The organism is Streptomyces sp. NPDC127098 (assembly GCF_042722465.1).
GTDB classification, from domain to species: Bacteria; Actinomycetota; Actinomycetes; order Streptomycetales; family Streptomycetaceae; genus Streptomyces; species Streptomyces millisiae.
Map to the genome: position 1 here is coordinate 13,015 of NZ_JBHXFJ010000047.1, position 48,209 is coordinate 61,223.

46 protein-coding genes and 5 pseudogenes are annotated in these 48,209 nt (G+C 70.9%); 20 read left to right on the forward strand and 31 right to left on the reverse strand.

Annotated features, from left to right (window positions below; translation table 11 throughout):
• Positions 1-1,598: 1,598 nt before the first annotated feature.
• From ACFWI8_RS25410 to ACFWI8_RS25425, 4 genes are all read right to left on the reverse strand, one after another.
• Positions 1,599-1,757: a DUF6760 family protein gene (locus ACFWI8_RS25410; protein ID WP_387095700.1), complete on the reverse strand. Its 159-nt coding sequence runs from the start codon at positions 1,755-1,757 to the stop codon at positions 1,599-1,601.
• Complete coding sequence (locus ACFWI8_RS25415; protein WP_387095703.1) at positions 1,754-2,242, reverse strand: hypothetical protein; 489 nt, start codon at positions 2,240-2,242, stop codon at positions 1,754-1,756. The genes ACFWI8_RS25410 and ACFWI8_RS25415 overlap by 4 nt, the downstream gene beginning before the upstream one ends.
• Positions 2,242-2,685, reverse strand: coding sequence for a phage tail protein (locus ACFWI8_RS25420; protein WP_311602956.1), 444 nt, complete (start codon positions 2,683-2,685; stop codon positions 2,242-2,244). The genes ACFWI8_RS25415 and ACFWI8_RS25420 overlap by 1 nt, the downstream gene beginning before the upstream one ends.
• Positions 2,686-2,751: 66 nt before the next feature.
• A complete protein-coding gene (locus ACFWI8_RS25425; RefSeq protein ID WP_387095707.1) occupies positions 2,752-4,332 on the reverse strand; it encodes a phage tail sheath subtilisin-like domain-containing protein in 1,581 nt (526 codons plus the stop codon).
• Between the two features lie 510 nt (positions 4,333-4,842).
• On the opposite strand from ACFWI8_RS25425, the gene ACFWI8_RS25430 reads away from it, so the two are divergent.
• The 3 genes from ACFWI8_RS25430 to ACFWI8_RS25440 all read left to right on the forward strand — a co-directional run bounded on the left by ACFWI8_RS25430 (position 4,843) and on the right by ACFWI8_RS25440 (position 9,583).
• Complete coding sequence (locus tag ACFWI8_RS25430) at positions 4,843-5,589, forward strand: hypothetical protein (RefSeq protein ID WP_387095710.1); 747 nt, start codon at positions 4,843-4,845, stop codon at positions 5,587-5,589.
• Between the two features lie 178 nt (positions 5,590-5,767).
• Positions 5,768-7,981 (forward strand): DUF4157 domain-containing protein, encoded by a 2,214-nt coding sequence (locus ACFWI8_RS25435; RefSeq protein WP_387095712.1) that lies wholly within the window; start codon positions 5,768-5,770, stop codon positions 7,979-7,981.
• A 165-nt stretch (positions 7,982-8,146) separates the two neighbouring features.
• Positions 8,147-9,583: an RICIN domain-containing protein gene (locus tag ACFWI8_RS25440; protein WP_387095715.1), complete on the forward strand. Its 1,437-nt coding sequence runs from the start codon at positions 8,147-8,149 to the stop codon at positions 9,581-9,583.
• Positions 9,584-9,610: 27 nt separating this feature from the next.
• Here the strand turns inward: ACFWI8_RS25440 and ACFWI8_RS25445 are convergent, their stop codons facing one another.
• The 5 genes from ACFWI8_RS25445 to ACFWI8_RS25465 all read right to left on the reverse strand — a co-directional run bounded on the left by ACFWI8_RS25445 (position 9,611) and on the right by ACFWI8_RS25465 (position 15,045).
• On the reverse strand, positions 9,611-11,656 hold the full coding sequence (locus ACFWI8_RS25445) for an ATP-binding protein (RefSeq protein ID WP_387095718.1): 2,046 nt from the start codon (positions 11,654-11,656) through the stop codon (positions 9,611-9,613).
• Entirely contained in the window at positions 11,653-12,309 is a 657-nt protein-coding gene (locus ACFWI8_RS25450; RefSeq protein WP_387095721.1) for a DUF4255 domain-containing protein, read from the reverse strand. The genes ACFWI8_RS25445 and ACFWI8_RS25450 overlap by 4 nt, the downstream gene beginning before the upstream one ends.
• 31 nt (positions 12,310-12,340) lie before the next feature.
• The gene (locus tag ACFWI8_RS25455) at positions 12,341-12,949 is read right to left on the reverse strand and encodes a LuxR C-terminal-related transcriptional regulator (RefSeq protein WP_387095724.1); all 609 of its coding nucleotides are present in this window, start codon (positions 12,947-12,949) and stop codon (positions 12,341-12,343) included.
• A 279-nt stretch (positions 12,950-13,228) separates the two neighbouring features.
• Complete coding sequence (locus ACFWI8_RS25460) at positions 13,229-13,918, reverse strand: response regulator (protein WP_387095727.1); 690 nt, start codon at positions 13,916-13,918, stop codon at positions 13,229-13,231.
• Complete coding sequence (locus ACFWI8_RS25465) at positions 13,915-15,045, reverse strand: sensor histidine kinase (protein WP_387095730.1); 1,131 nt, start codon at positions 15,043-15,045, stop codon at positions 13,915-13,917. Before ACFWI8_RS25465 ends, ACFWI8_RS25460 begins: the two co-directional genes overlap by 4 nt.
• A 176-nt stretch (positions 15,046-15,221) precedes the next feature.
• Between ACFWI8_RS25465 and ACFWI8_RS25470 the strand changes: the two are divergent.
• Positions 15,222-15,374 (forward strand): annotated as a pseudogene (locus ACFWI8_RS25470) (VapC toxin family PIN domain ribonuclease); the annotation flags it as partial.
• Between the two features lie 188 nt (positions 15,375-15,562).
• On the opposite strand, the gene ACFWI8_RS25475 reads toward ACFWI8_RS25470, so the two are convergent.
• The 3 genes from ACFWI8_RS25475 to ACFWI8_RS25485 form a co-directional block, all read right to left on the reverse strand.
• On the reverse strand, positions 15,563-16,303 hold the full coding sequence (locus ACFWI8_RS25475; RefSeq protein WP_387095733.1) for an ABC transporter ATP-binding protein: 741 nt from the start codon (positions 16,301-16,303) through the stop codon (positions 15,563-15,565).
• A gap of 2 nt (positions 16,304-16,305) precedes the next feature.
• Complete coding sequence (locus tag ACFWI8_RS25480) at positions 16,306-17,685, reverse strand: ABC transporter permease (RefSeq protein ID WP_387095736.1); 1,380 nt, start codon at positions 17,683-17,685, stop codon at positions 16,306-16,308.
• A 75-nt stretch (positions 17,686-17,760) separates the two neighbouring features.
• Positions 17,761-18,996 (reverse strand): ABC transporter permease, encoded by a 1,236-nt coding sequence (locus ACFWI8_RS25485; protein ID WP_387095739.1) that lies wholly within the window; start codon positions 18,994-18,996, stop codon positions 17,761-17,763.
• 126 nt (positions 18,997-19,122) lie between these two features.
• On the opposite strand from ACFWI8_RS25485, the gene ACFWI8_RS25490 reads away from it, so the two are divergent.
• The gene (locus ACFWI8_RS25490; RefSeq protein ID WP_387095741.1) at positions 19,123-19,785 is read left to right on the forward strand and encodes a response regulator transcription factor; all 663 of its coding nucleotides are present in this window, start codon (positions 19,123-19,125) and stop codon (positions 19,783-19,785) included.
• Positions 19,776-21,002 carry a sensor histidine kinase gene (locus ACFWI8_RS25495; protein ID WP_387095744.1) on the forward strand — a complete coding sequence of 409 codons (1,227 nt, stop codon included), beginning with the start codon at positions 19,776-19,778 and terminating at the stop codon, positions 21,000-21,002. Before ACFWI8_RS25490 ends, ACFWI8_RS25495 begins: the two co-directional genes overlap by 10 nt.
• 219 nt (positions 21,003-21,221) lie before the next feature.
• On the opposite strand, the pseudogene ACFWI8_RS25500 reads toward ACFWI8_RS25495, so the two are convergent.
• Positions 21,222-21,555: pseudogene (locus ACFWI8_RS25500) on the reverse strand (hypothetical protein); the annotation flags it as partial.
• Positions 21,556-21,766: 211 nt separating this feature from the next.
• Here ACFWI8_RS25500 and ACFWI8_RS25505 point away from each other — a divergent pair.
• The gene (locus ACFWI8_RS25505; protein WP_387095747.1) at positions 21,767-22,630 is read left to right on the forward strand and encodes a helix-turn-helix domain-containing protein; all 864 of its coding nucleotides are present in this window, start codon (positions 21,767-21,769) and stop codon (positions 22,628-22,630) included.
• Between the two features lie 184 nt (positions 22,631-22,814).
• On the opposite strand, the gene ACFWI8_RS25510 is transcribed toward ACFWI8_RS25505, so the two are convergent.
• The 5 genes from ACFWI8_RS25510 to ACFWI8_RS25530 all read right to left on the reverse strand — a co-directional run bounded on the left by ACFWI8_RS25510 (position 22,815) and on the right by ACFWI8_RS25530 (position 27,433).
• Entirely contained in the window at positions 22,815-23,039 is a 225-nt protein-coding gene (locus ACFWI8_RS25510; protein ID WP_387095750.1) for a hypothetical protein, read from the reverse strand.
• Positions 23,036-23,713: an SDR family NAD(P)-dependent oxidoreductase gene (locus ACFWI8_RS25515; protein ID WP_387095753.1), complete on the reverse strand. Its 678-nt coding sequence runs from the start codon at positions 23,711-23,713 to the stop codon at positions 23,036-23,038. The genes ACFWI8_RS25510 and ACFWI8_RS25515 overlap by 4 nt, the downstream gene beginning before the upstream one ends.
• A 46-nt stretch (positions 23,714-23,759) precedes the next feature.
• Entirely contained in the window at positions 23,760-24,788 is a 1,029-nt protein-coding gene (locus ACFWI8_RS25520; RefSeq protein WP_387095755.1) for an SDR family oxidoreductase, read from the reverse strand.
• Between the two features lie 460 nt (positions 24,789-25,248).
• A complete protein-coding gene (locus ACFWI8_RS25525; protein WP_387095758.1) occupies positions 25,249-26,001 on the reverse strand; it encodes an SDR family NAD(P)-dependent oxidoreductase in 753 nt (250 codons plus the stop codon).
• A gap of 319 nt (positions 26,002-26,320) precedes the next feature.
• Positions 26,321-27,433, reverse strand: a complete 1,113-nt coding sequence (locus ACFWI8_RS25530; RefSeq protein WP_387095825.1) for an AraC family transcriptional regulator — start codon at positions 27,431-27,433, stop codon at positions 26,321-26,323.
• A gap of 13 nt (positions 27,434-27,446) precedes the next feature.
• On the opposite strand from ACFWI8_RS25530, the gene ACFWI8_RS25535 reads away from it, so the two are divergent.
• Positions 27,447-27,839 (forward strand): ester cyclase, encoded by a 393-nt coding sequence (locus tag ACFWI8_RS25535; RefSeq protein WP_387095761.1) that lies wholly within the window; start codon positions 27,447-27,449, stop codon positions 27,837-27,839.
• 443 nt (positions 27,840-28,282) lie between these two features.
• Here ACFWI8_RS25535 and ACFWI8_RS25540 read toward each other — a convergent pair whose 3' ends face one another.
• Positions 28,283-29,467 carry an oxygenase MpaB family protein gene (locus ACFWI8_RS25540; RefSeq protein WP_387095764.1) on the reverse strand — a complete coding sequence of 395 codons (1,185 nt, stop codon included), beginning with the start codon at positions 29,465-29,467 and terminating at the stop codon, positions 28,283-28,285.
• 197 nt (positions 29,468-29,664) lie between these two features.
• On the opposite strand from ACFWI8_RS25540, the pseudogene ACFWI8_RS25545 reads away from it, so the two are divergent.
• A pseudogene (locus ACFWI8_RS25545) lies at positions 29,665-29,902 on the forward strand (IS630 family transposase); the annotation flags it as partial.
• A gap of 128 nt (positions 29,903-30,030) precedes the next feature.
• Here the strand turns inward: ACFWI8_RS25545 and ACFWI8_RS25550 are convergent.
• The 4 genes from ACFWI8_RS25550 to ACFWI8_RS25565 all read right to left on the reverse strand — a co-directional run bounded on the left by ACFWI8_RS25550 (position 30,031) and on the right by ACFWI8_RS25565 (position 34,082).
• Positions 30,031-31,533, reverse strand: a complete 1,503-nt coding sequence (locus ACFWI8_RS25550) for a carboxylesterase/lipase family protein (protein WP_387095767.1) — start codon at positions 31,531-31,533, stop codon at positions 30,031-30,033.
• A 25-nt stretch (positions 31,534-31,558) separates the two neighbouring features.
• Positions 31,559-32,851, reverse strand: a complete 1,293-nt coding sequence (locus tag ACFWI8_RS25555) for an amidohydrolase family protein (RefSeq protein ID WP_387095770.1) — start codon at positions 32,849-32,851, stop codon at positions 31,559-31,561.
• A 59-nt stretch (positions 32,852-32,910) separates the two neighbouring features.
• Entirely contained in the window at positions 32,911-33,090 is a 180-nt protein-coding gene (locus ACFWI8_RS25560) for a hypothetical protein (RefSeq protein WP_387095773.1), read from the reverse strand.
• Positions 33,091-33,635: 545 nt separating this feature from the next.
• Positions 33,636-34,082: an ester cyclase gene (locus tag ACFWI8_RS25565; protein ID WP_387095776.1), complete on the reverse strand. Its 447-nt coding sequence runs from the start codon at positions 34,080-34,082 to the stop codon at positions 33,636-33,638.
• An 87-nt stretch (positions 34,083-34,169) separates the two neighbouring features.
• On the opposite strand from ACFWI8_RS25565, the gene ACFWI8_RS25570 reads away from it, so the two are divergent.
• From ACFWI8_RS25570 to ACFWI8_RS25580, 3 genes are all read left to right on the forward strand, one after another.
• Positions 34,170-35,075, forward strand: a complete 906-nt coding sequence (locus ACFWI8_RS25570; RefSeq protein WP_387095779.1) for a LysR family transcriptional regulator — start codon at positions 34,170-34,172, stop codon at positions 35,073-35,075.
• Between the two features lie 169 nt (positions 35,076-35,244).
• Positions 35,245-35,376 (forward strand): DUF4157 domain-containing protein, encoded by a 132-nt coding sequence (locus ACFWI8_RS25575; RefSeq protein WP_387095782.1) that lies wholly within the window; start codon positions 35,245-35,247, stop codon positions 35,374-35,376.
• Between the two features lie 75 nt (positions 35,377-35,451).
• Complete coding sequence (locus tag ACFWI8_RS25580; RefSeq protein WP_387095785.1) at positions 35,452-36,327, forward strand: helix-turn-helix transcriptional regulator; 876 nt, start codon at positions 35,452-35,454, stop codon at positions 36,325-36,327.
• Between the two features lie 8 nt (positions 36,328-36,335).
• Here ACFWI8_RS25580 and ACFWI8_RS25585 read toward each other — a convergent pair whose 3' ends face one another.
• Together ACFWI8_RS25585 and ACFWI8_RS25590 are read right to left on the reverse strand one after the other, a co-directional pair.
• Positions 36,336-36,755: a nuclear transport factor 2 family protein gene (locus ACFWI8_RS25585; protein WP_387095788.1), complete on the reverse strand. Its 420-nt coding sequence runs from the start codon at positions 36,753-36,755 to the stop codon at positions 36,336-36,338.
• A gap of 218 nt (positions 36,756-36,973) precedes the next feature.
• Positions 36,974-37,418: pseudogene (locus tag ACFWI8_RS25590) on the reverse strand (transposase); the annotation flags it as partial.
• A 532-nt stretch (positions 37,419-37,950) separates the two neighbouring features.
• Here ACFWI8_RS25590 and ACFWI8_RS25595 point away from each other — a divergent pair.
• Positions 37,951-38,829, forward strand: a complete 879-nt coding sequence (locus tag ACFWI8_RS25595) for a cyclase family protein (protein WP_387095791.1) — start codon at positions 37,951-37,953, stop codon at positions 38,827-38,829.
• A gap of 604 nt (positions 38,830-39,433) precedes the next feature.
• A pseudogene (locus tag ACFWI8_RS25600) lies at positions 39,434-39,972 on the forward strand (ABC transporter ATP-binding protein).
• Here ACFWI8_RS25600 and ACFWI8_RS25605 read toward each other — a convergent pair.
• Positions 39,939-40,301, reverse strand: a complete 363-nt coding sequence (locus ACFWI8_RS25605) for a YybH family protein (protein ID WP_387095794.1) — start codon at positions 40,299-40,301, stop codon at positions 39,939-39,941. The pseudogene ACFWI8_RS25600 and the gene ACFWI8_RS25605 overlap by 34 nt on opposite strands.
• 68 nt (positions 40,302-40,369) lie before the next feature.
• Between ACFWI8_RS25605 and ACFWI8_RS25610 the strand changes: the two genes are divergently transcribed.
• Both ACFWI8_RS25610 and ACFWI8_RS25615 read left to right on the forward strand, forming a co-directional pair.
• Positions 40,370-40,828 carry a winged helix-turn-helix transcriptional regulator gene (locus ACFWI8_RS25610; protein WP_387095797.1) on the forward strand — a complete coding sequence of 153 codons (459 nt, stop codon included), beginning with the start codon at positions 40,370-40,372 and terminating at the stop codon, positions 40,826-40,828.
• A complete protein-coding gene (locus tag ACFWI8_RS25615; protein WP_387095800.1) occupies positions 40,740-41,351 on the forward strand; it encodes a Maf family protein in 612 nt (203 codons plus the stop codon). Before ACFWI8_RS25610 ends, ACFWI8_RS25615 begins: the two co-directional genes overlap by 89 nt.
• Here the strand turns inward: ACFWI8_RS25615 and ACFWI8_RS25620 are convergent.
• On the reverse strand, positions 41,307-41,765 hold the full coding sequence (locus ACFWI8_RS25620) for a hypothetical protein (RefSeq protein ID WP_387095803.1): 459 nt from the start codon (positions 41,763-41,765) through the stop codon (positions 41,307-41,309). The genes ACFWI8_RS25615 and ACFWI8_RS25620 overlap by 45 nt on opposite strands.
• Positions 41,766-42,074: 309 nt before the next feature.
• Here ACFWI8_RS25620 and ACFWI8_RS25625 point away from each other — a divergent pair, with 309 nt between their 5' ends.
• Positions 42,075-43,856 carry an acetyl/propionyl/methylcrotonyl-CoA carboxylase subunit alpha gene (locus tag ACFWI8_RS25625; RefSeq protein WP_387095806.1) on the forward strand — a complete coding sequence of 594 codons (1,782 nt, stop codon included), beginning with the start codon at positions 42,075-42,077 and terminating at the stop codon, positions 43,854-43,856.
• A 43-nt stretch (positions 43,857-43,899) separates the two neighbouring features.
• On the opposite strand, the gene ACFWI8_RS25630 is transcribed toward ACFWI8_RS25625, so the two are convergent.
• Positions 43,900-44,151: a type II toxin-antitoxin system RelE/ParE family toxin gene (locus ACFWI8_RS25630; protein WP_387095809.1), complete on the reverse strand. Its 252-nt coding sequence runs from the start codon at positions 44,149-44,151 to the stop codon at positions 43,900-43,902.
• On the reverse strand, positions 44,148-44,411 hold the full coding sequence (locus ACFWI8_RS25635; RefSeq protein ID WP_387095811.1) for a type II toxin-antitoxin system prevent-host-death family antitoxin: 264 nt from the start codon (positions 44,409-44,411) through the stop codon (positions 44,148-44,150). The genes ACFWI8_RS25630 and ACFWI8_RS25635 overlap by 4 nt, the downstream gene beginning before the upstream one ends.
• Positions 44,412-44,581: 170 nt before the next feature.
• Between ACFWI8_RS25635 and ACFWI8_RS25640 the strand changes: the two genes are divergently transcribed.
• Positions 44,582-44,779: a DUF397 domain-containing protein gene (locus ACFWI8_RS25640; protein ID WP_387095814.1), complete on the forward strand. Its 198-nt coding sequence runs from the start codon at positions 44,582-44,584 to the stop codon at positions 44,777-44,779.
• A gap of 15 nt (positions 44,780-44,794) precedes the next feature.
• Here the strand turns inward: ACFWI8_RS25640 and ACFWI8_RS25645 are convergent, their stop codons facing one another.
• On the reverse strand, positions 44,795-45,658 hold the full coding sequence (locus ACFWI8_RS25645; RefSeq protein WP_387095817.1) for a DeoR/GlpR family DNA-binding transcription regulator: 864 nt from the start codon (positions 45,656-45,658) through the stop codon (positions 44,795-44,797).
• A 157-nt stretch (positions 45,659-45,815) separates the two neighbouring features.
• Positions 45,816-47,258: an NAD(P)H-quinone dehydrogenase gene (locus ACFWI8_RS25650; protein ID WP_387095819.1), complete on the reverse strand. Its 1,443-nt coding sequence runs from the start codon at positions 47,256-47,258 to the stop codon at positions 45,816-45,818.
• A 107-nt stretch (positions 47,259-47,365) separates the two neighbouring features.
• On the opposite strand from ACFWI8_RS25650, the gene ACFWI8_RS25655 reads away from it, so the two are divergent.
• Complete coding sequence (locus tag ACFWI8_RS25655; protein ID WP_387095822.1) at positions 47,366-47,803, forward strand: gamma-glutamylcyclotransferase; 438 nt, start codon at positions 47,366-47,368, stop codon at positions 47,801-47,803.
• Positions 47,804-48,080: 277 nt separating this feature from the next.
• The coding region (locus ACFWI8_RS25660) for a PT domain-containing protein (RefSeq protein WP_387095828.1) at positions 48,081-48,209 on the forward strand (129 nt) is incomplete at its 3' end.

Genomic DNA, 48,209 nt, shown 5'->3' on the forward strand with positions numbered 1-48,209 from the left:
CCCGTGGCCGGACGGCTCACCGGCCCGGAAGACCGACCCGCCGATGGCCGTGTCGAGGCCCGGGGCTCCGACGGCTCGTTCGTGGCAGGAGCGGTCGGCGAGGGCGCCGCACCGCGTGGTGCGGGAGGTGTCGATGACGTGGGCGTGGACGACGGAGTCACGACCGACGCTGCGGCGCTCGGCGATGCCGGACGGGCCGGAGTGGGGCCCGCCGCCGGCGGGCCACCGGCAGCCGGCGGCGTCGGAGTCGGGTGGGCGTCGCGTGGCGTCGCGGGGGTTGAGGGAGTGGTTGGGGAGGACAAGGCTGCGCTTCGTCGTACGGGGTGGGTGGTGTCCGGTGTTCGCTGGACTGGTGCGGTGGGGGCCGGCATGGGTCCACTCAGCGGAGCACCCAGTCCGAGCCTGCCGGGTGAGGTCGGGGTCGCGGCGCTTGGCCGCGCCGGGGCGGTGCCGGCGGCACCGGCGTCCGGCGCGGGGCCAGGGGCAGGGCGGTGGTCAGCCGGCGGCGTACGCGTCGCGCCGGCGTCGGCCGCCGCGCGCCGCACGGGGGTGCCGTGAGCTGGCGTGCGGCCATCACTCGTCGCGGGGGAGCCGAGGGAAGGCGCGGGCGTTGGGCGAACCGACGGCGGGATTGGCCCGCCGTCCGTCGTGCCGCCGGTCGCCCGCCGGGGCGACGTGGCCGCCGCGCGCTGGATCGCGGCGCGACCGCCGGGCGGAGCCCCGCCCACGTCGGTGGTCGCCGGCTGGTTCGTTCGGGTCGGGGTCTGGGTCCTTTCCGTTCGTCGTTGTGTGGCGGCGGTGGCCGGGGCGGGTGCTTGGTGGCGGGTGGTGGATGGCGCGTCGCCCGTGGTCGCCGCCGGCTTGGCCGGGCCGGCCACGTCCGGAGCCGCCGTCGTCCGCCGCACCGGCGGGGCACCGTCGTTCACCGGACCCGGCACGATGCCGTTGCGCGCGTCGCCGCCGTCGCCGCTCGGACGAACTGGCCCGCCGGCCACTCCTCCTCCCGGCGCGCCGGACCCCCCGTCCCCTGGCTTCGGGCTCGGCCGGAACGCCGCGAGCACGCGGCGCTGCACCAGTGGCGCGGCGTCCGCCGCCGCCCTCGTGAGGGAGGGAGGCTGCGGCACGCGCGGGGCCACGGGCGTCGCCCGCGGCCGCGACACACGGGACGGCCCGGTCAGCGGCATGGCGACCTGGGCAGGGGCCGGCTCGGGTTCCTTCGGCGCCGGCACCACCACCGGCAGCGTGAACAAGGGCTGCTCAAGCCCCGGGACAGGTCTGCCGTACGCCGGGGGCCGGACCTGGCTCGCCAGGCTCACCGTCCGGCCGTCGAGGACGGCGTGGGACGTCGTTCCCGCGAACGACGGGTTCTGGAATGTCGCCATCCGCCCGGTGAAGCTCGCGTCCGCGATGACTCGTCCCACGCCCAGCGCCCGCTGGATCGGCGGCAGCCCCGCCCACGCGACCGGTGCCGCCGCGGCTTCCGCACCAGCATCGGCTTCCGCACCGGCACGGCCAGGGGCTTCCGCGCCGGCACCGGCTTCCGCGCCGCCGCCCCGCCGTCGGCCGCCGCCCCTGAACCTGTCCAGGAACCCCACGTGTCACCCCTCTGTCCCGGCGCGCGTCACCAGGGACGCGATCTGCTCCACGTAGCGGCGGCGGTCGTGATGTTCCAGGTCCAGGATCTGGTCCAGGCCCCAGTGGAAGTGGTAGGCGACGTACGCGATCTCCTCGTGCAGTCGGTCAGTCGCGTACGTCACGATTCCCCCAGGCGGCCCCCGCCGAGATCCACCTCGAACGGCTCCGAGCAGTGGGGGCAGGCCACCGACGCGCGGGTGTGCCCCTCGGCGTTGATCTGGCGGTAGAAGTCCTGGAGGAACGCCAGGTCGGAGGCGAACATGCCCTCGACGATGCCGTCGTGCACGACCGGCACCGTGCCGAGGCGGGTGATGACCCGGCCCAGCAGCACCACCGACAGGAGCGCCGGGTTCTCCTGCACGCGCAGGTCCCGCAGCGGCACCAACTCGTCGCGCGCCGTCGCCAGCCGCATCACGCCGTCCTGGTGGACCGTGCCCTGCGCGTCCACGTAGCCGCGCGGCAGCTGGAAGGGGAACTCCGTCTGTAGCCGCGCCGGCGTGCCGCCGGCCGCGGCGTCGGGGGAGGGAGCGGCCGGCGGCTCCGGTGCGAGGTCGGGGCCGGTCGCGGTCGCACCCCCACCGGACGCCTTGGCGATCGTGCGCCTCATCACTCGATGACCAGCTCTTCGAAGACGATGGTCACGGTCTCGGACACGATGGCCGCTTCACCCGCCTTCAGCGTGCTGCTCGCGATCTTGCTGCACCACGCCCTGCGCAGGTGGTAGTACTTCACGGGGTTCCGCTCGTAGTCCAGCATCACGATCGACGCGTTCTTGCGCGCGACGGACATCTGGCCGGCGAGCGACTGGTTGATCCACTGCGTGAAGGCTTCCGACTCGGTCATGCCGCGCACGACGGTGCACGTCCCGCTCTTCTGCGTGCCCGGCAGGATGCTGATCGTCGGCTGGCCGCTGGCCGAGTTCTGCGGGCTCTGGATGGTGTCCTGCTCCATGTCCAGGGCGCTCACCTCCTGCAGGTACTCGACCTGGACGCCGTCGATCTGCAGGGCGAACGCGTGTGATGTAAGGCTGTCGGCTTCCTGGAGACTCATCTCTTCCCTGATTCCTGGCTAGTTGGGCTCACGACTCGTGCGGTGCACCTCGGGTGAGGGGCGGAGCTACTCCTCCAGCTCCGCACTGCCGCTGGAGAACTGGGCGAGCCGGAAGATCACGAACTCCGCGGGCTTCACGGGTGAGACGCCGATCTCGCAGATGACGCGGCCGAGGTCGACGGACTCCGGCGGGTTGGACTCCTCGTCGCACTTGACGTAGTACGCCTGCTCCGGCTGGGATCCGAACAGGGCCCCGCTGCGCCACTCGTTGACCAGGAACGCCGAGATGTTGCGACGGATCCGGGCCCACAGGTTGTGGTCGTTGGGCTCGAAGACGACCCACTGCGTGCCCAGCAGGATCGACTCTTCCAGGTAGTTGAAGTACCGGCGGACGTTGAGGTAGCGCCAGGCCGGGTCGGAGGAGAGGGTGCGGGCGCCCCAGACGCGTATGCCACGACCCGGGAAGGCGCGGATGCAGTTGACGCCGATCGGGTTGAGCAGGTCCTGTTCACCGCGGGTGATCTGGAGCTCCAGGTCGACCGCGCCGCGCACCACCTCGTTGGCGGGCGCCTTGTGCACGCCGCGCTCGGCGTCGTTGCGGGCCCAGACGCCGGCCATGTGGCCGCTCGGCGGCACCGTGCGGGCCTGTCCGGTGGCCGGGTCGAAGGTCTTGATCCACGGGTAGTACAGGGCGGCGTACTTGGAGTCGTAGCCCGCGGTCTCCTGGCGCCAGACCCGGATCTGACGGGCGTTCATGCCGGGCGGCGGGTCGATGATGGCGACCCGGTCGCCCATGAGCTCACAGTGCGCGATCAGACCGAGCTGGACCGCCTTGACGGCCTCCAGGTCGATCGCGCCGCTCTGGTAGGCGGCCATCAGGTCGGGCACGGCCACCATGGAGACCTCGTCCACGGCCTCCAGGCCGCCGAAGCCGGTCCGGTCGGCGGAGTCGCCGAGGTACTGGGCGGGTCCCGGCTGCTGCGCCTCGACGTCCCCGGTGGGCGCCGCGGGCGCCGAAGCCGGGAGCGCGACGGTCTGGTTGCTCGGGCGGGCGAGCTGCCCGGCCGGCGCGGCCTCGGCCACCTCGATGAGCTGGGAGCGTTCCTTGACCTGGGTGACGACGTAGTTGCGGTTGCCCTTCTTCGCCGTCACGTCGAAACTCTCGACGGTCTTGCCGCCGTCCTTGACGATCAGCTTGAACCGCTCGGCGGGTCCGTCGCCCTCGGGGTCGGCCACCTCGACGCTCAGGTCGCCGGGCCCCGTGGCCGTGACCGTGAAGGTGCCGAGCTGCTTCGGCTCGCTCGGCGGCAGCGCGGCCGGGCTGGTCGCGCCGGAGCCGGTGACGGCGGCGGGCGCCGCGCCGTTCGCGGCGGCACCCTCGGGCGAGCCGCCGACCCGCACGACGTAGGCCGCCGTGCCGCCGTTGTTGAAGAAGCCGTAGACGGAGTGCGCGAGGTAGTACCCATCGGTGAAGTCACCGAAGGCCGCGACGTACTGCGTCCAGTTGGTCACCAGCGTCGGCTCGTTCAGCGGGCCGATCGGTGCGAGGCCGACGAAGGCCGCCACCGACGTGCCCACTCCCTCGATCGGGCGTGCGCCGCTGGCCACCTCCTCGACGTAGACGCCGGGCGACAGGTACGAGGGCATGCTTCTCCTCGTTCTTCCTTGGAGAGGGACGGAACCGTTCCACCTTCGCTCCCGCCTTCGGCGGTTGAAACGTCCGCCGGTCTCTGACGGGGGGCACTGCCCGTGCCCCCCGGGGAAGTCGGCTTGCCCCGCGGGGCTGGACGCGACAGCGGACGACCGTGACGGGGCACGCGTGGGGGGGCGCGGTCCGCGTGCGCGTGGGCACGCACTGTGCGGCGCCGAACAGCCCGCGCGCGCCCGCTGTCTGCCCCTGAGGCCCTGGCATCGGTCGACCGCGCGGAGTACACGGGACGTAGTTCCGTGGCAGGCGATCTCGGATCTCTCCGCACCCCCGCACATCCATCAACGAGGCTGTACCACGGCCCAGGCACACGAAGGGCGTCTATGCACGCGCGAGAGGATCAGCACGGTGGACCAGCGGCCACGTCGACCAAGCCGGTGCGCCCGTCGACAAAGGCGCCGCCGGCGCTTGGCGGTTCCAGCCTCGCATCCCCGGTTGCCACACTGCCCGTGCGACTGGCGACCTTGCAACGGCTTGCCGGCAACCAGGCCGTCGCCCGTGCGGTCGCGGATGACCGTCGCCTGTCGAGGCCCGGTACTTCCGGTGCGCACGCCGCAGCCTCGGTGCAGCGCATGCCACTTGGTTTCGGCAGGTCCTCCCGGTCACGGTATGTCAGTCAAGGGATTCCGGGGCTTCATGGACGTTCGTTCCTTTCCAGGGAAGAGCACGCCGAAGGTGCCGGCATGTGGAACTATCGCAGCGTTGACATGATAGGAATTATGGATGCCGACACAGGTGCCGTGACATACGAAAGGGCTCCCTGGGCCGGCAACCCCGTCTATGTCACGAATAACCATGGAAACGCAGAGGCGTTGCAGTTCCATCGGGACGACGCGGAGGAATCGCCGGAAGTCCATCAGGACGCACAGGTTCTGGCCAGCGAACTGGGACGTCGCAACAGCTTCAACGAGATTCGGTCCCAACCTGGAGGATGCGTTGTTCTGGGTGCCTGCTTGGCCGGAAGCGTCGACGGTGGCATAGCCCAGAAGGCGGCCGATGAGCTCGGTATGAGCGTCTGGGCCGCCAACACCGAAGTGTCTTTCTATCCCAATGAAAACGCTCCGCTTGTGCTGTGGAAGCATGATCCGGATCACGATGTCAGGTGGATCAAGTTCAGGCCACAGTCCAGGAGGCGACGCAGGTTCGGCGGGAGGTCACGTGGTTCCCGTCCGAATTATTACCGCGGCGAGGTGTGACCGTCCCGACCATCGCCACCCTTCGCGGGGCCTTCGGCCGGGGGCGTGCATGGAGTGTGGGCGCACCGTGGGCGCCGTCATGGCCCGCACGCGCCGGTGTCTGCCCCCGAGACCCTGGCTTTGGTCGACCGCGCGGACTAGACACGGGGTCGGTAAGCAGTCCAGGTGAAGGGACGTCATGACGCTCCGCCAACAACATCAGGGTGAGCAGAAGGCAGGCCGTTCCGGCCGGCCCCCGCAACGGCAGCCCGCCGCTGCGCCAGCGGCCAAGGGGGCGACGGGCGCCACCGACCTGATGGCGCTTCAGGGCGCTGCGGGCAACGCGGCGGTGGCGGCGATGATCCAGCGGTCACGGTCCGCACAGGGCGGCGACGACCGGGAGGAGCACCACCACGGGCCCGGCGGTGGGCAGGAGGGGACAGCGGCCCGACCCGTGCAGCGCCTGACGGTGCACGATGTCCTGCGCCGGCCTGGCCGATCAATCGAACCGGGTCTGCGACAGGAGATGGAACAGCGCTTCGGTGGGGAGAGCTTCAGCCCGGTGCAGCTGCACACCGGAGCGGAGGCGGACCGCTCGGCGGCCGAGCTGGGCGCCGTGGCCTATACCTCGGGCCCGCACATCGTCCTCAGCAGAAAGGCGGTAGGCGACAAGCAGGTGCTCGCCCACGAGCTGGAGCACTACCGACAGCAGCGTCGGGGTCCGGTCACGGGCACCGACCACGGCGATGGTGTGTCCGTCTCCGAGGTGGACGACAGCTTCGAGCGGTCCGCCGACGCGGTCGCCGACCGCGTCATGCGCGCCCCGCTCCCACCAACCGACCAGGGGCTGTCCGCGCCCGTCGGCATCCCCGGCGTCCAGAGGGACGTCCAACGCACCGCCGATCACCAGGCGGTGACTTCCCACGGCCACCACGTCCACCACGTCCAGCGGTACGACGACACCGATCCCACCCCGGCGAGGACCCGCTTCGACAGAAGGTCAGGGGACCAGCTGCCGGCCTTCGCCGAGAACAGCATGGAGGTCTCCGTCTGGCTCGACCAGGACGGACAGTTCCAGGCCGATCTCGAACGGACCGCCGCGGTGCGGGGGCCGGTCACCCTGAGCTGGTCCGACGACGAGACGATAGCCATGAACGCGGCCGGCATGGCGAAGGAGTTCTACGCCGTTCCGAACGTCGTGACCGCGGCAAACCAGTCACTGGCGAAGGCGGGCAGCTACATCCGACTGGGCCAGGGCGGCCACTCGCTGACCAACTCCCATGGGGAACGGCTCACGGTGGTTCGGCCCCGGATCGCGACTGATCTCGACGACGTCGTCCTCCAGAGGTTCATGCACCTGGCCCAGCACGAGTGCGTGGAGGTCGCTCAGCGGCTGGTCGGTGGCACCTTGGGCCATGCGGTCTTCCGGGGTGAGGGCGGCTCGAGCGTCACGGCGGAAATCGGCCCCAGAGGTGCCACCGGGCTGCCGCGCCTCGCCGCCGCGCTGGCTTCGGACCGGCCGCCGGCCACTCCGCGGGAGGCGGCATGGGAGGTTCAGGGCCCCGATCCGGCGACGGCTCCCGGCGAACAGTACGGCACACTCCAGGGCCAGCGGCGGCTCCGGCAATACGAGCGCGGCATCGGCATCAACGAGAACGCCATAGCCCGGGTCGGCGAGGCACTGACCACGCACACCATCGCCGCCGAGCCGCGCCCGGGTGTCCCCGCGAACTTCGACTTCGCCCGCGACAGGGAGCCCACCGGCCGGATCTGGGTCTACCACTACGCCACGGTGGTGGCCGAGAGCAGCGATCGCCGCGATCAGATCACCCTGGAGAACTACAACCGCAACTCGCTGATGGAGGAGGTGCTGCGCGCGGCGGCCCAGGAGACCGGCCGTGCCTACGCGGAGGCCTACCCGGGACGAAGGATGCCCCGGGCGCACGCGGATCGGGTGGCCCGAGAGCTGCTGGAGCGGGAGACCAGGTCCGCGCTGGGCGGCATGTGGTACTTCTCGATGTACGCACAGCAAGGCAGGCGTGGCTTCCACAACAAGAACCGTGGCACCGCGCTCAACGCCATGACCGTCGTCACCACCAGCGTCCCTCGCCTGTACTTCGAGGAGCGCTCGAATGTCCTGCAGGGCCACAGCGTCGCCGCCCTTGAGCGGGCCGCGGCGGGATGGCGGCACTCCAACGCGCCGATAGTGGTCGAAGGGCACTCCCGCGGTTCGAGATTCCCGGTGAGGGGCCTGGCGGGCCGGCGGGCCGAGACCGTGAGGAACGAGATGATCGCCCTCGGCATCGCACCCGAACGCATCCAGGTCAGGGAGCGCGAGCAGAGCGACGGCGCGTTCGCGTCGGTCTACCCGGCGCGTCTCCCGGAGGAGTACCTGCCAGGCAACCGCCGCTGACCCGCGGCCGGCCCACCGGCCCTGACATCGCCCATCGCCAAGCGCGATACGAGCGGGTCTCAGGGCCGCCGCCGCCCCGGGGGGCAACGATTCCGGCCCTGCGGCGGCCGGGCGGTGCACGGAAGGCTCCTGATCCGGTGCCGCCGCCCGGTCTAGCGTCGGCGCGTGAGCCTGTGGACTTCCCTCGAACCCGCCTCCGCCACCGTGGAGGCCGGGGACAGCACGCGCGTGCGGCTGCGTGTACGCAACACCGGTGACGTCGTCGACGAGTACCGCTTCGAACCCGTCGGGCAGATCGCGCCCTGGACCCGGGTGGAGCCGCAGACGCTGCGGCTCTACCCGGGGACGACGGGGACCGTGGAGCTGACGTTCGCGCCGCCCCGGTCGCCGGACGCGACGGCGGGGCCGAACCCGTACGCGGTGCGGATCACGCCCACCGAGCACCCGGACGCCGTCACCGTCCCCGAGGGCAACCTGACCATCCTGCCGTTCACGGAGGTACGGGCCGAGCTGGTGCCGGTCACCGTGCGGGGCCGCTTCCGGGGCAAGCCACGGCTCGCCGTCGACAACCTGGGGAACACCCCACTCACCGCCTCCATCAGCGGCAGCGACAACGGCGACCAGCTCAGCTACGAGATCCACCCGGCCAACGTGCAGATCCAGCCGGGGCGGGCCGCCTTCGTCAAGGCACGGTTGTCGCCGGAGCAGGTCACCTGGGTCGGGCCCAGCGAGGAGCGGCCGTACACCCTGGCGGTGCAGCGCTCGGGCACCGAACCGCTGCCCGTGGACGGCACCTACCACCAGCTCGGCGTGGTGCCCCGCTGGCTCGCCACCGTCTTCGGCATCCTGCTGACCCTCGCCATCATGTTCCTGGTGCTGTGGTTCGCCTACCGGCCGAGGGTCACCAGCGCCGCCACGGCGAGTCCGGCGGCGGCCGGCGACGTCCTGCCGCCCGCCCCCACGCCGGAGGTGACCGAGGCGCCGCCCGAGCCCACCGAGGAGCCGGAGGAGGAGAAGCCGGCGGAGGAAGAGGAGCCGGAGCCAGAGCCGGAGCCGGAGGGCGAGGGTGGTGGCGGAGGCGCGCCACCACTCGAGGAGCCGGACTCCGTCGTGCCCGCCAGGGACGTCATGCTGCGCAACGTGTACAGCGAGCGGTGCGCCGACGTGCCGGGACGGGGCCGGGGTGAGATCGGTGCCGTCGTGCAGCAGGCCACGTGCACCGTCGAGGGCGACAACCAGCTGTGGCACCTGGAGGTCATGTACCCCGAGGGCGGGCCGGAGAGCCGGCCGCTCTTCCAGATCGTCAACGCGACGGACGGTCTGTGCATGGACCTGCCGGGCTCCGGTGGGACGCCCAGCCGGACGCGGATCACGGAGCACGACTGCGACGGCACGACGGACGACAACCAGCTGTGGTGGCTCGAGGAGCGGGGCGAGGACCGCTTCTGGATACGCAACTTCGCCAGCAACGGCCTGTGCCTGGACGTGAACGGCCTGACCCGCGAGCCGGAGGCCCCACTCGCCATCTACACCTGTCTCGAGGACGACGACCAGGAGTGGGAGATCCTCAGGCCGCTCGACGACGAGGGAGAAAACGAGTGAGGCCCGGGGCGGGCGGCCCGTGCCTGGTTACCAGGCGTCGGTGAACTCGCCCGGCACCAGGCGGCCCGCCTTGCGGTACTCGCGGCGGGCCCCTTCCAGCAGGTCGCGCTCGGTGACCGTCCCGCCCCGCCCGGCGGCGAGGTAGGCGGCGGTGACCACGGCGCTGCGGATGGCGCCGCCCGCCAGCTCGAACCCGGAGGCGAGTTCCTTCAGGTCGGCGTCCTCGGCGCCCGGCACGCGGGCCAGGCAGTGCTGCCACAGCGCCAGCCGCTGCTCCGCGTCGGGGAAGGGGAAGTCGACCACCAGGTCCAGCCGGCGGGTGAACGCCTCGTCGATGTTGGCCCGCAGGTTGGTCGTCATCAGGGCGATGCCGTCGAAGGACTCGAGACGCTGGAGCAGGTAGGCGCTCTCCATGTTGGCGTAGCGGTCGTGGGAGTCCTTCACCTCGGAGCGTTTGCCGAAGACCGCGTCGGCCTCGTCGAACAGCAGCACTGCGTCGGTGCGGTCGGCCTCGGTGAAGACGCGTTCGAGGTTCTTCTGGGTCTCGCCGACGTACTTGTCCACCACCGACGACAACTGCAGGACGTACAGGTCGAGGCCGAGTTCGGCCGCCACCACCTCCGCGGCGAGGGTCTTGCCGGTGCCGGACTCGCCCGCGAACAGCCCGAGTACGCCCCGGCCCCGGCCGCCGCCCGCGCTCAGCCGCCACTCGCCCAGCACCCGGTCGCGGTGCCGGGCGCGCAGCGCCAGCTCGCGCAGCTGGGACAGCGGCCCGGCAGGCAGAACCAGGTCGCTCCAGTCGACGGCGGGCCGAATCTGGCGGGCGTGTTGTTCGAGCCCGGAGGCGGACTGCTGCCGGGCCGCGCGCCGCAGGTGGGCGGCGGTGAGTGGGGTGCCGTCGAGATCGGCCAGCGCACGGGCGGCCCGCGCGGCACGGACGACACCCTCGCCGCCCAGGTGGTAGGGAGCGACGGTCGCCGCCAGGTCGAACCCCGGCTCGTCCCCGGCCGCGAGGCCGAGCGCGGCCGCCCAGGCCGCCGCGTCCCCCGCGCCGCGCCGGGGCGCCTCCAGCACCAGCGGGTCCCGCCCGCACCAGCGGGGATCGTACGGGCGCGGGTCGGTGAGCAGCACGGAGACGTCCTGCTGTGCGGTCAGCTCTCGTAGCAGTGTGGCCGGTTCGTCCGGCAGTCCTGACACGGTGATGGGGCGTCCCGACAGCCGGGCCTCGCGCAGCAGGGCGGGCACCTCCTCGGGCGGGCCGTCGTAGACCAGGGTTCCGCCGCCCAGCGCGGCGGTGGCGCAGGCCAGCCCGTCGCCCTCGCGGTGCTCGCGCAGGTAGACGACGGCCGGGCCGCGAGCCAGGCGGGCGGACAGCCTGGTGGCGAGACCGTCGTCGGGGTACGCGGCGGCCGGCTCCGGGGTGGGGCGCAGGTGGGCGGCGAGCACCGCGTCCGGGGTGTCGTCGCCGAGCAGGTGCGCCACGACGCGGTCGGGCACGCGCAGCGAGCGGCCGAGGAAGGGGCGTTCGGGCTCCTCGACGGCGAGCAGGCCCAGCGCGGCGAGCGGCGCCGCTGGGTGGAACCGGGCGCGGGCCGCCGCCAGGTGCGCGGGCAGCCCGCACACGTCGAGCGCGAGCCCGATCGTGGCCCGGCGGCGGCTGACGTCGTCGTTGAGGTAGCCGTAGAGCGGCTCGAAGGCGCGGTCGAGGTCCGGGGCGACGGCGATGAGCAGTACGGCGATGTCGACCTCGGTGAGACCGAACCGTTGGGTGAGCATGCCAAGACGGTCGCCGCCCGCGTCGGGAGGGGCGGACCAGTCGGGCCCCGGCGCGGCGCCCTGGGCGGCGGTGGGGGCGGTGTGCAGCAGATGCCGTACGGCGTCCTCGGACAGGTAGAGACCGCGCATCGGGTCGCCGGCCGTCGGGTCGTCGGCGGAACGGTCCTCGACCAGCCACGCGACCCGGTCCCACAGCCGGGCCAGTCGGGCGAGGAGCGCGGCGGCCGGGTCGACGTCCCCCCGGCCGTCCGGGGCGGGGCCGCCGTCCTCCGGTGGCGTCACGGCGTCCGTGGTCACCTGTTCGCTCCCCGGGACCGCCGTGCCATCGCCACCTGGTGGGGCCGGTGGGCGCGCTCGTCGGGGGCCGCCTCGGGCTCGTCCATGCGGTAGGCGCGGACCACCGCGCCCTCGGTGACCGGCGGGCCGGCGTCGTACTCGGGGTAGCCGGGGAAGGGGACGACGATCACCAGGTCGATGGACGGCTTGAGTTCGCCGCCGAGGGCGGACCAGATCTCGGCGAGGGATCGGGACTCCGTGTGGACGCCGGCGACCGTCATCTGCACCGACAGGCCCATCGCGCCGAGCGCGCCGGGGAGTTCGGACGGGGGCAGCAGTTCGCGGGGCAACAGCGTGGCCAGCACGGCGGACAGCAGCCGGTGTTCGTCCTCTGTCCGCCTCGTCCACGCCGTGACCAGGTACGACAGCCGGAACCAGCGCGGCGGTGGGCGGTGCTTCACGACCAGGTTGCGGTCGTCGCGCACCGCCGCGTGCCCCCGTTGGCGGCGCTTCACGTCCTCCCTCAGGTCGTACAGGTACGCGTTGATCGCGGGCGCGTTGCGCCGGGCCGCCCAGTCGCGGGTGGGCGCGTCGAACGAGACCTCGATGCCGGAGCCGGTAAGCGCCCCGCCGCCGAGCAGCCCCTTGAGGACCTCGTCCACCTCGTGAATCACCGTCAGGCTTCCGTTTCTGTCGTCCGGTCGGTCAGATGTAGCCCTCGCGGAGGGCGTACGCCACCGCGTGCGCCCGGTTCCTCAGGTGCAGCCGCGTGGACAGTTCGTGCAGAATGTTCTTGATCGTGCGGTCCGAGTAGGACAGCTTGGCGGCGATCTCGCTGGTGCCGAGGCCGTCGGCGACCAGCCGCAGCACGTCCACCTCGCGCGGCGAGAGACCCGAGGTGGGCGCACCCGCCCGGGCGGCCGCCACGCCGTGCAGCACGTTCACCTGGTCGATCAGCCGGCCGAGCAGGTCGGCGGGCAGCTCACCATCGCCGCGCGCCGCCGCCATCACCGCCCGCGCCAGGCGGTCCTCGGTGGCCTCGTGGCGCCAGACGATGGCGCCGATGCCGCAGCCGAGCACGTCGAGGAGCTTGGCATCGCGCAGCGAGCCCACCACGAGCACGGCGCGGGTCCGCCCACCGTTGATGAGCCGGCGCAGCCGGGTGACGGCGGCGTCGTCGAGGACATCGCTGATGAGGAGGGCCACCGTGCCGGGTTCGGTCTCGGATTCCTCACGGAGCTCGATCTCGGGGCGCCGGCGCAGCTGGCCGCGCGCGCCCTCCCGGGAGATCGGGTCCGGTGCGTGAACGGTCACCCGAATCCGTCCTTCGGGCCGCCCGCGCTGCCCCTGCCCTCCGGGGACAGGGCGGCCCGTCACGGCCGTGTGCACGTCGGTCCCCGGAAATGAGCTACGCATCCATTCCCCCAAGTCCGCATCTTCGGGCACCGTCAAGGAGTCGTTCGACCGGTGCTTCCCAGGACGTTAGACGGGTGACGGATGGCCTGGCGTCCCCCCACGAAGGGCATCTCGCCTGCCCCTGTGGGGTGAACTGACAGGCCCCCCTGGGAGGGAGGTCACCCGCCCTGCCGACTGCTACGGCGCCGAAGCTGAACCCGTGCCCGCTTCTCCGGGCGTGACGAGGCCCGTCTCGTACGCGACGACGACCGCCTGGGCGCGGCTGGCCAGGCCGAGCTTGCCCATGAGGCGCTTGACGTGTGTCTTGACGGTCGACTCGCTCAGCACGAGCTGCCGGGCGATCTCGCCGTTGCTGAGACCCTTGCCGACCAGGCGCAGCACCTCGGTCTCGCGGTTGGTGAGGGTGTCGGGACGGTCCGCGCGGGCGATGGACCGGTGGTGCCGCGCGTAGGTCTCGACCAGGTCGCGGGTGATGTCGGGGGCGATGAGCATGTCGCCCGCGGCGACGGTGTGCACGGCGGCGACGATCCGGTCGGGCGGCGTGTCCTTGAGGAGGAAGCCGGCGGCGCCCTCCCCGAGCGCGGTGTAGACGTACTCGGGCAGGTCGAAGGTGGTGAGCATCAGCACGCGAGGCGCGTCGTCCCCGGCGGCGGAGAGAATCCGGCGGGTGGCGGTGACGCCGTCGAGGACGGGCATCCTGATGTCCATCGTGATCACGTCGGGGCGCAGTTCCGCGGCCAGCTCCACCGCCTGGACGCCATCGGCCGCCTCGCCCACGACCTCCAGGCCCGGGGCGGCGTTCAGCAGGGTCACCAGCGCGGCCCGCAGCAGTGCCTGGTCGTCGGCGACGAGGACGCGGGTGGTCACGCAGCCTCGCCGATGGGCAGGGAGAGCGTGACCTCGAACCCGCCATCGGCGCCGGGGCCCGCGAGCAGCAGGCCGCCGTGGCGCGCCGCGCGTTCCCGCATGCCGCGCAACCCGTAGGAGACGACCGGGAACTCGGCGGCGCCAGGACCGGTGCCCGTGTCACTGATCATCATGGACAGCATTTCTTCTCCGTAGTCCAGGTGTATCCTCGCCGCCGCCAGGCCGGCGTGCTTGACCACATTGGTCAGGGCCTCCTGCGCGACGCGGTACGCGCACAGGTCGAGGCCGGGCGGCAGAGCGCGCGGGCGTCCGGTCACCGCGACGTCCACGGGAACGCCCGCGCCACGCACCCGGTCCGCAAGATCGTCCAGCGACGCGAGCCCCGGCCCGGGCGCGCCGTCCCCGGCGGCGCGGGCGGCGGCCTCCGCTCCCGCCTCCGCCGAGCGCAGTAGCTGAAGCATGCGCCGCATCTCGACCAACGCCTCGCGGCTGGAGTTCCCCGCGGTCGCGATGGCGGTGCGCGCGGTCGCCGGATCACGGTCCAGCACCTGCTCGGCGACGCCCGCGTACGCCGAGACGACCGCCATGTGATGGCCCACGACGTCGTGCAGCTCGCGGGCGATGCCCTGCTCGACCTCCCGCGCCGCCTCGTCCGCGAGCCGTTCCGCACGCTCGGCCCAGTGCTTCGCGAACTCCCCCAGCAACCACCCTCCGGCCAGCACCATCAAGGGCGCCTGCACGGCCCGGGACCACGGCACCTCGTCCGTGGCGGCCGTGAAGAACGTGACCGCGCTGACGGCAGCCGACGCCAACCACAGGGCCAGGGCCACCGGGCGGGGCCGCATCATGGCCACGGTGAACATCGCGATGACGATCCCGACGCCGCCGTTGGGGTGTTTGCCGTAGCCCAGCAGGCTGTAGAGGAGCAGGCCGAGCAGGATCACCACGGCGGTCAGGACCGGGGCCCGCCGCCGCAGGGCGAGCGGCGCGACCGTCAACGCCCCGACCACCATGGCCCACGTCTGCTCACCGTTGTCGACCGTCTGGGCCACCGTGACGAGAGCCAGAACGGTCATCACAACCGCGAACAACAGGTCCATGACGTTCTGCCTGAGGCTGGAAAGCACGAGCCAACGGTAGGTCAGGCGGGGCAGCCGACCTGCCCCTCAAGGGGGACCTGTCAATCCCCCCACAGGGGCAGGCGAGATGCCCTCCGCGGGGGACGCCAGGCCATACACGGACGGCCCGAAGGACGGATTCCGGCCCCTGTCGTGGGGCAGCGCGGCGGGCCGCTCCCCTGCGGCGCGCCCGGCGCACGGACATCCTCCAGCGCGCCGAGAACGAGTTCGGCCCGATCCCCTTCGACGCGGACGCCGCCCGCATCTACGGCAGAGTCTGCGCGGCGGTCATCGGCGCCGGCCACACAGGCTGGACCGGGCCCCGGCTCCGGTTCGCCCGACCACTGACCCTCGACCTGCGGCACCGAGCGGGACGCCGGCCCCCGCGGCGGCCCGTCGGTCGTCCGTCCGAGAGCAGTCCGAACCAGGCGGCTGGGCTCAGTCGAAGCCGACGGGCGAGGGCGGAGGGCCCTGGCTGGCAGGTCGAGGCGCCGCGGGCGGAGACCGCCACCGCCGGCGGGTGGCGTCAGGCGGCACCGGCGCGCCCCCTCGTCACCGTGACCCGACCACGTCGCAGGGTCAGCACCCGGTCGGACTCCGCGGCCAGCGCCTGGTTGTGCGTGACGACCACGACGCACCGGTTCTGCTCGTGGGCGAGCTCCTTGAAGATGGTGACGATGCCGGCCGCGGTCTCCTCGTCGAGACTGCCGGTCGGCTCGTCGGCGAAGAGGATGTCCACGTCACAGGCGAGGGCCCGCGCGATGGCGACGCGCTGCTGCTGGCCGCCGGAGAGCCGGAGCACCCCCCGGCGGGCCGTGTCGCGGTCGATGCCGACCCTCTCCAGCAGTTCGAGGGCGTGCCGCGACCGGCGGCCGCCTCCGGCGGGCCTGGCGCCGGTGATCTCCATGGCGGTGGTGACGTTCTGCACCGCCGTCATGTAGGTGAGCAGGTTGTACTGCTGGAAGATCGTCGCGGCGTGCCGGTTGCGGTAGCGGCCGAGGCCCAGTTCGCCGAGGTCACGCCCCTCGAAGCGGATGGTGCCCTCGGTCGGGCGGTCCAGGCCGCTGGCCAGGCTGAGCAGGGTGGTCTTTCCGCTGCCCGAGGGGCCGAGGATGGTGTGGAAGACGCCGCGTTCGAAGTCGAGGTCGACGTGTCGGAGGACGGGCGTTCCACGGCGCCGGCCCTGGTAGGTGTGGCTGACGCCGGAGAGCGTGAGCACGGGCGGGGTCGAGGGGGCGGTGCCCCGCTCTTCGGCCGAGGCGGTCATGGTCAGTTGCCCTTCGTGAGGATGGCGCGGGGGCTGAGCCGCAGCACGGCGGCCGCGGGGATCGCGGTGGCGAGCAGGCCGACGCCGAGCCCGACGCCGACCACGATGGAGAGGGCCGCGGGATCGAGCCGCACGGTGATCTCGTCGATCGGGTCCGCGTTCTCGACCGGCGCGTCGTCGGGGTCGATGCCCTCGCCGAGCCCGGTGGAGCCGGGAGACGGCGGCTGCCACGCGTCGATCTCCCGCTGGGCCGAGGCCGCCTCGTCCCGGAGCAGCGCGGTACCCGCCCGCTGCGTCAGGCTCTCGGCGACGGCCGAGACCACGACGACGGCCAGGGCCGCGACCACGAGGACCTCGACGGCCTGCTGGGCGACCAGCTTCCACTTCCGCTCGCCCATCGCGAGCAGCACGCCGAACTCGCGGCGGCGCTGGCGGACGGCGAGAACGGCGAGCAGGCCGAGGACGGCGGCGCCGGCGACGCCGACCAGCCACATCGCCGCTGTCGCGGCCCGGGCGATGGACTCCAGCGGGCCCGTCATCTGCTCCACGGCCCGGTCGTTGAGACCGAGCGCGAAGCCGTCGAGTTGGGCGCCCGCGGTCTCCCGGGCGAACGCCTCGAACTCCTCGAACACCTCCGGGCCCTGGAGCTGGAAGGTGGCGGCCCGGACGGTCGCCGGCCCGTCGCCCGGGTTGAGGCGGGCCAGCGCCGTGGCCGGGATGATCAGCCGATCAGCCGGCAGCTGCTGGAACTCGGTGTCCGGCTCGTCCGACGGGTCCTGGTAGATCCCCGCGACGGTGAACTCCGCCTGGTGGTCGCCCGCGGGGTCGTTCTCGGTCAGCGTGAGGGCGTCGCCGACCGCGAGCCCGTTCAGCTCCGCCAGCCGCTCCTCGACCAGCACCACGTCACGGTCCCCGTCGGCCGCGGTGATCGGCCGGCCGGAGAGCATCCGCCAGGTGCCGTCGCTGAAACCGGGCAGCAGCGCGGAGTCGAGGACGCCGTGGACCAGCGTGTAGGTGTCGGGCGCGTCGGGGTAGAGCGGAACCTCGCTGACGAGGGCGGCGCCGCCGAGCAGCCGAGTGCCGTTGAAGGAGGTGTAGTTGTACCGCTCCACCAGCGGGGACGCGCCGATCCGGTCCAGGGTCTCCACGCCGATGGCGGGCGCCTGGAGCGAGCCGCCGGAGGCCAGGGCCTCCGGGTCGAGCCCCAACTCGACCTCGGCGCCGACCCCGCGACGTGCCGCCTCGCCCGCGTCGGCGGTGGCGGAGGTGATCAGGACACCGCTGAGGACCATGGCGGAGATCGCCGCGAAGGTCCCGAAGGTGAGCAGGGTCCTGGCGGCGCGGGACCGCAGACTCAGCGCCGCGCGCTTGACGAAGTTCATGGCTGGTCGCCCCTGATCGTGATCGTTCTGGTCATGTCGGCGCTGCTCGTGTCGCTCTGGCTCATGGCGCTCCGGTCATTCGCTGTCGGTGAGGATGGAACGGGGGTGGAGGCGCAGGATCCCGAGGCCGGGGAAGACGGTGGACACCAGCGAGATGCCGAGCCCGATGCCGGCGACCCGGCCGAGGTCGGCCGCCGCCATCCGCACCTCGGCGGACCCCACGCCGTCGTCGTCGGACGGCAGGAGTCGTTCGCCGACCGTGGGCGCCAGGAGCAGGCCGAGCGGGGCCACCACGGCGAGCGCGACCAGCGCGACGGCCATGACCTCCACCGCGTGCTGGCCGACGAGCTTCCACCTCCGCTCGCCGAGCGACAGCAGCATCCCCATCTCGTGGCGCCGCTCCCTGATGGTCAGCGCCACGATCAGGCCGAGCGTCACGGCGCCGGCCACGGAGATCAGCCAGACCAGGGCACCGGCGAAGGCCCCGACCCGCTGGATCGGCCGCACCAGGTCCAGGTACGCCTTGTCGTTGACGTCGAACCGGAAACCGTCGGGGCCGAGCACCCGCGCCACCTCATCCCGCAGCGGCCGCGCCGCCTCGGGTGACTCGACCCGGAACACCGCCTCGCTGAGCCGGTCGCCGAAGCCGAGTTCGACGACCGCCGCGACCGGCGCGTACAGCTGGTTCGCGGGCAGGTCGCGGGGCGCCGTCCACTGCCCGGGAATCCCCCGCGGGCTCCGGTGGACACCGACGATCTCGAACGGGACGGTGTACTCGCCCTCGGCGGTGGCCAGTTCGACGGTGTCGCCGACCGCGAGCCCGTTCAGCTCCGCCAGCCGCTCCTCCACCATGACCACCCGGTGCCCCGCGTCCCGCTCGGTGAGGGCGCGCCCCGAGACCACCTGGGAACGGCCACTGGCGAAAGCGAGCAGCAGCCCGGAGTCCCGGACGCCGGCCAGCGCCAGCCCGTTGCGCTCCGGATCCGCCGCCGCCTCCGGTGGCTCGGGCAACTCCGAGGTGACGGGGGTGAGGCCGGGCGACGCGGTCACGCCCCGCAGGACCGGGTTGTACGCCACCACCGGCGGCGCCGCGCCCACCAGGTCGGCCGCGTCCGTCGTCAGCTCGTCGCCGCGCACCGTGACGGCCACGCCGATCCGGCGCTGGGCCTCCGCCTCCTGCCGCGCGGTCGCGCCCCGCAACAGGAGGCCGCCGAGGAGCAGGGCACAGATCACCAGGAGGATCCCCAGCAGCAGGACCGTCTTGCCCTTCCTGGCCAGCAGGCTCAGAGCAGCGCGTTTCACGAAGTTCACGGGCCGGAGCGAAGCAGGTCGCCGTTTACGGCGGCGTAAGGTCCGTCGCATCGGCATGAGCGGGCCGGCCCCCTCCTGGCGGGATGCTTATCCCGTCGTAACCGGCTGTCTGCTGCCATCGGACCCATGAGAGTCCTGGTCGCCGAGGATCACCCGGTACTGGCACGGAACATCGCGACCGGTCTGCGCCGGCAGTCCATGGCTGTCGACGTCGCCACCTCGGGGGACGAGGCCGAGCGGATGTGCCAACTCACCGAGTACGAGGTGGTGATCCTCGACCGGGACCTGCCCGTGCTGACGGGCGACGAGATCTGCCGACGGCTCGGCCGGCAGCCGGAGCGGCCACAGGTACTGCTGTTGACGGCGGCCGGCGAACTCCGGGACCGGGTCTACGGCCTGGAGCGGCTCGGCGCCGACGACTACTTGCCCAAGCCCTTCGACTTCGCCGAACTCGTCGCCCGCGTACGGACGTTGAGTCGCCGCGCGGCGCGGCCCGCGCCGGCCGTGCTGCGGCACGACGGCATCGTCCTCGACTCCGCGCGGCACCAGGTCACCGTCGACGGCAGGCCGACGGAGCTCACCCCCAAGGAGTTCGCCGTGCTGAGGACGCTGCTGGCGGCCGGCGGCGCGGCGGTGCCGCACCGGGACCTGGTCCGCGCCGTCTGGGACGAGCACCTCGACCCCCGCACCACCACGGTCCGCACCACCGTCAGCCGGCTGCGCGCCAAGCTCGGCGGCGGGGACGTCATCTCCACCGATACCGGCGAGGGTTACCGCCTGTGCGGCTGAGCCGACCGCGCCGACTCCGCCGGCCCACCTTCCGCGTCCGGCTCACCGCCGCGTTCACCGGCCTGTTCCTGCTGGCCGGCGTCACCCTGCTCGCCTTCGTGGTGCTGTTGGCCAGGCAGGGGACCGCCCGGCAGGTCCAGGGAATCGAGGTGGTCTCGCCCGATGACGAACCGGCCGCCCAGGACGCGGAGTTCGGCAGGGCGTTCCCCACCTCGGCCGAGCCAGTCCCCCCTTCGTCCCTCGCGCCACCCGCCGGGCCGGGCGACAGCATCGCCCTCCGGCTGGTGGAGGAGACCGTGCGCGTGGTGCAGGACACCGTCCTCCACCAGATGCTGCTCTGGTCCGGCATCGGGCTCGCGGTGCTCGCCCTGCTCGCCGGCACCATGGGCTGGTGGCTCGCCGGCCGGGCCCTGCGGCCCATCGCCGCCATGACCGACACCGCGCGCCGGATCAGCGAGCAACACCTGGACGAACGCCTCGCGCTCACCGGTCCCGACGACGAACTACACCGGCTCGCCGACACGTTCGACGGCATGCTCGACCGTCTCGAGCGGTCCTTCGACAGCCAGCGCCGCTTCGTCGCCAACGCCGCGCACGAGCTGCGCACCCCCCTCGCCGCCCAGCGCACCAGCCTCGAAGTGGGGCTCGCCGACCCACTCCCGGCCGAACTGACAGAGATACGCGAGGAGTTACTCACCACCAACCGGGACGCGGAGCGACTGATCGCCGCGCTGCTGCTGCTCGCCCGCAGCGACCTCGGACTCGATGTCGTCGACGAGTGCGACCTCGGGGCCCTCGCCCGCCAGACCGTCGGGGAACTGCGGCCGCTGGCCGAGGAGTCGCGGGTGTCGCTCGCGCTGACCGCCGACCGCCCGCCCTCGGTCCTCGGCGAGCCGGTGCTGCTGCGCCACCTGGTGACCAATCTGGTGGACAACGCCATCCGCTACAACCGGCCGGGCGGCACCGTGTCGATCCGACTCACCGGCCGCACCCTCACCGTCGTCAACACCGGAACCCCGATCGACCCGGACCAGGTGGACGGCCTCTTCGAACCGTTCCGCCGGCTCGGCCAGGACCGCACCGGCGCCACCGGGCATGGCCTCGGCCTGTCCATCGTCGCCTCGATCGCCCAGGCACACGCCGCCCTCGTCACCGCCCGCCCGGGACCGGACGGCGGGCTCACCGTCTCGGTCACCTTCCCGGCGCCCCGGCGGTAGGTTCCGAGCCGTGTCGACGACGGCTTCGTCATGGCGAACGCTCGTCGTCGACCGCCGCTGGAGCCATGACGACGCCGAGCGCCTCCTCGCCCGCCAGGCCCTCAGCATGCTCCAGGCCCCCGCCACGGCGTGGACACCCGAGGCACGACCCCGCGGATGAGGCCCGAACCGCCAAGCCAGTGCGACACGTTCAGCGCCACGGCCAGAGCTCGGCGATCCTCACCACCGCACGCTGCTCGTCCCCAGCCCCCTGCCAGCGACCTCCCCGAGCGGGCCAGAGCCGTTCGTTTTACAGTCCCTCATGGGCGGCCGGTGCTGTTCTTCGATGCCGAGGACGGCGCCGAGTGTGGTGGTTGCCTGGTGCTGGAGGCGGAGTCGGACGTGTGCGTAGACGCTGGCGGTGACGCCTCTGTGGGCATGCCCGAGGAGCTCCTTGACTGGCCTGCCGTTGTTCGCCCGCTGCGGACCGTTCTTCGCTCTGACGTTCGCTGTGGCTCTTCAGCGTCTGAACGCACACGGTGCGGAGGGCGATGCCGCGTTCGGAGGCGCGGGTCACGAAACTCAGGGCCCCGCCCCGGGCGCATGCCCGCCGGTGACGAGGACCCGTTCCTGGGCCACGGGTCGTTCCTCTCGCGGTGAACGACTGCGATGTGCCAGCCGGGAACAACGTTTCGCACGCCGACGCCTGCGAACCAGGTTCCCCGCGACACTGGTAGTGGCAGGGAGTACGCAGGTTCGGCCGCCCTCTGCCTACCGTGGGTGGCATGAACCCCGAACCGAACATTCTCGGTGAGTACCTCCGGGCTCGCCGCGAGCTGGTCACTCCCGAGCAGGTCGGGATTCCCGTGACCGGAACCCGCCGCGTCCCGGGACTGCGCCGCGAGGAAGTCGCGATGCTGGCCGGGATCAGCGCGGAGTACTACCTGCGCCTGGAACAAGGCCGCGACCGCAACCCATCGGCCCAGGTGCTGGAGTCGATCGCGCGTGTCCTCGGGATGGAGGACGACTCGTACCTGCTCAGCCTCGCGGTGGCCCGACCGCGCCGGAAGCGACGGAGATCTCGGCGGGAGACCATTCCGGCGAGCACCGCACGGCTCGTCGCGGAACTGCCGTTCCCCGCGTTCGTCGAGGGCCGCTGCCTGGACGTGCTCGTGGCCAACCCGCTCGCCGCGGCGATCTCGCCACGGCTCAAGGCCGGCGGGAACCGACTCCGCGACGTCTTCCTCGACCCCGCGGAACAAGCTCTCTTCGCGGATTGGAAAGGCGCCGCGGCCGGACTGCTCGCCGGGTTCCGCCACTCGGTCGGGGGTGAGACCGACGATCCGCGGGTCATCGAACTCGTCGGCGAACTCACCCTGGTCAGCCCGGAGTTCCGCCGCCTGTGGGCTCGCCACGACGTCGGCCCCCGCGCCGGGGCGACCGTCACGTTCCACCACCCACAGGTCGGGACCCTCCAGCTCGACCGCGAGAAACTCGCCGTCAGCGGCACCGAGGGCGCGATGCTCGTCGTCTACCACCCCGCACCACAGACGGACAGCGGTGAGAAGCTTGCCCTCCTCGCCTCCATGACAGCGACGATGGCGACCACGGACAGCGACACCCCTGCGCCCATCAGGACCCAACCATAGGGATCGTGATCGTCGGCCACCTCCACGCCGCCCGCGACAGCGGCGCTGGTGCTCGCCCGAGCACCAGCGCCGCACCGATGCCGGCGCGGTCGTGATCCGCGGAGTCGGCCGTCCCACGTCTCCGCGCCACTTCGCGGGACGCCATCCCCCTTCACCGGTGGCAACTGCGAAGACGTCACCCGGCTCATCCCACTTGCCGCAGGCCATGCCGCCAGTGCGGGGCAATGAGGACGTCCTCGTCGGTGCGGCCACAGAGGAGGACGACGTCGCTCGCCTGCGTGAGCGCCCACACGTGGAGGGTGTGGCCGGTCTGGGCAATGGCGGTGGCCATCGGCAGATCTTGATCACCGAGACCGATGAACCCGACCGCCCGTGCGGCTGCGTCCGGCTGCGGGAGGCCGCGGGTCACCACGGGAGGATCTCGCCGTCTTCGACGAGCGTGCCGGTCGGGCCCTCAGCGGGGAGCAGGACCCGCTCGACGGCACCACGGGCGCTGTCGGTGACCGGATGGCCGCCGGGCATCGCGGCTTTGGAGTCGGTGTTCGTGTACCCGGGCTCGACGGCGTTGAACTTGATCGTGCGTTCGGCCATTGAGTACCGCAGGCTGAGCATCGCCACCGCGACCTTCGAGGTGCCGTAGATCCCAGAGGCGAACTGCGACTGCGTCTTGTCCGGTTTGGTGACGACACCGAACGATCCGAGGCTGGAGGCCGGGTTCACCACCCCGGGGTTGTCGGAGTTGCGCGGGAGTGGGAGGGCGGCCTGGGTGCGGACAACGCCGCGCGTGTGGGTGTTGAACACGTCGAACCAGTCGTCACCGAGCGGCTCGTGCGGGGGGATGACGGCGTTGTCGACGAGGACGTCGGGCCCGCCCGCCGCCTCGATCGTCGCCATGGCGGCGGCGATCGAGTGGTCGGCAGTCACGTCGATCTGGACCCACTTCACTCCGATCACGTCCGCGGCGTCCTGGCCGCGCTGGGCGTCGCGGGCACCGATCCACACGGGATGGACGAGGTCGGTGAGCCGGCGGGCGGTCTCGAAGCCGATGCCCTTGTCGGCGCCAGTGATGAGCACGATGGTCATCATGGTTCTCTTGAAATGCTGGTTACCTGGGTGTGCGTGGTGGGGGTTAGTTGGCCAGACCGCGGTTGACCATGCTGCGGCCGGCAGCGACGATCGCTTCGCGGGCGGGCCTGGGGGTGATGCCGAGGACGGTGCGGGACTTGTCGACGGAGACCCGCTTGACGTAGCCGAGGTCGGCTGCGACGGACTTGAATTCGTCCCGGAACAGCGCGGTCAGCCGCACGACGAAGTTCGGGATCGATCGGGTCGGGACCTTCGTGGCCTTCTCGCCGAGCTCTTGCTTGAGGATCGCGCCGATCTCCTTCATCGCGATCGCCGGCTCGCCGGTGCCGATGAGGAAACGCTCACCGGCCGCACCGGGGGCTGTCATGGCCTCGATGTGCGCCGCAGCGACATCACGGACATCCACGATCGGGACGAACATGTTCGGGTAGCCCGGCATCTGTCCATTGAGGCTGTGCTGAACGATGTGGTTCGCGCCGGAGACGTCCTCGCCCATGACGGGGCCCATGACGGCGACGGGCAGGATCGTCGTCAACTCCAGCTTGTTCCCTTGCCGCGCGATGAAGTCCCATGCGGCTTTCTCGGCGAGGATCTTGCTGCGCCCGTACACGTCGACCCCCGGGCCGTTCAGCGGCGACCAGTCCTCCTCGGTGAAGACATGATCGATGTGCCCGTGCCCGAACCCGACGGCGTGGAACGCCGAAGTCAGCACCACACGCCGCACGCCGGCGTTGCGCGCAGCGCGCAGCACGCGCAGCGCACCATCTCGCGCGGGAGCGATGACCTCATCTTCGTCCCTGACCTTCCCGGCGTGAATCGGGGAAGCAAGGTGGATAACGTAATCCGCTCCGGTGACCGCCTCCGCCCACCCGGCGTCCTTCATCAGGTCTGCCGCGACGAAGGACAGCGCCTGGTCGCGGGTGACCCCGGCATCCCGCAGCACAGATCGGACGGCGTCCTCCTTACGCAGGGAACGAAGAGTGGACCGCACCGTGTGCCCCTGATCCAACAGCTGAGTGATGACGTGCCCGGCGATGAAACCGGACCCGCCGGTGACCAGAACGTGCGACATGAGAACCTCTTTCCGCAACGTGAACCTCAAGCGCCGACACGACTCTCGCCACCCTGCGGGCAGCTACCCAGACCCCTGCTGACACTGGTAGTGGCAGGGCATACCCCGCGGCCCGGGTGCGCGGTCACCGTGGACGACATGACCGAAGAGCCGAACACCCGGGGCAGACACACCTCGGGGCCGGGCGTGAGCTTGTCACCCCCGACCAGGTCGGCGTCCCCGTCCTCGGCCTCCGGCGGATGCCCGGGTTGCGGCGCGAAGAGGTCGCGATGCTCTCCGGCATCAGCGCCGAGCCGGGGACCTGCGGCGGCGGATGCGGGCCTACGTGGGTGGCTCGCGGGGGCCGGTGGCTCGAATGACATCCGCCGGGAGGTCGAGCAACACCGCCTTCGCACCGGGCAGTTACCCGTCGCACGAGATCGACGAACTACAGCGAACGCTGCGATCCATGACTGAGGGGTCAGATCTGGTTCGCGCCACCGTCGACGTAGAAGTTCGCGCCGGTGATGTAGCTGCTCTGTTGCGAGGCCAGGAAAGCCACGACTGCGGCGGCCTCCTCGGGCGTGCCCATGCGGCCGCGGGGCACGGTTGTGGCGACATGCTCCTTGATGGCCTGGAAGGTCTCCTCGTCACCGAAGGTGGTGGTGATCCCGGGAGTCTCGATCCATGCCGGAGAGACCACGTTGACCCGGATGCCGCGGCCCTTGAGTTCGACGGACCACGTCCGTGCGAAGGACCGGACGGCCGCCTTCGACGCCGCGTACGCGCCGAACGCCTCCATTCCGCGGTCAGCGGCCGTCGAACCGACCAGGACGATCGACGCTCCCTCTTTGAGCAGCGGCAACGCCTTCTGTACGGTGAACAGCGTGCCTCGGGTATTGACCGCGAAAGTCTGGTCGAAATGATCCTGGGTGGTTTGTTCCAGCGTCACGAACGAGCCGATCGCCGCGTTCGCCACGAGCACGTCCAGATTCCGGCCTCGTGCCCGAACGGTGTCGTAGAGCCGGTCTAGCTCCTCCGCCTTTCCGATGTCGCTGACGACTGCGGTGGTCCGGTCAGTTCCGATGATTTTGACGGCGGCCTCCAGTTGGTCCTGGCGTCGCCCGGTGATGAATACGTACGCCCCCTCGTCCGCCAGTCGTAAGGCGGTGGCCATACCGATACCGGAACTGCCTCCGGTGACGACGGCCGTCTTGCCTTCCAGCTGCCCCATGGGGATCTCCGTAACTGAGCCTTTTCCAACCTGGCCGTCAGTTCCACTGACCATGTCCGGCAGACTGGTGCGCTCAGCCCTCAGTAGGCCGCCGACCAGCACAGACATGAGGTTGAAAAGGATCACTCTCTCGATGCCGTTTCGTTCAACATCAATACTGAGAGAGAGTAAGAACATCTTCCATAACAAAGAGTCCGCAGTACTTTACGTATCGTCCAGGGGGCGTCGTGGGCGCTCGGTTTCCTGGATGCCGTGGCTGACGCAATCGGCCTGCTCCGGTCCCGGGGGCCCTGCCTTCCCTGCGCGTACCGCCAGGAGATCACCCGACCAGGAACTCCGTTCGATCCACACGTTCCATGATCGGTTGAGACGCAGCTTCCGGATGAAAGCCAGAGGAGGCGCTTGCAGCACGCCGTGCACCGTGGCGGAACTCCCGCGGCGAGACGCCTACGACACGGCGAAACGCCGTACTGAACGCGCTCTCCGACTCATATCCGGTCGCGAAGGCCAGTTCTGAGATGGAACGCGTGTCACGGCGAAGCGCGTCACGGGCGAGGCTCATCCTCCACTGGATCAGATATTCCAGGGGCGCGACGCCGACCTCTTTCTTGAACTTGGCTGCAAAAGCGGATCGAGAAAGATGGCTGATGGCCGCGAGCTCACGAAGGGTCCAGCGATGGGCGACGTCGGCATGCATGGCGCGCAGCGCCGCTCCGATTCCGTCATCGTTGAGTGCTCCCAGCCATCCGGCGGGCTGGTCGGTTTGCGCGACGTGTGCCCTGAGCACCTGAACGAACATGATCTGTGCGAGATGGTCCAGGACCAGGGACCGTCCTACAGCTCTGCTCTCGACCTCGAGCCCCAACAGTTCGGTTACGTAGGCGACTTGGCGAATCAGGGGATTCGTCGCTGGCAAGTGCACAAGCGAGGGAAGGATCTCCAGCAGAAGTGGAGCATTGGCCTCGTCGAACCACAGAGACGCCATGCACACGTAGTTGGTCTCGTCGGCCTCGGCGCCAAGCCGTGCGACGCCTTGCGAGGCACTCTCAAACAATTCTCGACCGGGTCGGGGCATCGCGGTCAGCGAACTGGCGAGAGAGTGGGGCCCGGGAGACTTCAGGAGGTAGAAATCGCCCTCCTTCAGGTACAGCGGCTCACGTCCTTCCACTACCAGCCAGCACGCGCCGCGAACCGCGCACCCGATCTTGACAAAGTCGAAGGCGTCGAACTGCACCGCCCAAGGCGCTGCGGCATGAAGGCCGGGGTGGGCCTCGGTCCGAGGTCGCAAGAGGCCGATCGTGTCGGCCACGGGATCGGAGGGCGCCACGGTCGGCGCGCTGGACGATCGGTGAAGAACTTTGGACGACATGTTATGGATCGTAACATCGGGCTGGGTGAAGCTGGTGTGACCAGCAAGGTGCTGGATCACCACCAAGCGAGGAACCATGTCAGACACTGACCTGCGCGCCTTCTACACGCGCTACATCGAGACCCTCAATGCTCACGACTTCGCCAGCATTCGTGAGTTCCTCAGCGACGACCTCACATACTTCGGCGACGCCGTTACGGCAGATCTGATCGTTTCGGCGCTCACTGATCTTGGGAACACGGTTCCGGACCTGCACTGGGAGATTCAGGAGCTTTCCGTGAATGGCGACCACCTGGCTGCACGCCTGCTGAATACCGGCACGCCCGCCAAGGAGTGGCTGGGTGTGGCGCCCTCCGGCGCCTCATTCGAAATCGTTGAGTTCGCCGTCTACCACATCCGTGACGGCCGGTTCACGCACATGACGAACGTCCACGACGCGGAGGCCTTGCGCCGGCAGCTGGCCGCGTGAGACAGGACCGCACATGAGGAAAATGGCGGTCCAACTCCGTAGCAACAGCCGTTGTCAGCCAGGGCCGGTTCGCCGGTGATGCCGGTGGGCAGTGGAGAAGGCGTTCGCCCGCTGCCAGAAGCGGCGGTTTCCTTGCGCTCGTCGGTGAGGATCTCGCTGTAGGCCAGGCGGGAGTGGTCGTCGACGGCGGAGTGGATGAACGAGCCCGATCACCGGCCGGCAGCTGCGGCGTCGGTCGGTGCCGGCGGCGGGCTTGTTGTCTATCGCCCGCCGCCGCACCAGCCCGGGCCCCATCGGTGGGTGGAGAGCAGACCGTCACCCTGTGGCAAGGCTCCGCGACTACGCACCCGCGGGGAAATCCGCGACGACGTCCGCCACCCCTTCCACGAGGCTCGTCAGGGTGAGATCGCGGGCCGCGACCTCATCAAGTGAACGGCCCAGCGTCACGGGGCCGCGACATGTTCCTGATAGGCGGTGCTGCCATCGGTGAGCGCGGTGAGCAACCCGTGTACGGCGAGGATGCCGTCCTCCACCGCCTGCTGCACGGCTCCGGGAACCTGCGCCTGGTAGTGACGCGCCTTCGCCTCCCCCGCCGCGAGCAGCGGCAGCATCGCCGTGAGAGGTGAGTCCGGGATGCCCAACGCGGCAGCGTCCTTGCCGTGATAACGACCGGCCAGAGCATTCAGAAGGTCCCGCCAGTCTGACGCGGCCATCGGCGACTCCGGTACCACCGCGAGGGCCGCCGTCGCAGCGTCGAACAGGGCCCCGACCAGAGCGCGGCTGTTCTCGTCCGGCGGAGCCGTGATCGAGTCCAGCAGGTCGAGCAGCTCACCGGCTCGTGCGTGATCCTCGATGTCGAGGAAGAACTGCTCGTCGAGGCCCAGCAGATGGCCCACGTACCACCAGTAGCGGTACATGCGGGACTGCTCCTCGGGAGTGAGCCTGTAGCCGACACCCTCCAGGAAGGTGAACGGCACCACGGTGAAGTCGAGCCAGGTGCGCGCGACATCGGCCTGGTTGATCGGCACTCCCCACCGATCGGCGTCCCAGCCGTGCGACATGGCCGAGGCGCGCACGCGTGCGTGCAGTAGCCGGACCTGAACGGTCTGCACGTAGCCGGGCGCACCGTGCCGTAGGCCGCCGGGAAGGATCGTGGAAGCGTTCCACAGCCCGGTCTCGGCGAGCCTGCGCGAAGCCGTCGAGGTCAATCGGCCCGTGCCCACGAGCAGTCGCGCGATGGCCGGGGAACTGTAGGTGTGCGCCAGGGAGCCACCGGAGAAGGCCAGGTTGCGCCAGTGCGGTGGCACGGCGAGCGAGGTCCGGTCCCCGTCGTCCAGCAACTCCGACGCGACCCAGTGAGGCACGGTCTCGACGTGGACGAGCAACGCGTCGACAGCCGGCGGAGCATCTGGCACACTCGCCCGGCCTTCGATGAGGCCGCGCTGGAGCGCGCTACGGGCGGACCGACCGAACTCGTCGAACTCGACGATCACGGCGTCAGCGAGCGGGTCCCCCACCTGCCGCATGTGCGACATGACGTCGGCACGATCGCCGTTCCTGCCTCGGGCTGGGGTAATGCGTTCAGGAACCAGTGCATCATTGTTCGAAGGGGTCACGATGCCATTCAAGCCACCTCCCAGACGTGTAGCCACGGCCTGTCAATCCCCCGTAGCCGCGGAGCCACCGGCCGTCGCGGGCCTCACGGCTACTGGTCGGGGCCAGGGTTCGGCCACGCCGAGTCCGATCGGTCAGCTCGCCATGCGCGGCACTCACAGACTGGCCGTACCGATCCCGTGGCCGGCGCTGCGGGCCGACCAGCCGGGCAGACGTCGTCGGCCTGTATCACCATCCGCCTCAGAAGGCGGTGGTGCTGTGTGGGACGAGAAAAGCCAGATCCAGGCGCCGGACCGGTCCCAACCGGTGCTGCAGGGCATGCCCGAGCGGCGTACCCATGACCATGTGCGCCACGGCATCGCCAGTCTGTTCTCCGCTTCAACATCGCCGACGACACCGACATCAGCGAGCTCCACCGCCGCCACCGGGCCATTGAGTTCAAGAAGTTCCGGGTCACGACCATGGCCGATACCAGTGATACGGACCTGCCGGACAACTGGGGCCGATGGGGAGCGGACGACGAACTCGGCGCCCTCAACCTCGCCCGAGACGGCCGACGAATTTCCGGCGCATCACACTAGCGAATGCCGCCCCAGGCGTGACGCTCGTCGGGGGCGGGATCGTCGACCACACGAATCTTCTCCCCAATGAGAGCGGTGGTGCGGCGGGTTATGTCATAGGGCTCCCAGCCGGGCGTGCCCTTCCGTGCGAAGGACACCCACGCCTCGTGTGCTGTGGCGGCTGTCGTCGGCGAGGGTTGGTCTCCGATGAGGGCCCGTACGCTGTCGTGGTTCTCCGTCCGGAAGACGAACGGCACCTCCGTCGCGTGGCACGAGCCGAAGCCGTGGTTGTCGGCGGGCTCCAGATGGTCGAAGCGGTACACCCAGGTGGGCCCGGCGTCCCCGGCGATGCGGGCTTCGCAGTACTGGAGGGCCGGAAGAGCGTAGGACCAGTCGGTGCCGATCGCCGCGAGCAGGTCGCCGGGGGTCGCGCCGGGGCGCGCGGCGCGGTAGATCGCCACCCCTTCCGGCCCGAGCCCGTAGCCCGCCGCCCCGGCGAGCAGCGTGGATTCCTCCACCGCGTCCAGCATGTTCATGGCCACGAGGCCCAAGCGATTCTCGTCGCGGTTCCAGCCTGTCAGCAGCGGAACCGGGGCTCCGGCCCCGGCGCGGGCGGCGTCCAGCGGGTGGGCCGGCAGGACGGTGCCGTCGACCACCGGCGCGAACGGCAGCCCTCTCAGGCCCAGGCTTCCCCACGTGTCGGGGGCGGTCCCGAGCTGGACCTCCGTAACCGCCTCGGAGGCGGCATGCCTGAGCCGGTCTTGCGGAACGGCTGCGATGGCGTCCCTGGTGGCCGGCACTTCGAGTGCTTCGGCCAGCAGGCGGCCGACCGCCAGCCCCTGCTCGGCGGTGAGCGTGTTGGCGGCGGCGCCGGACTGCGTGATGGCGCGGGCGAACAACCCGGCCGCTGACGGCATCGCCAGCAGGGTGGCCACGCTCATCGCACCGGCCGACTCCCCCGCGACCGTCACGTTCCCGGGATCACCGCCGAAGGCGGCGATGTTGTCCCGCACCCATTCCAGCGCGGCCACCTGGTCCCGCAGGCCGAGGTTGGCCAGGCCGTCGTCGAGGAAGAGGAAACCCTCCGCGGTGAGCCGGTAGTTGATCGTCACGCAGACCACGCCGCTACGCGCGAAGGCCGACCCGTCGTACGCCGCCACGGAATTGGAGCCGTTGGCGAACGAGCCGCCGTGGATCCACACCAGCACCGGAAGGCCGCTTGCCTTGGGGTCGGGCGTCCATACGTTGAGGTTGAGGCACTCCTCCCCCTCGATCTCCACTTCGGGGAAGAGCCGCCGGAAGGGAGGCGGGTAGTCCCCCTTCGGCACTGTCGGCCCCATGCGATCCGCGTCGCGGACGCCCTGCCACGGAACCACCGGCCGCGGGGGCCGCATCCTGTTCGCCCCGAAAGGTGGCGCGGCGTACGGGACTCCCAGGAAGGAGACGGTGCCCTCGCGCGAACGGCCTTCCACGGTGCCGCCCTCCACAGTCACCCTGGGGCCGTGCACGTCTTTCGGCATCAGGAACTCCTGCGCAACGTGGGGATCAGGTGTTGATCGACGAGATGAGACGGCCGGAGCTGATGACGGCCCGGCGGCGCCGCGGATCGATCAGGTGGGAGATGTCCGCGAGCGGGTCGGCGTCCAGGAGCAGAGCGTCGGCAACGGCGCCCACCGTCACGGTGCCCACGACTTCCCGCTTCCCGATCTTCTCCGCGGCGCGACCGGTGGCCGTGGTGATGATCTCGGACAGGGGCAGTCCGGCCTTGGCGAACAGTTGCAACTCACGCAGCAGGGCGCTGCCAGGCGTGGGCACGCCTATCGCGATGTCGCTTCCGGCGACGAGCCTGACCCCGGCCTCGTGGAGGAGGGGCAGCGTGCGCATGGCGTAGTCGAACCGGGTCTGTGATTCGTCGGCCGGGTGGTGGGGGAACGGCATGCCCCAGGTGGGCCGAGCCGCGATCGCGACCGCGTCCTCCGCCGAGGAGATGCCGTCAGCGACGAGTTCGTCCAGGTAGGCGGGGTCCCCGCTGCGGCCCAGCTGCTCCCAGGTGACAAGCGTTGGGCAGTAGAGCGTTCCCGTCTCGGCCAGCAGCGCGGCGATCTGCTCCGCTTCGCTCGCGTCGGTGGGATCCTCCGGAATGAAGGAGTGCTCGATGCAGTCGGCTCCGGCCGCAACCGCCTCCCGCAGGTCCGTGCCTGTCGCCACATGGACCAGTACCTTCTTGCCCGCGCCCTGCGCGGTCTGGATGATCGCCTCGAGCGCGGCCAGGGGAATCCGCTCGCCGCCTCCGGGCCTTCCGTCAAAGATGCACTTGACGAAGTCGACCTGATCGAGCAGTTTCTCGACCTGCCGATATGCCTCGTTCACATCGCCCACTTCGACGGCCATGGAACGCTCGCCGTGGAACGACAGGGGCCAGCCCTGGACACCGGTGAAGACCGGTCCGGCGAAGAACAGCGATGCCGCGGTGCCGCCGGCCCGGCCGGCCTCGCGGAGCGTGCGGCCCTGCGTGACCGAGCCCCCGAGATCGCACACCGACGTGATGCCGGAGTCCAGATAGCCGGCCAGGGTCCTCTGGACGTGCGGCAGCCGCTCGGCTTCCGGCAGGGACATGTCGACCGCTGTCAGGTGAGTGTGGCTCTCCCACAGACCTGGCAGCAGGTAGCCGCCGCGTCCGTCCAGAACCACTTCGCCGTCGTCGCCGCTCGGCGCCCTGGCGGTGTCCGCGCCGGAGGGACGGATGTCCTCGAATCGCCCGTCGGCGATGCGGACGTCCATGGCGGGCAGGCCAGCACCGCCGGTGCCGTCGATGACGGTCACGTTCTTGATGATCACGTTCGGTTCCCTTCGATGGTGTTCATCGAGGACTGTGCTCGTTGGTGGGATGACAGAGGTCAGGTGAGCCGTGGGAGGAGGCACAGCGCGTTGCCGTGTTCGACGGCGTCGAGATCGGTGCCGGTGAGGTGGGCGATGCCGCGCTCGCCATGACCGGGGTTCGCGACCAGGCTCCCACCTGCGAAGTTGCGCCCGGGCACACCCGAACGGGCCCCTCCCACATCGTTCTCTTCGTTCACCAAGTGCCTCCTGGCTGATGGCAAGTTCGGGCAGGGGAGGGCCAGCGCCGCGACCGTCCGGGTGGCCGCCGGGTCAAGCGCTGCTCCAAGGCTGGCCGTCGGGAGCAGGATCATCCAGGCTCTGTCGATCCCAGGCTGAGATCGCGCTGAAGGGGCTGGAGCGGGCGCCGACCCAGGTCCGCGGCATGACGCGGGGTCGGCCTCATGTGACACAGCACGCGTCGGGACGGCAGAAACGGTCCAGTACAGGCCGGTAACGACAGAGGACAGCGCATGACGATCGACCGGGCCGGGCTGGCCGGCATCAGCGCCGACTACTGCCTGTGTCTGGAGCGCGGCCGGGACCGACGCCTGTCCCGGCAGGTTCTCGAGTCCCTCGCCGGCGTCCCGCGCCTTGATGACGCCACCGGGTCCCATCTGTTCAGCCTGGCCGCCGACCGTCCTCGCCGGGCCCGGCGTCGGCGACGGGAGACGGTTCGGCGTGGGGGCTCACCAGCATGCCGCAGCACGCTCACGCGGACCTCGCCCTCGCGGTGGCTGCCCGGCTACCTTCCTTCGGCGCCCAGCTGGCGCAAGAGACCGCGGTTGTCGGTGCGTACCCACTCCTCGATGAGGCGCCCCCGGTCGTCGAAGCGGAATATGTTGATCAGGTCGAACACGATGCGTTTACCGTTGGGCGGCAGCGGGCCAGCCGGTGACTGCGTGAACTCGCGGGCGAAGGTGCCTTCGATCCATGTCTGGCAGGCGAGGTGGTCACCATCGGCCACCACGATGCCGCGCCGGATCGTTCGGTCGACGAAAGCCTCGCGCACGGAGCCGAAGTAGGCGGTGAGCCCGGCGAAATCGGACTCGAAGCCGTCCGGCCCGTGGAAGCGGAACTTCTCCGTGTCGAAGTACGTCGCGGCCTCGGCCGGATCCTCGCCCGACACCTCCAGTTCACCCGCCCGGATCAGGCGTGCCACCAGTTCATTTCGAGTGAATCGCTGTGTCATGTCGCCAGCCTGCCCCCGTCCAGCCATGCAGTCCAACGATGATTCGGCACCATTTCCATGAGGAACACGCATGTTAGCCTCGCGGCCATGGTCGAGTTCACCCTTGCGGGTCTCCGCGTCGTCCACCAGGTCGCCGCCGCGGGATCGTTCACTCGGGCCGCCGAGATGCTCGGCTACACGCAGTCAGCCATCTCCCGCCAGGTCGCTGCCATGGAGGCAGCAGCCGGAGCGCCGATCTTCGACCGCAGACGACGAGGTGTCGCTCTCACCCCGGCAGGCCAGGTGCTCGTCCGGCGCGCGACGGAAATCCTCGCTGACATGGCGGCGACCGAGCTGGAACTCGCCGGCTTGCGCGACCGGCTGGCGGGCCGCCTCACGATCGGCGCCTACCCCACTGCGGCCATGGCGTTGGTCCCGCGAGCGATGGCACAGGTGACTTCTGGCCATCCGGGTCTCGCCGTGGTTCTGGAGGAGGCCTCGACGCCCGCCCTGCTCCGGCGGCTCCGGACGGGCCGGCTGGACGTGGCGGTGATCGGGGTCGGCCACGGCCTGCCGGATTACGACCTGAGCGATCTCAGACAGACCACAGTGCTCCAAGGTGACCTTCTGGTGGCCCTTCCGGACACGCACCGGTTCGCGGGCCACGCTGGCATCACCGTGCTGGACCTCGCCCAGGAGCACTGGATCGCCGGAGACGGGACGGCGGGCGAGCCGCAGTTCGGAGCCTGGCCCACCCTGTCGGACCCTCACATCGCCCACACCGCACGCAGCTGGTCGACACGCCTGGGCCTGGTCGCGGCCGGCCTGGGCATCACGGTCATCCCCGACCTGGCCCTACCAGCCCTGCCGAAGGGGGTACGAGCCGTGGCCGTCACCGACAGCTCCTGGCCCGGACGCGCTACCGTCGCCGTGACCCGGCCGTGCCCTTCCGCCCAGGATCAGGCGATGGTGACAGCCCTGCGGAATCAGGCCGCCTGTCTCCACAACGCCTGACTCCGGGCAGGAACCGCCGGAAGGTTCGCAGTGACCTGAGTCGGAGATTCTCAGGTAGTTCGACGCGGCGGGCAACGCCGCCGTGGCCCGAGCCATCGTGCGGGAGCGGCACGAGCAGGTCAGGACTGCGGCCACACCCAGCCGGTGCAGCGCTCGGCGGTGCAACGAGGTGCCGCGTTCCGCCGGCCGGCCCCTGGACGGGCCCCTACGTGCCGAGATGGAGGCCAGGCTCGGCGCGTACTTCTCCGACGTCCGGGTGCACGCCGACAGCGCCGCCCAGCGCTCGGTCGCCGAGGTGTAGGCGGCGTCGCTGTCTCCGCGCCGGGATCGGCCGGCTAACTACACTGGGGAAGATCCGACAGGAGGAGGGGCGCGCATGGCCGATTCACGAGGGCGCTCGAGGACCGTTTTCGGTGCGTATCTTCGACGTCTTCGGGAAGCGACCGATCCCGAGTCCCTCGGATTGCCCCGGGGGCAACGACGTGTCAGCGGTCTACGGCGTGAAGAGGTGGCTACCTTCGCGGGGGTGAGCGTTGACTACTACACCCGGCTCGAGCAGGGACGCGAGGAGAACCCGTCGCAACAGATGTTGGATTCGCTGTGCCGCGTGCTCCAGTTGAACGAGGACCAGCGTGTCCATTTCCACCGGTTGGCCGGAACGGATCCGGCGCCGCGACCCGCACCCTTGACCACCGACGTGCCCCGCGAGATCCGCCTGCTGTTGGAACGGTGGTCGATGAATCCCGCATTCGTCTACAACGACGCACAGGACATTATCGCGGTCAACTGCCTTGGCCAGGCGCTGTACCAGGGCTTCTCGAGCATGGCCAACTTCGCGCAGATGATGTTCGTGGACCCGCACGCGAAGTCCTTTTACGTCGATTGGGATCTCGTCGCGCTCGACACGGTCGGTGCGCTTCGGCAGGCCTGGGGCAAACCATCAGTGCGGCCTGGCGTCCAGGAGGTTGTCGACCGCCTCACCGCGGCCGACGCCGATTTCGCACAGATGTGGAGCGGGCACGCCGTCATCGGCAAGCACCGCAGGACCAAGAGACTTCTCCATCCCTCGGTCGGCGAGATGACGCTCGAATATCACGACTTCACGATGCCTGACACGGGTGACCTGCACCTGCTCGTCTGCGACGCCGAGCCGGGGAGCAGAACCGAGGAGTCGCTGCGACTGCTCGGAACGGGTCTCGACGGCGAAGGATGGCGCGGCCGGCGGTACGTACCGCCGGCCGCTGCGGAGTGACTCCTGGCTCAGAGAGCTACACGCTCCACGATCTCGTAGTACGCGTGGAGGTCGAGCCACTCGATACCGGTCACGACCTTCCCGTCCTTCATGGTCAGGATGTAGAGATAGCCGTTGTTGTACGGCTGCCCGTCACGAGCACGCCCGGTGCTGTCGATTCGAACGATGACATCGTCCCCGTCTGCCCAGATTCCCCTGGGTATGATCGCCAAAGGCCCGTCCAGTCGATCGAACAGCGCCTTCTCCGCGTTCTCGTGGAGGTCCTTGAGGCCGCTGTATTCGCCGGCGACGGGGCCGTGGCCCGCGATGGTCCAGGTCGTGGATTCGGTGAAGATCTCCTTGAAGAAGATGGTGAAGTCCTCCGCGCCGGCGGCGAGGGCGCCCTTCACGATCTCCAGGTTCGATTCCTCCACGGGGGAGTACGGCATTCGTGGCTCCAACTCGTAGCAATTGTTCTGCGCGGGATCCCCGTGCGTAGGGCGGCGGAACCCGCGTAAGTAATCTAGGCGCCGGGCGCCGGGGAAGAGGAGGCCGTGCTGTCCATGGGTGCGGCGCACCCCCGCCCGGACGTCGTGTCCGTACCCGTTCGGGCCCGTGGGTGATCGGCGGCGCATAATAAAGCCGTGTCCTACGTGGTGAGTCGACGGAGGCGTTTGCAGCAGGACAGCCAGGACATCGTGCGCTCGACCACCCACCGGTGACGGCCCAGTCGCTGGCTGGACTCCGCTCCCTTGCGGGCGACACGGACGTCGATGCGCCTGCCACGAAGCCGTCTACGCAGGCCAGGACGGTCATCCGCCTTGCCGGCGTGCACCTTGCCGGACCGGTGGTGCCGGCCGCGTTCGGGGTCGTGTCTCGGTTGGAGACCAGCGAACAGCGGTTTCAGGCCCTCGCTGTCGTGGACGTTGCCACCTGAGACAGCGACGACAGGCAACCCGGTGCGACGGACAAGATGTGCATCTTGGAACCGGGCTTACCCCGGTCCACCAGATCGGGAGCCGGCGGTGCGCGGTGGACTTCGACATCCCGGAACAGGGCGGCAGACGCCGCCAAGCGCACCCACTGGTCAGCACGTAGACGATGGCCGCGAACTCCCATGCCCAAGCGACGGCCGACGCACCACGTGGGACACGGTCTCAAAGGCGGATCGTCAGGCCCTGACTAACGCGGTCCACTTCCGCGACAGTTGAACCGACGACCTGACTTCTAGGAACCCATGTCACGCACACCCATCGACATCACCATCCCCGACCTGTCGGGAAGGCTCGCCGCCGTATCGAAACCTGGGCCGCACCGGCATCGAGGTCAGCCTGTTTGTGCTCGGCGCGATGATGTTCGCCACTCAGACGGGCAATGACCCGGACGAGTCGGTCCGGGTCATCCACAGAGCGTTGGAACGCGGCGGTCAACCGGGCAAAGCTGTCGGTGCCCCACCTCGCCATGGCGTTCGCGTTCGCGTTCGCGCACCCCGGATTCACGCGTGCTGCCCGATCGGCGAGCGGTTGATCGCGTGAAACCGAGCGCTACCAGATACCAGCCGTGCCCGCGAGCAGGGATGGCGGCGGTGGACCATCCGCCCTTGCCTTGCGCTGTGAGCACATCACGACGAAAGGGGCCACCGACATGGCCGATACCAGTGAGACGGACCTGCCGGACAACTGGGGCCGATGGGGAGCGGACGACGAACTCGGCACCCTCAACCTGATTACCGACCAGGTACGCGCCAGGGCCGCCGCAGAGGCGCGGACCGGCCAGTGGGTCTCACTGGCACAGCCGATCACGCCGAGCGCGATGTTCTTCAGCCCGTTCTCGCCCGAGACGGTCGACGCATCGCCGGTGCAGCAGATGGTGTCCCACACCGGTGGACCAGTGGCAGCCGATCTGTCGGTGGTCCACAACCACCACTGGAAGTCGACGCACCTCGACGCGCTCGCACACTGGTCGACCGACGGCCAGGTCTATCCGGGCCGGCCGAGGGAGCAGGTCGTCACCCCCGTCGGGATCACGCACGCATCGACGGCTGCATTCGCCGCCGGGATAGTGACACGTGGGGTCCTGCTCGATCTGGCCGTCGAAGGACCCCTTCCCCCCGGCTATGCGGTGACGTCACACGACTTCGAACAGGCCGAGAAGCGGCAGGGAGTCCAGGTGGGCTCCGGGGACGCACTGGTGGTCCGACTCGGCTGGACGGGACGCGCGCCTCACGACACACCGAGCCCGGGAATCAGCATGGACGCGGTGCGGTGGATGCACCGCCGAGGGGTTGCCATCGTCGCCCCGGACAGGGGTGACGCGCATCCTCCCCTGAACCCGGACGAGCCCTCCCCGCTGCACGGGGTAGCGCTCGGCCGGATGGCGATGCCTCTGATCGACGTGCCCCAATTGGATGACCTCGCGGCGCTGTGCGCGCGGCTGAAGCGCTACAGCTTCCTGCTCACCGTCGCCCCGCCCCGCATCCACGACCTGACCGGCGTACCAGTCAACCCCATCGCGATGTTCTGACCGAACGATCATCAGCGCCCTTGGAGATCCTCGGGCACTCCCGCCGTGCGGCCGGGGCGAGTCTCGACGGCCTCCCTCCAACAGGTCGTGGCGACATCGCAGTATCGGCACCCGGTACAACGAGACCCCCCGACAGCTCCCTGTGCGCGCCTCGGTGATCACCTTGCCGAACCACCAACTGATCACGTCTCGATACGCATCAGCGGTCCGTTATGGAACGACATCGGTCACCGGTTCTGACACAGCTTGTCTCTCACCCTGCCCCGGCACGCTTTCGAGCCCCGGGGCAGGGTCAGCCGTCCACCGGCGATGGTGCACATCGGGTGCGGCAGCGCGCGGCGTTCAGCACCAGTCGCCGAATTGTTCGACGAACATGTTGCCCACGAGGCGGAATCGTCGGGTGAGGTGGGTGGGTCGATGGGGGGCGCCGGTCGGACTCCTCGACCGAGCAGGACTTCGCCACATCCGGTTTCACGACCTACGCCACACGACGGCCACTTCCCCCACCCACCCGCCCTCACCCAGCCTTCGGCCCGACGCCGCCCGGCCGCGCGGAGCGCGGCAGGCGGCGGTCGGCGGTCGGCGGTCAACAGGCGCGGAGCGCGTGGCGCTGACCGTGCCCGACGGGAGCCGGCTGGTCATCCAGGGCCCGACCGGTGGCGACAAGTCCACGCTGCTGCAACTGCTCGGCGGGCTCGACCGGGCCACGCGCGGCAGCGTCGTCCTGGACGGCACCGACCGGGCAGGCTGTCCGAGGCGAAGCTCACCCGGCTCCGCGCCGCCGAGCGGCGCCGGCAGACCGCGGAGGCCCTGGAGTCCGTCGGTCTCGCCGAGCGCGCCAACCACCTCCCGAGCGAGCTCTCCGGCGGCCAGAAGCAACGCGTCGCCATCGCCGGGGCGTTGGCCAGGCGTCCCCGGGTGCTGCTCGCCGACGAACCCACCGGCGACCTCGACGAGGCCACCCGCGACGAGGTCATGGAGGTGCTGGAGAGCCGGTGGCGCGAGCTCGGCCTGATCTTCGTCATGGTGACGCACGACAGCGCCCTGGCCCGCCGCGCCGACCGGGTGGTCCGCGTCGCCGACGGCCGGATCGAGATCGGTGAAGGCGCTCAACTCCCGCCGAAGGGGCTGTCGACGACGTAGCGCCAGCGCCCGTCGGCGCCGCGCCGCGCCACGTCCGTGGCGGTGGCCGCGATGCCGGCGGCCGGGATCTCCCAGTCGACGACCAGCAACGCGACGTCCCCCGCGACGCTGACCGAACGTGGCCGCACCGTGATCGGCAGGCCAAGGGACAGGAACTCCTCGTTGGCCCGCTCGATCTCCGCCCGGCCGCGGGCGGCCGGTCCCGACCGCGGCACGAACACGGCTTCCGGCGCGTACAGGTCGAGCACGGCGGCCCGGTCGCCGCTGTTGAAGCGCGCGGCGAACGCCGCGGGCACCTCTTCGGGACGGGTGGGAGGCGTCGGCACCATGGTCGGTGGCTCTCCTATCGTGGAAGCGAGAAAGGCTCTGTCCGGCTCCGACGCTAGGAGGCGCCCCCGTGACTCACCCAACGGTTGGCCACGCGCCGGGGCTGCCGGACGACCCACGCGCCCGGGTCGCGGCGCCGGCGCCCGGCTGCCCCGTGGAGATCGCGCTGGACGCGCTGCGCGGCCGGTGGACCACCCTGGTGGTGCGCGAACTCCTCACCGGGCCGCGCACGTACAGCGAGCTCTCGGCCGCCCTGCCCGCGCTCTCCGACAAGGTCCTCACCGACCGGCTGCGGCACCTGGCCGAGGCGGCCGTGCTCGACCGGGAGCGCGTCCCCGGCTTCCCGCCCGGCGTGCGCTACCGCCTCACCGAGCGTGGGCGGGAGCTGGGTCCGGTACTCCAGGCGCTGTGGGACTGGGGCGCCCGTTACGCTGGCGACCATGACCACGACGCCGAAGAGACGACTGGTGCTGGCCTCGCAGTCCCCCGCCCGGCTCGGGCTGCTGCGGCAGGCGGGTCTCGCGCCTGAGGTGATCGTCAGCGGCGTCGACGAGGACGCCCTCACCGCCGACACCCCGGCGGGGCTCGCGCAGGCGCTCGCCGACGCCAAGGCCGAGGCCGTGGCCGCCCGCCCCGAGGCGGCCGGCGCGCTGGTCGTCGGCTGCGACTCGCTGCTTGAGCTCGACGGTCACGCGCTCGGCAAGCCCGCCGACGCCGAGGAGGCCATCGCCCGCTGGAAGTCCATGCGCGGCCGGGCCGGCGTGCTCCGCACCGGGCACTGCCTGATCGACACCGTCGACGGGCGGCGGGCGAGCGGAGTGGCGTCCACCACCGTCCACTTCGGGGAGCCGACCGACGACGAGGTCGCCGCCTATGTCGCCTCGGGCGAACCCCTGTACGTGGCGGGCGCGTTCACCCTCGACGGCCGCTCCGCGCCGTTCGTCGAGCGCATCGAGGGCGACGCCGGCAACGTGATCGGCCTCTCCCTGCCGCTGTTGCGGAGCCTGCTACGCGAAGGGCCCGGGATTCCGATCACCGACCTCTGGGCCTGACGCCGCCACCCCCGCCGGCAGCGGCGGATACAGCGTCAACGTCAGCACGATCAGCGCGAAGACGACCATCAGACCCGCGAACGCCGACCATCCGACGAGCCCCACGGCCAACGCGCCGAGCACCGCGTGCAGCACCGCGCCGCCGACGAGCGCCACCCGCGCGAGCCGGCGCGGCGGCCGGTCGGTCACGGACACCCGCGCCAACAGCACGCCGCACAGCAGCAGGAAGAGCGCGAGCACCGCGCCACCCACCCAGGCCGACACGCTGATCGCCGTGGCCGAGACCCCGCCCACGGACATCTCCTGTCGCTCGGCCACCAGGCCGAGGATCCACTGCAGCAGCCCGAGGAGCACCGCCGCACCGAAGACCACCACCGCCGCCACCGCGGCCACGCCTCGTCTGCCCCGGTTCACGCGGCGCACGCTACTGCCGGGTAAAGCCGACGGCAACCCCCCTCGACCGGACGGCAAAGAATCACGCCGAGCCTTATGGGGTTCCCACAAAACGAGGGGGCCCTTGATGTCCCGGACCACCCGAGTTTCAGTCCGCCCCCGGAATCAGAACGCAAAGCTCAGCGAGGCGCGTACCTTGGGACGGCAAGGATTTTCGCCGGACGGGCGCGCCCCGCTCACCACCCGTGTGGGCAAGGTCACTCCTGTGGGCGACTCGTTGCGAGGTGTCGCCAGTACCTAAAATCCCCTTGTTCCGAGGAGGGAGCCATCGTGCGCAAGGTGCTCATCGCCAACCGCGGCGAAATCGCCGTCCGGGTCGCCCGGGCATGCCGGGACGCCGGCATCGCCAGCGTGGCCGTCTACGCCGAGCCGGACCGGGACGCGGTGCATGTCCGCGCGACCGACGAGGCGTTCGCGCTGGGCGGTGACACCCCGGCCGCCAGCTATCTGGACATCGAGAAGGTGCTCAAGGCGGCGGCCGACGCCGGCGCCGACGCGATCCACCCCGGCTACGGGTTCCTGTCCGAGAACGCGGAGTTCGCGCAGGCCGTGATCGACGCCGGCCTCACCTGGATCGGCCCGCCGCCGGACGCCATCCGCTCGCTCGGCGACAAGGTCGCCGCCCGCCACATCGCGCAGCGCGCCGGCGCGCCGCTGGTCGCCGGCACCACCGACCCCGTCTCCGGGGCCGACGAGGTGGTGGCGTTCGCGCGGGAGCACGGCCTGCCGGTGGCCATCAAGGCCGCCTTCGGCGGCGGCGGCCGCGGCCTCAAGGTGGCCCGCACCATCGAGGAGATCCCCGAGCTCTACGACTCGGCGGTGCGCGAGGCGGTGGCCGCGTTCGGCCGCGGCGAGTGCTTCGTCGAGCGCTACCTGGACCGGCCGCGCCACGTCGAGACCCAGTGCCTCGCCGACCGGCACGGCAACGTGGTGGTCGTCTCCACCCGCGACTGCTCGCTCCAGCGCCGGCACCAGAAGCTGGTCGAGGAGGCCCCGGCGCCGTACCTGAGTGACGAGCAGAACGCCGAGCTCTACCGCGCCTCCAAGGCCATCCTGCGCGAGGCCGGCTATGTCGGCGCCGGCACCTGTGAGTTCCTGGTCGGCCAGGACGGCACGATCTCCTTCCTGGAGGTCAACACCCGCCTGCAGGTGGAGCACCCGGTCTCCGAGGAGATCACCGGCATCGACCTGGTGCGGGAGCAGCTGCGCGTCGCCGAGGGCGAGGAGCTGGGCTACGACGACCCCGAACTGCGCGGCCACTCCATCGAGTTCCGCATCAACGGCGAGGACCCGGGCCGCGGCTTCCTGCCGGCGCCCGGCACGGTGACGACGTTCGTGCCGCCGCTCGGCCCCGGCGTGCGGGTGGACACGGGCGTGGAGTCGGGCTCGGTCATCGGCCCGGCGTGGGACTCGATGCTGGCCAAGCTGATCGTCACCGGCGCCACGCGGCGCCAGGCCCTGGAGCGGGCGGCGCGGGCGCTGGCCGAGTTCCAGGTCGAGGGCATGGCGACGGTCATCCCGTTCCACCGCGCGGTCGTGAAGGACCCGGCGTTCGCACCCGAGGTCACGGGCCGGGAGGGTGAGCCGTTCCAGGTCCACACCCGGTGGATCGAGACCGAGTTCGTGAACGGGCTCGCCCCCTACGACGGCTCAGCCGCCGCCGCGGAGACGGCGGAGGGCGCGGTCCGCGAGACGGTGGTGGTCGAGGTCGCCGGCAAGCGGCTCGAGGTGTCGCTGCCGGCCACGCTGGCGATGCCGCTGGCCCGCGCGGCGGTGGCCGGCGGCGCCCGCCCGGCCCGCCGCAAGCCCGGCAGGCGGGCCGCCGCCGGCGCGACGGGCGACGGGCTGGCCTCCCCGATGCAGGGCACCGTCGTCAAGGTCGCCGTGGAGGAGGGCCAGCAGGTCTCCGAGGGCGATCTGGTGATCGTGCTGGAGGCGATGAAGATGGAGCAGCCGATCAACGCGCACCGCGCCGGCACGGTGACGGCGCTCAAGGCGGAGGTCGGCGAGTCCCTCTCCTCGGGCGCGGTGATCTGCGAGATCAAGGACTGAGAGGCGGAGGCGGTCCGCGCGGCAGGGGCCGTGCGGACCGCGGTCAGCCGGGCACTCGGCCGACGTGTTCGATGTGAGGAACGCGCGCCTCCGCGTCGAGGCGGTACAGGATGCGCCAGGGGCCGTGCCGCAGCCGACGGTGGTCCGTGCCCCACGGGTGGGAGCCGGCCGGTCGCGGGTCCTCGGCCAGCTGGTCGGTGACCCGCAGCAGGGTGTCGACCCCGGGTGGATCCTCCTTGAGGTGACCGGCGGCGGCGTTGAGCGCCGACGGCTCCCACTGGACGCGCCAGGTCACTCGCTTCGCCCGGCCGCGTCGAGCAGCGCCCGGCGCGCCTCGCTGTGCGGCACCGGCGCCTCGGTGCGGCCGAGGGCGCGATCACGCTCAAGACGAGCCAGGGCCAGAGCGTCCTCCAGGTCCTCCAACTCGGCCGGGGAGATGAGGACGGCCGTCGGAACGCCCCGGTCGGTCAGTGTGATGTGCTCGTGTTGGGCGGCTCGACGCGCCAGATCGCCGAGCTTGCCTCGCGCTTCCGCGATGGGATATGTAGCCGACATGCATCTACTGTACAGCTGGATTACAGATCCGCTCGGCTGATCCGCCCGCACACATATGCCGAACGCATTTTCGCTACGATCTGCTCTCGCGTCGTGACCGAGTCGTGACGCGTGCCTCCTCGTGGGGCGGGAACCGGCGTGTTTTCCAAGGGCATGGAGGACGATCGGCGATGCGTTTACTGCAGGAGTGGGAACTACGGACCGCTTCCTGGCGCAAGTCCAGCTACAGCAACGGCAACGGCGGTGAGTGCGTCGAGGTGGCCAAGGGGCTCACCGGGGCGCTGCCCGTCCGGGACAGCAAGCGCCCCGGCAAGCCCGTGCTGGTTTTCCCGCACCGCTCCTGGCAGGCGTTCCTCACCAGCCTCTGAGCCCTCGACGAGCCGTCAACCGTCCAGCCGGCGCAGCATCCTCGGGGCACGCGGCACCGGCAGTGGGACCTCGCGGCGGCCGACGCCCGGCGGTGGTTCGCCCGGGTGCTTGGCGACGCCGCCGCCCGCCAGGGCGATGCGGACGCCCTGGGCGGCCAGGGCCTCGAGAACGGCCGCCGCCCGGTCGCCGTCGCCAGGTGGCGGCTGGTCCGTCACCAACTGCGCGATGTGGTCGGCGGGCACGGTCTGGAAGGCCGTGTCCAGGCCCAGCTTCGTGTGGTCGGCCAGCACCACCACCTCGGCCGCCGCCCGCACCAACGCCCGGTCCACGCTGGCCGCCAGCATGTTGGAGGTGGAGAGGCCGCGATCGGCGGTGAGGCCGGAGCCGGAGATGAACGCCCGGCTCACCCGGAGACCGAGCAGCGACTGCTCGGCGCCGCTGCCGACGAGCGCGTAGTTGGAGCCGCGCAACGTGCCGCCGGTCATGACCACTTCGACCCGGTTGGCGTGCGCCAGCGCCTGGGCGACCAGCAGCGAGTTGGTGACCACCGTGAGCCCCGGAACCCGCGCCAACCGGCGCGCCAACTCCTGGGTGGTGGTGCCGGCGCCCACCACGATGGCCTCCCCCTCGCGCACCAGACCGGCCGCGTACTCCGCGATGGCGGTCTTCTCCGCCGTCGCGGCCATGGCCCGCTGGGGAAAGCCCGACTCCCGGGTGAGACCACCAGGGAGGACCGCGCCACCGTGCCTGCGGTCCAACAGTCCTTCGGCCTCCAGAGCGCGCACATCGCGCCGCACGGTCACCTCGGAGGTCTGGACAACCCGGGCGAGCTCCCGGAGCGAGACCGCCCCGTTCGCCCGCACCATTTCGAGAATCATCTGACGACGTTCAGCAGCGAACACGGAACTGACAGTAACCTGAACGACCGTCTGCTTTCAGCAGGTTGCGGGGATTTTCCGATGTTGTCTGTGCGCACGCCCCCGGCGTGCTATGCACCGATGCGCCCGGCTGTGCGATCCACGCGCTGACCAGTGCCTACTGTTCCTCGGCCGCCCTACGGGTGTGCAACTGCCGGGCCGCCTCGGCGATCGAGCCGGACAGAGACGGGTACACAGTGAACGCCTTTGCGATCTGTTCCACCGTCAGACTGTTGTCGACCGCGATCGAAATCGGATGGATGAGCTCGCTCGCCCGCGGCGCGACGACCACGCCGCCCACCACGATCCCCGTGCCGGGGCGACAGAACAGCTTCACGAACCCGTCCCGCACGCCCTGCATCTTGGCCCGCGGGTTGCGCAGCAGCGGCAGCTTCACCGTCCGCGCGTCGATCCGCCCCTCGTCGACGTCCGCCTGGGTGTAACCCACCGTGGCGATCTCGGGGTCCGTGAAGATGTTCCCCGAGACCGTGTTCAGGTCGAGCGGCGCCACCGCGTCGCCCAGGAAGTGGTACATCGCGATCCGACCCTGCATCGCCGCCACCGAGGCCAGCGCCAGCACGCCGGTGCAGTCCCCCGCCGCGTACACGCCGGGCGCGGTCGTCCGCGACACCTTGTCCGTCCAGATGTGCCCGGACTCCTTCAGCTTGACCCCGGCCTCCACCAGGCCCATGTCCGAGGTGTTCGGCACCGCGCCCACCGCCATCAGGCAGTGCGTGCCCGAGATCGTCCGGCCGTCCTGGAGGGTGATCTCCACCCGGTTCCCGACGCGCTTCGCGGCGGCGGCGCGCGAACGCGCCATCACGTTCATCCCGCGGCGCCGGAACACGTCCTCCAGCACTGCCGCCGCGTCCGGGTCCTCGCCGGGCAGCACCCGGTCCCGCGAGGAGACCAGCGTCACCCGGGAGCCGAGCGCCTGGTAGGCGCCGGCGAACTCGGCGCCCGTCACGCCGGAGCCGACCACGATCAGCTCCTCGGGCAGCTCCTTCAGGTCATAGACCTGCGTCCAGGTCAGGATCCGTTCACCGTCCGGACGCGCGTCCGGCAGCTCGCGCGGCTGCCCGCCGGTGGCGATCAGCACACAGTCCGCCTCCAGCTCCAGCGGCGCGCCGTCCTCCGTGTCGAGCACCGTGACCCGCCGCGCGCCGTTGGCCCCCTGGGCCGGCTCAAGACGGCCGTGCCCCCGCACCACCCGCACGCCGGCCCGCGTGACCGAGGCCGTGATGTCGTGCGACTGGGCGAGCGCGAGCCGCTTCACCCGACGGTTGACCCGACCCAGGTCGACGCCGATGCCACGCACCTCGTCCCCGACGCCGTCCCCGTCGTGGTCTATCTCGATGCCGAGCTCCTCGTGCGAGGAGTCGAAGCCGGTCATCACCTCGGCCGTGGCGATCAGCGTCTTGGACGGCACGCAGTCGGTCAGCACCGAGGCACCGCCGAGGCCCGCCCGGTCGACAATCGTCACTTCGGCCCCGAGCTGCGCCGCGACGAGCGCCGCCTCGTAGCCGCCGGGTCCGCCGCCAATGATCACGATCCGAGTCACGTATCCAGTGTCTCGTACGACCGGTCGAATCTCCCGCCCGGCCCCCGCGGTCGGTCGCGCCCACCGCTTCGGCCGGTCACCCCCACCTCTCCCGTACGCTCAGTCCCATGTCGCTCTACGCCGCATACGCCGGAAACCTCGACCCCCGGCTGATGTCCCGCCGCGCCCCGCACTCGCCCCTGCGCGTCACCGGCTGGCTGACCGGCTGGCGGCTCACCTTCGGCGGTGAGGAGATGGGCTGGGAAGGCGCCCTGGCCACGATCGTGGAGGACCCGATCTCCGACGTCTTCGTCGCCCTCTACGACCTCGCGCCGATGGACGAGGAGGCACTCGACCGCTGGGAGGGCGTCGGCCTCGGCATCTACCGCCGCACCCGGCTACGCGTCCACACCCTGGACGGCGACGTGGCGGCCTGGGGCTACGTGCTCAACGGCTACGAGGGCGGCCTGCCGTCCGCGCGCTACCTCGGCGAGATCGCCGACGCGGCCGAATCGGCGGGCGCGCCGCACGACTACGTGATGGAGCTGCGCAAACGCCCGTGCTAGCCGGCCTGGCGGCCTGAGCGCCCCGAAGGCACCTCCGCCGGAACCAGTCCTGGGCGTCACGGGGCACACGCGGCGGGGTGTGCCTTCCCGCTCCGCGAGAACAGGTCCCGAGCCCGACGGCGTCTCGGACGTCACGGGGCACCCGTCGCCGGGAGTGCTCCCTGGGCTCCGCGAGAACGGAACTCGGTTCAGCCACCGGCCCGTTGTGGCAGCCGCCCAACCGGCACCCACCCCCATACCGGCGTGCTGCCGGAGGCAGCGCCCGCTGCACAGCACCATGCGCCGCGCAGCGCCATGCGCCGCGAAGCCGACCGCGAAGCCGACCGCGAAGCCGACCGCGAAGCCGACCGCGAAGCCGACCGCGAAGCCGACCGCGAAGCCGACCGCGAAGCCGACCGCGAAGCCG

Bases quoted from the DNA above. Each gene is read 5' to 3' on its own strand.
- ACFWI8_RS25520 (WP_387095755.1), bottom strand. From the start codon at position 24,788: ATGTCGCACGTTCTGGTCACCGGCGGGTCCGGTTTCATCGCCGGGCAC.
- ACFWI8_RS25605 (WP_387095794.1), bottom strand. From the start codon at position 40,301: ATGGTGCCGACGCCTCCCACCCGTCCCGAAGAGGTGCCCGCGGCGTTC.
- ACFWI8_RS25490 (WP_387095741.1), top strand. From the start codon at position 19,123: ATGAGAGTCCTGGTCGCCGAGGATCACCCGGTACTGGCACGGAACATC.
- ACFWI8_RS25640 (WP_387095814.1), top strand. From the start codon at position 44,582: ATGCGTTTACTGCAGGAGTGGGAACTACGGACCGCTTCCTGGCGCAAG.
- ACFWI8_RS25425 (WP_387095707.1), bottom strand. From the start codon at position 4,332: ATGCCCTCGTACCTGTCGCCCGGCGTCTACGTCGAGGAGGTGGCCAGC.
- ACFWI8_RS25615 (WP_387095800.1), top strand. From the start codon at position 40,740: ATGACCACGACGCCGAAGAGACGACTGGTGCTGGCCTCGCAGTCCCCC.
- ACFWI8_RS25565 (WP_387095776.1), bottom strand. From the start codon at position 34,082: ATGACACAGCGATTCACTCGAAATGAACTGGTGGCACGCCTGATCCGG.
- ACFWI8_RS25570 (WP_387095779.1), top strand. From the start codon at position 34,170: ATGGTCGAGTTCACCCTTGCGGGTCTCCGCGTCGTCCACCAGGTCGCC.
- ACFWI8_RS25585 (WP_387095788.1), bottom strand. From the start codon at position 36,755: ATGCCGTACTCCCCCGTGGAGGAATCGAACCTGGAGATCGTGAAGGGC.
- ACFWI8_RS25635 (WP_387095811.1), bottom strand. From the start codon at position 44,411: ATGTCGGCTACATATCCCATCGCGGAAGCGCGAGGCAAGCTCGGCGAT.
- ACFWI8_RS25420 (WP_311602956.1), bottom strand. From the start codon at position 2,685: ATGAGTCTCCAGGAAGCCGACAGCCTTACATCACACGCGTTCGCCCTG.
- ACFWI8_RS25515 (WP_387095753.1), bottom strand. From the start codon at position 23,713: ATGACCATCGTGCTCATCACTGGCGCCGACAAGGGCATCGGCTTCGAG.
- ACFWI8_RS25535 (WP_387095761.1), top strand. From the start codon at position 27,447: ATGTCAGACACTGACCTGCGCGCCTTCTACACGCGCTACATCGAGACC.
- ACFWI8_RS25595 (WP_387095791.1), top strand. From the start codon at position 37,951: ATGGCCGATACCAGTGAGACGGACCTGCCGGACAACTGGGGCCGATGG.
- ACFWI8_RS25655 (WP_387095822.1), top strand. From the start codon at position 47,366: ATGTCGCTCTACGCCGCATACGCCGGAAACCTCGACCCCCGGCTGATG.
- ACFWI8_RS25645 (WP_387095817.1), bottom strand. From the start codon at position 45,658: ATGATTCTCGAAATGGTGCGGGCGAACGGGGCGGTCTCGCTCCGGGAG.
- ACFWI8_RS25480 (WP_387095736.1), bottom strand. From the start codon at position 17,685: ATGAACTTCGTCAAGCGCGCGGCGCTGAGTCTGCGGTCCCGCGCCGCC.
- ACFWI8_RS25580 (WP_387095785.1), top strand. From the start codon at position 35,452: ATGGCCGATTCACGAGGGCGCTCGAGGACCGTTTTCGGTGCGTATCTT.
- ACFWI8_RS25525 (WP_387095758.1), bottom strand. From the start codon at position 26,001: ATGGGGCAGCTGGAAGGCAAGACGGCCGTCGTCACCGGAGGCAGTTCC.
- ACFWI8_RS25475 (WP_387095733.1), bottom strand. From the start codon at position 16,303: ATGACCGCCTCGGCCGAAGAGCGGGGCACCGCCCCCTCGACCCCGCCC.
- ACFWI8_RS25505 (WP_387095747.1), top strand. From the start codon at position 21,767: ATGAACCCCGAACCGAACATTCTCGGTGAGTACCTCCGGGCTCGCCGC.
- ACFWI8_RS25550 (WP_387095767.1), bottom strand. From the start codon at position 31,533: ATGCCGAAAGACGTGCACGGCCCCAGGGTGACTGTGGAGGGCGGCACC.
- ACFWI8_RS25435 (WP_387095712.1), top strand. From the start codon at position 5,768: ATGACGCTCCGCCAACAACATCAGGGTGAGCAGAAGGCAGGCCGTTCC.
- ACFWI8_RS25415 (WP_387095703.1), bottom strand. From the start codon at position 2,242: ATGAGGCGCACGATCGCCAAGGCGTCCGGTGGGGGTGCGACCGCGACC.